Source organism: Candidatus Trichorickettsia mobilis (assembly GCF_034366785.1).
GTDB lineage: Bacteria > Pseudomonadota > Alphaproteobacteria > Rickettsiales > Rickettsiaceae > Trichorickettsia > Trichorickettsia mobilis_A.
On record NZ_CP112932.1, the window covers coordinates 1,225,515 to 1,281,789 of the forward strand.

Genomic DNA, 56,275 nt, shown 5'->3' on the forward strand with positions numbered 1-56,275 from the left:
CGCAGTTTTAGAAAAAGTCATTACGAGCCACTTAGCAGTGGCTTGCAATGACAGACACTTGATACAGTTTATTAAACCCTCTCAGTTCAACAGATATACTAACACTGGAAAACTTGTAAACAACGCTCACATCAACTTAATTTACACAATATTGTCTTCATTATCTTCAATTTTAGGGTTAATTCCAATTAAAACTATATCGCGTGCTTCATTGGCTATCTCTAGATTATAGTAAGGCGTTTTAAGATCTTTATTTATCTCAATTGCTTTTTCATAGCTGTCAATCGCTTGTGCATACTTGTTTAATTTGTATGAGGTATAACCTAATTGTAGCAGTCAAGCGCTTCCGCAAACATATTTAAGTGGTGATGGTAGACACAAGATTGAATATACCAAGCTTCAAAACAATTAGGATCTATTATAATTGCCTTATTGCAGCATTCAAGTGCCTTATCATACTGGTGTGAATTACGAAAAGTACTGCCTCGCTCACACCAAAATTTTGAGTCTTGTGACTCGAACGGTTCGTTTGTATTGATAAGGTTGGTAACACCGGCATGAAGAAATGGTTCAAGATATAATATATTACAGCCATCATTGAAAATGTTGGTTTTGTTATAAGCTTTTGCAGCAGTGATGTAAGATGTAAACATTTCTACGCTATGTATATCTCTTAACGTTTTGGGCAATTTTCTGGTTTAATCTCATAGCACATATCATCAACATTATCGTATAGATATACAAATACGCCAGCTTGCTGATACGGTGCATAGGTTAGTACTATTTTTTGTCCATTAGCAGTAAATTAATGTGTCAGTAATGGCGGAAAAATAATTTTCTTTCATAATAATACCCATTATATTTCGGAAATCGCTAATATAATATGAGTTGAGTGTTGTTGCAACTAAGAAAAGAGTGGTGATTCCAAGTTTTAGTTTAATTTTAGCACTGAAGTAAGTAAAACTAAGGTTCTGACATTTTAACTTGAAAATATTTAGATCTCAGTTATAATTTTTAAGCTTTTGCTTAGAGTTAAGTACTCAAGTAAATAAATTCACACGCAGGAAGTGTATGTTAGTCCGGATGAAGGCTCCGGAGTTCAATATTCTGCGGCGGGAGATAGTTTGAAGCTTAGTGTTTTAAACTACTTAATAACTAACATTTAAATTTTTAAGGAGATATAATGTCAAAGCTACCAGTTGTTAGCATTGCTGAATTACTTGATGCCGGAGTTCATTTTGGCCATAAAACAGCTCGTTGGAATCCAAAAATGGCACCGTATATTTACGGTATAAAGGACGATATTCATATTATTAATTTACAACAAACAGCGGCTCTTATTCCAATAGCACTTAATGTAATTTATGAAACCGTAAAAAATGGTGGGAAAGTTTTATTCGTAAGCACTAAAGTTCAAGCAAGCGATATTGTTGCTGAATATGCAGAAAAATGTGGACAATATTATGTTAATCATCGATGGCTTGGTGGAATGTTAACTAATTGGGGCACTATTTCTCGTTCTATAAAGAAGCTGGATAATCTTGAGAAAATTTTAAACAACGAAGAGGAAGCTGCTGGATATACTAAGAAAGAAGCTTTAGAGATCACTAGAAAAAAAGACAAATTGATTAAGTCTTTAGGTGGAATTCGTAATTTGCACGATAGACCTGATTTGCTAGTGATAATTGATACTAACAAAGAACATTTAGCGGTAAAAGAAGCGGTTAAGCTTGAAATCCCAATGGTAGCAGTGGTTGATACTAATTCTGATCCAGACGCTATTCAATTTCCTATCCCAGGAAATGATGATGCCATGAGGTCTATTAGGTTATATTGTCAGCTATTTGCAAAAGCGGTACTTGCTGGAGTTGAGGATGCTCTTGTGGCTAGTGGTGTCGATATTGGAGCTATGGATTCTTCAGAAATGACCACAAAAAATATCAGCAGTATTACTAAATTCAAGCAACCAAAAAGAGTTTCTAAGGCTACTGCTATGGATGTAGAAACTAGAACTGCAGAAGAGTTTGAAATAGGACTACAGGCTGATAATAAGCAAAGCTAAATTAGTGTGTGTGAACGATTGTAAATTAAGTTAAGAGAGTAAGAATGATTAGTGCGTCACTTGTAAAAGATTTAAGAGAAAAAACCGGTGCTGGGATGATGGATTGCAAAAAAGCTCTGTTGGAAACAAATGGAGATTTTGAAGCAGCAATAGATTGGTTAAGAACAAAAGGGCTGGCTGCTGCCGCTAAAAAAGCTGAAAGGATAGCAGCTGAGGGGCTGACTGCTGCTATAGTTGTAGGCAACAGAGGAGCGGTAGTAGAAGTTAATTCAGAAACTGATTTTGTTGCTCGTAATGAACAATTTCAACATTTAGTGAAATCAATTGGCGAATTAGCTGTGCAGTGTGATAATTTTGAATCATTGACGGCGGCCTCAATGCCAAGCGGCAAGTCAGTAGCTGATGAAATTATAGAGAACATTTCTACAATTGGTGAAAATATTAATTTACGACGAATGAACGTAGTAAAAGTCCAAGATGGAGTTATTGCGTCTTATGTTCATAATAGTGTAGTTGAAGGACTTGGTAAAATAGCAGTAATAGTAGGTTTAGAGTCAAAAGCAGCTGATAAAACTAAACTTAAATCATTGGGTAAACAAATAGCTATGCATATTGCTGCATTAAAACCACAGGCATTAAACCAATCTGATTTAGATCCTGCATTAATACAGCGTGAACGTGATATTTTCTTTGAACAATCTAGAGCTTCTGGTAAACCAGATAATATCATTGAAAAAATGATTGAAGGTAGAATTCGTAAGTTTTTTGAAGAAGTAGTGCTAGTGGATCAAGTATTTGTTATTGATGGCAAATTAAGAATTTCTGAGGTGTTGGCTAATGCTGCAAAAGATTTAGGTGCCGAGTTGACTATTGCCAATTTTGTTCGTTATGAGGTTGGAGAAGGTATAGAGCAGGAAGATAAAAATTTTGCAGATGAAGTTGCGGCAGTGATGAAGTAATAAAATTAATTTAGAAGGTAATTTTATGAATAAAGCTATATTTACTATTTTATGTTGTGCAATGCTTATAGGGTGTAGTGGAAAATCGCATCCTAAAATGATTAGTTTTACTCCAGCTAGTGTTGTAGTAGATTATTCTGATAATGATTTATATGAGGCAACCGGATTAGCTCAACAATTTTGTTCGTCTATAAATAAAGATGCTCAGTACGTCAGAACTAATGAAACAGGTTGGGTATCAAAAGAGCGTCATGCTTTTTTTAATTGTATAGAATCTGCAAATAGGAATGCTCATCATAATAGTAATAGTAATACTACCATTCCAATTATTAATAATTTCAAATAAATTATTGTAGACCTTTTGCATTACCTAGAAGGTTATGGGATTTTTCAGACAAAAATGCAGACAAGGGTCGCATGAGAGCTGGAGTAAAATTTTGACAACAAAGTATCAACTAGATATAGTTTATGCAAAGGTCTAATAAAATGCGTGATAAATTAAGCATAATACTTGTTACTGGTGTTTTAAGTCTTAATATTGCTGATATTGCAGCACAAGATAATGATGATGTACCACAGGAGAAATGTTACTGCATAGCAAAAGCCGGCCGTAATGATTGTGCTACTAACTCACATAGTTGTGCGGGGTTGGCTACTAAAGATTTTGATTGCTCTGAATGGATGTATGTTGCTAGTGGATCTTGTCAAGAAGTTGGTGGCTCAGTAGAGAGTAAATAATGTCTAAAAAATGAGAATGTTATTATTCCTAATAGTTGTGGTGTAGGATTACGTGATGTCCACTATGATATAGTGACTACTCTGATGCCGCCTATCTCATGGTTTGAGGTGCATAGTGAAAATTTTTTTACCACCAGTAATTATGATCATTATGTTTTAGAAATAATAACCACTCATTACCCTGTTAGCTTTCATTCTGTTGGATTATCTCTTGGTTCTGCTGATTGTTTAGATAGTAATCATTTAAGAAAGTTAAAAGAATTGATAAATCGGTATAAGCCGGTACTAATTTCAGAGCATCTGGCTTGGAGTGCAGTTGAAGGCGTATTCTTACATGATTTGCTACCACTACCATATTGCTCAGATTCTTTGCAGCTTTTTTGTGACAAAGTACAGCGAGTACAAGATTATTTAGGGCAACGAATTCTAATTGAAAATCCTGCTTTATACGTTAAATTTCCGGAATCTACAATCCCAGAATATGATTTTCTTAATCAATTGGTAGAAAAAACTGATTGTGGTATTTTACTTGATCTAAGTAATTTATATATTAGTAGCTATAATCTTTCATTCGCAGCAGAAAAATATCTTGCTCAGATTAATACCGATGCAATATATGAAATACATTTAGCAGGGTTTAGTCAATCTGCTAAAGGATTATTAATTGATAGCCATAATGGTACAGTTGCAGAGGCGGTGTTGGTGTTGTTTAAGTATTTCATTAAAAATTATGGCGTACGTCCAGTTATATTTGAACAGGATCAAGATATTCCAGCTTTGCAGGAATTAATTGATCAAACAGAGAAAGTAAATGATGTAATCAAAGAATATGTTGCTTAGAGAATGGCAGATTAATTTTAAGAATTTTATTTGTGATCAAGAAGCGGTTAATTTTGTGGCAATGCCGTTAACAGGGCTTGATATTTACAAAGCAAATTATTTTGCTAAATTAACAATGGCACTTAAAAACAAATTTACTAATACTGCTAAATATTTGCAGGATAGGTTTGCTAAATTAGCTTTTAAATATATTTTTCTACATCAATCAACTAGTGGTAACCTGGATGAATATGGTAACTTATTTCCTACTTTTTTGAAAGAAAATGATTTAGCTTTAGCTAGCGATTTAGCCAGTATTGATTTGATGATCTTTAATACTGTGACTAATTATGCAGCTAATGTTTTTGATTCTTCTCAAGCAAATAATGTCATAATAGAAGATTTAGGTAGGCTATATTTTATCTTAAATAAAGCTGTTAATCTAGCGCAAGTGTCCAGAGGAGCATATCAACTATGGGAAGTAATAGCAGAGGATAAGCTTATAATAAACGAAATAGACCCTGAGGTTCAAGGTTTAATAAGCTATCCTAAACAATTTAAAGCAGTACTGAAATCTATAAATATCGAAGAGTATCATTGGTTCAAAGCTGTGCAGCAAAACAAAAATATATTAGCAGCAACAGAGATAGCATTGATATATGATTCGCAGTTTGAGTTAAATCAAATATTAAATTTTTGCTTTAAACACAAATTAGTAAGTGAAATATTTTATCAAAAAGAAACTTAATTAATCTAATTATATATTATCGTCATTTTGTTTTTTATCATTATCATTTTGCATACCATCTTTAAAGGCTTTAAGACCTCTCCCTAAATCAGACATTACTTGTGGTAACTTTCCAGCTCCAAACAATACAAGTATTATCACTAAAATTACTACTAAGTGGCCTAAACTTATCCCCATATACAAATACCTAGCATAAAAATTAAAGCATTTTTGATCATAACGTGATTTGGAAAATTAATCCACCAAACAATTTGAAATGATAAAGATTAAATATCTTGCTTATTATAATGAAATATGGTATAAATCTTTTAAGTCATTAAGAAATAATATGATATCTCATTTTTTCATTAAATCAATATCTCTTCGAAAGCCTCAGGGTAGGGGCGTTGTATCTTTATTATATCCATTTTAATCAATTCTTTGTTTTTATACGCTATATAAGTGTAGTTATACTGTGTCAATTAAAGTAAGGACTCGTCTTGTTTGAGACGAAGTCGAAGCAATACAGTCAATTTAATTAACACCGAGTTTTTCTGGATTGCTTCAGGCAGAGCCATCGCAATGACGAGTTACTAGTTTAGTGAACACTCTTTGTAACAAGTAATTATCTTATGCATGAAATTAAGGAATTAAATAATAATTTTTACGTAATTGGTTTTATATGTCGAATAATAAACTTGGTTTTTGGGCAGTATTTGCCTTGGTGACTGGTAGCCAGATTGGTACTGGTATTTTAATATTACCCACTAATCTGGCCCCTTTTGGTTTCTTGAGCGTAGTTAGTTGGGCTTTTTCGATTATTGGTGTATTATCATTGGCAATGGTATTTGCCAATCTTTGTCGATATTTTCCTGAGACTGGTGGACCTCATATATATGTAGAGCGTATATTTGGCAGAAATGCTGCTTTTTTTATTGGCTGGACCTACTGGTTGGTTTCATGGATTAGCTCTACTGCTGTAGTAATAGAGGCTATGGGATATTTATTGCCGTTGATTGAGATAAATAATCAATTTATATGTCTTGGGTTAGAGATATTGTTATTGCTGATTATTACTGGCCTCAACTTTAGGGGAGTACAAGCAGCTGGAGCAGCCGAACTAATATTAGTGGCATTAAAAATCTTACCGCTAATAATTGTTCCAATCGGGGCATTATTCTACTTCAATCTAGATAATTTTGTTATTGATAATTCAGTGAAGGATGATAGCAATTCTACAAATTGTGCTAAGATTGTTTTATTAACTATATGGGGGTTTGTTGGGCTTGAATCTGCGACTACCGCAGCTGGCTCTGTTTCTAACCCTGGAAAAATTATACCAAGAGCAGTAATTGCCGGAACATTAGCTGTAGCTTTTCTCTATTTTACTAATGTATTAAGTATTATGGGATTGATAAAAGGCAGTGATTTAATGCATTCAAGATCACCATATGTTGATGCTGCGCGTCATGTTTTTGGAGGGCAATGGCACTTATTAATATCAATAATTTCTTCCATAGTATGTATAGGAACTTTGAATGCTTGGACTTTAGTAAGTGGTCAAATTGCTTTGGGGTTAGCCGAAAGTAGTTTTCTACCTAAAATCTTTGCCAAAAAGAATGTTAATGGGGCGCCAGTATTTGCTATTACCATCAGCACAATAGGGATTATAATTTTGTTAATATTGACCGCTAATAAATCGATGGTACAACAAGTAACGGCGATGATTAATTTCTCTACAACTTCTTTCTTATTTGTCTATCTTGTTTGCGCTGTAGGGCTACTAAAATTTTTGTTGACTAAGAGCGAACATAGGAGTTTATTTAAGCTGTTCACAGCAATAGTTGCAGTTATATTCTCGCTTTGGGTAATTTATGAGACTCCAATTACTACATTGATGATCGCAAGCCTGTTTACTTTTAGTGGTATACCGCTATATTTATCATGGTATAGTAATGGTAAGGTTACTGAGTTTTCAAGTGACAAAATTTGATAAATAATTTATATAATTATAGTAGATATGAATAGTTCTAGAGTCGCAATTTTAAGTTTTTACAGTTTTGTTAATATTAGTAATCCCGAAATTTTACTGCCAAAAATTTTGTTGGTAGGTAAGAAGAAATTATTAAAGGGGACTATTTTAATAGCAACAGAGGGAGTTAATGGTTCGGTTTCCGGTAGCTATGAAAATGTTAAATTATTAGTGGATGAAATTATCAAGCTAACCGTAGCTGATGAAATAAATGTTAAAATAAACTACAGCAATAAACATCCGTTTCAGAAATTAAAAGTTAAAATTAAACCTGAAATTATTGCAATGAATGTAGGAGAACTTGATGTGTATAGTTTAAAAGGTAAGTATGTAGAACCTAGAGATTGGGATCAGTTTATCTGCTTGGATGATGTAATTACTATTGATACCAGAAATGATTATGAGGTTGCTGTTGGTAGCTTTAATGGAGCAATAGACCCAAAAACAGCAACATTTAAAGAATTTCCTGAATGGGTGGATAAAAACATTTCTTTGTTGGCTGATAAAAAAATTGCGATGTATTGTACAGGTGGTATCAGATGTGAGAAATCTACTGCTTATTTACAACGGTTGGGTTTTAATGAAGTATATCATCTTAAAGGTGGTATATTGCAATATCTTGAGGATACACAGAATAAAAATAATTTATGGCAAGGCGAGTGTTTTGTTTTTGATGATCGAAGAATGGTAGCGAGTGATCTAACTCCAACAGAAGGAAGTTGGTTAGAGCGTGACAAATAGTGCGGGTATTACTGGTATTAAGAGAGTAGAAATTGTCGTTAGTCCAATTCCATTAATTTGGGATACAATTCAGGATCATCTATCATCATCCCGAGATTTAAGCATAGAATCTGTATTTTTAAATAATATTTATGAAATTGATCAATATAAAAAAATAGACTTATTAATTGTTGATGGAGATTATGGTCATTTGTTTAATAGGTTTCATATAAAAACTACGATAATTTTTGACCATAAAGCCGAAGTAGAGTTTTGGAAGGGGTCTAGATCTCTTCTGCAACTAGCGTCAAAGAGAGGATTTGAAGGAGACACGGAACGCAAAACCGCAGAGCACTTTTTGGTGCGTGAGGATTTGAGTGCCGGCTCGACATACAAATCATCCACAGAAGTAGAGTTTTGGAAGAGATCTACTAATGAACAAGTAAAATTTAGTTTACCATGTCACCTATCTCACTTACTAGAAGTAATAACTAGTAATAGAGAAAGGCAACAAATTTTTTGCTGTATTAATAATCAATGGATATATGATCAGCAATGCGCCACTATCGCGGACAATCAAATTAAATGTAAATTAACTGAAAAAGAGAATGAGGTAATTGCGACGATGATCAAAGCTGATAATTATCAAATCAATAAAGAAGATTTGTTAAAAAATATCTGGCAGTATCATCCAGAATCTGATTCGAGTACTATAGAAGCACATTTACATCGTTTAAAACAAAAACTTCCTGCCAATTTATTGCAATATAAAGAAAATTATTACAGGTTGGTTATTACAAATATTGAATAAGGTGAGAGTGTTTGCTGAACTGTATCAATTAAAGTAAGATCCGTCATTGCGAGAGCTAAGCCCTCGCAATGACAACTTAACTCAGTTTATTAAACACTATCAATAAATCAATAGCAATTTAGCAATCCCCATGATCCTAAAGTCTATTTGGTTCTGTTGTTGTTTTATTATTGATTATATTTTACCTCCTCGCTGTCTATCTTGTGCTGAATTAACTATTACTGCACAGGGTTTTTGTCCTGATTGTTGGAAAAAATTAAATTTTATTGCCAAACCATATTGTTATATTTGTGGTTGCCAGCTTAATGTCTCAATTTTTGATAATATGTCGTGTGGTCGATGTATTAATACAAAATCTCCATATGATTGGGTACGTAGTTTATTTATATTTGATGAACATAGTAGTAAAATAATCCATGCTTTTAAATATTATGATAAAACTGGTATGGCAAAAGTTTTGGCCAAAATGTTATATTACAGATATAAATCAGAATTAGTAAATATTGATTTGATAGTTCCGGTACCAATGCATAAGTTTAAACGATTATTCCGTATGTATAATCAATCTTATATACTAGCTCAGGAATTAAAAATAATTATCAATAAACCAGTAGATTATCGCCTGTTGATTAAGGATAAGTGGACTAAGTCACAAACTGCTTTATCAAAAAAAGCTAGAATACAGAATATTCATGGTAGTATCAAATTTAATCAAAAACATTGCATTAAAGGTAAAAATATTCTGTTAGTAGATGATGTGCTGACTACCGGCAGTACTATTAAAGAGTGTAGTAGATTGTTAAAAAGTAATGGAGCACAGTGTGTTTACGCAATTACTATAGCAAGAACTTAAGCTTAAATTAGAAGTCTATGCTAAATGGTAATTTTGTCATCAAAAACTTGCTTGCACTCTAGGTGTAACTCAACCATCTACTGTTGTAACTAAATATCATCTAGTACACAAGCTATAAGAAATTCCTCATTTATTTATGAATTATATGAGGGTTCTAATGATTTCTATGTATCTATGGCAACAAAGAGTAAATTTTTAGTTGGATTTATCTGCTAACAACTAAATAACTGCCAATATAATATTTTAGTTATGATATGATTTTGAAATGTTTTATAGATTTATAGAATAAAGATTCAAATTATATGAAAACAGATCCAGTATTAGGTTCTATACAGGAGTATATCAAATCTGGTGAGTACTTTATATCAGCTAGAAAATGGTATAAGGAAAAATATCTAAAGCCATTCTCACAAAGATCGATGATGTTTGTGTGTAGTTGTACTTTTTGTTTATTGCTTATTGGAATTGTCGTAAATGTATCATCATTATTTCCTTTGTCAGAGCAGGTGCGTTATTCTTTAAATGTTCGTGACGCTTCTCAGAGCTCAGCTATAATTACTCGTGCTGATTATATTGAAAGTGATCCTTTAGCTTCGATAGCAGATATTATGGCGCGAGGTTATGTGCTACAACGTGAAAAATATGATTATGATATGTTGCAGCAACAATTTACGTTTATTAAAAATACTTCTAATAGATTAACTTATAGAAAATTTTATAATGCAATGAATATTGATAATTTAGAATCACCGATTTTGAGTTATCAAAGAGAAGTAAGACGTTCGGTGGTAAAAGTATTATCATCAAAATATACAGATAACAACGAAATAACGATTACTTTTGAGAGTTTAGCTAAAAGTACTGGTGGTGATGTTGTAGAGAACAAGATCTGGGAAGCAATAGTGGGTTTTGATATTGATGATATTGATATATCAGTCCCTTCAGAAACTAAATTTAACTTTATTGTAACTAATTATAGACTTAAACAGTTAGTTGATAAACAGCAGAAATGAATTATGCCTAAAATAAAAAATTTAATTATACTAATTTTAAATTGCCATACTTTGTTTTATTTACGATTTAGTGCAACAAGATCAGTATACATATCAATCTTGTCAATACTGATTTTTTGTCACGAAACGAGCTTTGCGATTAGAGAGTCTAGACCTACGCCGGTAGATAGTCGCATCAGGGTAATGGTATATAATCCTGATGATGTTTTTAAATTTATAGGATATTATAACTATCAAGCTAGTATAGAATTAGCCAAAGAAGAAGAAGTAGTGAGTATCTCGATGGGTGATACTACGGGATGGCAAGTGGTGCCAGCGGGTAATAGGATTTTTATCAAACCCATAGAAACAGATGCTACTACAAATATGACTTTAATTACTAATAAAAGAACTTATTTATTTGAGCTATATGCTGAAGAGGCCAATGATATTAGAGATCCAGAAATGGTATTCAATTTAAGATTTATATACCCTGATGAAGAAGAAGAAGAACATATACGAAATTATTCTACTGCATCTGCGGGGCCTGACTTGACACATCCCGAAAAGTATAATTTTGATTATTCAATAAGTGGCCAAGAAGAGATTGCTCCAATTAAAATCTTTGATGATGGAGAGTTTACCTATTTGCAATTTAGAGATAAAAATGCTGATTTACCGGCTATTTTTGCCGTAGATGAAGAATTAAGAGAATCAATGGTAAATTATCGCTTATCAACTGATAATAAAAGTTTGATAATTATTGAGCATGTGTTTCAAAAATTATCAGTGCGTCATGGTAAGAAAGTAGTATGTATATTCAATGAAGCATTTAAACCAACATGAGATATACTCGGTTACTCGGTGAAAATTGAGAATTGCGTCGTCGTCATTAGAGACTTTCGGTGCTCACGTACTTAAGTGTACGCTCCGCTCCGAAAGCTCTATGACTTCTAGCACTTCTTCAATTTTGACCTTCGTCTATCTGCGATGTACAAGTTTGTAGGCGTTCACAGTTTTTAGAAAAAGTCGTCCAACGACGTTGGTTGCTCGCGCAATTTAGTTATTAAATTGTTTTTTGCGAATAGCTGAAGTTGGTAATTCCATGGATTCACGGTATTTTGCCACTGTACGTCGTGCAATTTTTATATTAAATTTTTGCAATTCTTCAGCGATCTCATCATCTGATAAAATACATTCCTGATTTTCGCTATTAATAATTTGTTTGATCAGCTCTTTAACCTTAGTACTTGATACAGTAGTGCCAGTAGTTTTTGTTCCAGATAAAGCTGATGAAAAAAAATATTTTAATTCATAAATACCATCTGGAGTAGAGATATATTTATTTGCCATTGAACGACTAATAGTGCTTTCATTTAAACCGGTAATTTCAGCAATCTTAGCTAAGGTTAGTGGTTTAAAATACATTACTCCTTTACTAAAGAAGTTAATTTGTTCTGTTACTACGGCAGTAGCAACTTTTAAGATAGTTTTAGCTCGCATTTCGATTGCTTTAAGGATAGAAGTTGCCGAGCTTAATTCTTGTTTAGTAAATAGTTTATCAGATTCATTATTTACATCTAATTTAATTTTTAATGATAATTCATGATTTAAACGCAATTTTGGCATAGACTCAAGATTAATTTCTATTTGAGGTAGACCATTCTCATCAAAGGTTAGAATAACATCCGGAGTTTTATATATTATTTGTTCGGTGTTAAAACCATTGCCGGGTTTTGGATTTAACTTTTTAATTTTTGCAATCAATTTATGTAAAGTGTGAGTATCGACATCACAAATTTTTTCTAATTGCTTAAGCTCGCTTTTAGCTAGTAATTCTAAATTATCAATTAAAATGAGAGCTTTATTATTATCATCGTTTTGCTCATCTAATTGAAGTTTTAGGCACTCTTTTAAGTTACGAGCAAAAATACCCGGTGGATCAAATTTTTGTAATTTGTATAATACTTCATCGATAAGCGAGATCTTACATTTTAAGGTTTGAGCAAGAGTGGTAATATCAAATACAATATAACCACTAGGTTGTAATGAATCTAATAAATTATAGGCAATAATACGTTCTTTAGGGTTGTTAACTTCAATGTTGATTTGTTCAAGGATATATTCTCGCAAAGTTTTTTCGGCTGCAATATTTGATAAGAAGTCAAATTCTGAATCCCGTTGTTGTTTATTTCCATTATAATAATCAATATCTTTTACTATAGAATCTTGCTGAGTTGGTTCTTCATATACGGTATTATCTTCAAGAAAAGGATTTTTAGCTAATTCTTGGGTGGCATAATTATTTAGCTCTAAACCAGACATTTGCAGCATAGCTATACTTTGCTGCATACTGGTAGTGATTTTAAGGGTTTGTTTGAGTTCGGTATGTTGAAACAGTTTGCTCATAGAAGTGTTTAGCTAAAAATTTATTAAATTCTTATTATATCATAATTTTAAAAAAGTTACAAAAAATTAATCAATATGACAATTGCTTATTATATAAAACAGGGAAATTTAAATTTTGCGGACAAAATTATATTTTCAGATCTTGAAATATATTTATATCCCGGAGATAAAATTTGTTTAATCGGTCGTAATGGTTGTGGTAAATCAAGCTTAATGAAAGTGATATTTGGTGATTATGAGCTGGATTCCGGAGAAATTTTTAAAGATCCCAATATAAAGATTGGCTATTTAACACAGGATATTAAAACAAATTTAGATTATAGCATTTACGATTTTGTTCTAAGTGAGCTTGATGACCCAGATAGTCAAAGATATCAAGCGGATATTATACTTGATAAATTACTAATTGATGGCAACTTAAATTTATCAAATTGTTCTGGTGGGCAACTTAGAAGAGCGTATTTAGCTAAGGTATTAGTATTGAAGCCGGATATATTATTGCTTGATGAACCAACTAATCATCTGGATATAACTGCAATAGAGTGGTTGGAAGATTTTGTAAAAACATATCAGGGTATAGTAATCTGTATCAGCCATGATCGTGCATATCTGTCGAATGTCACTAATAAAATCTGGTGGATTGATCGTGGTGTGTTGCGTAAATCAGATCAAGGTTTTAAATATTTTGAAGAATGGCAAGAAGTGGTGATGAGACAAGAAGAGGCGGTACTCAGAAAGTTAAATCGTAAGCTTGAAGTCGAAAATGATTGGTTAAATGCTGGAGTTACTGCTAGGCGTAAAAGAAATCAAAAAAGATTGGCTGATCTAAAAAATTTACGCGAAAATTTAAAACAACAAACCTTGAAATTAAGTATGGCTAAACAAAGATTAACTGCCATCATGGCAGAGGAGGTTAAAAAGAATAGATTTATTATCGAAGCAGATGCAGTATCATTTGCCTTTGGGCATAAAAAAATAATTAATAATTTTAGTTTTCAAGTAAAAAAAGGTGAGAAAATAGGGATTATCGGTGCAAATGGTTCCGGTAAGTCTACTTTTATTAAATTATTGACTAAACAATTATTGCCGCAAATCGGTAAAATAATTCATGGCACTAATTTAGAAATTTCATATCTTGATCAGCATAAAACTCCACTTAATCCGTCACTCAGTTTATGGCAAACTTTGTGTCCCACTGGTGGTGATCAAATTTTTCTAACCAATGGCAACGCGATGCATGTTGCTGGATATTTAAAAAGATTTATGTTTGATCCTGCGTTATTAAATGCAAAAGTTGCAACTTTATCTGGAGGTGAAGCCAGTAGATTGCTACTAGCCAAAATTTTGGCTAGGCCAGGCAACTTATTAATTATGGATGAGCCAACCAATGATTTGGATATGGATAGTTTGGAGATGCTACTTGAAATTCTTAGTGATTACGAGGGTACATTGATTATGGTAAGTCATGATCGTGATTTTTTAGATAGGTTAGTGACTCGTAGTCTAATATTTTCCAGAGAACAAATAATTGATATTGTTGGTGGCTATGAAGATTATCAGCGTCTGACCTTGCCGCAAATTAGTTCTAAACCCTTAAAATTAGCACCAACAAAAGCTGCTGAAACAACGACCAATAAACCTGCTATTAAATTATCTTATAAGCATCAACGATTACTCGAAACTATACCTCTAGAAGTAGAAACTATAGAGCAAGCTATTAAATCATTGGAAGCTCAATTAAGTGACCATAATTTATATCTAGTCAATCCGGATAAATTTTATGATTTAACTAAAGAATTAGAATATTCACAGTTGAAATTAGATAATTTGATTAATGAATGGATGAGTATTGAAGAAATACAAAAGAGCCTTAAGTAAATATGTAGAAATATTAATGGTGAGCGTTCAGAGATTTTTAAAAAAGTCGTCATTGCGAAGAACTAAAGCTCTTCGCAATGACGTTGGTCACTAGCTTTTTATCGTATATTGATGTTCAATTTTATAAACCGTGAACAACGCTCACAATTAAGTTAAAGTACATCATCAACTTAGAATTATAGTTGATGACGATCTGATAGAATCTATTGAATATTCTCTATAATTGCGTGGTCTAGAGAAAAACCATCATTATGACAGAGCTCATTCATTTAAATAATTATCGTATCTATTCACGTCCCTGAAACCTTTACCATATCAGGTATACAAATGGTGAGTTTGACAACAAACTGCTTCTACAATGTCATTCTCAGCAACGACGGGAATCCAGTGTGCATCTAAGCATTTGAGGCTTTTATTCCTAGATTCCAGCCGTTGCTGGGAATGACATTGAGTGCGTTAATAAGACTAGTGTATATATCACAAATCTGCGGTTTGCCAGACCCATAATAGATACTAATGAAAGATACTAATTATCCAGATAATCCAGCCCCAATAGGACAGCATTAACTTTTAACTCTAAGTCTGTGGTCAATAAAGACGACACTGCTTCGTGTAGCGAGTTGAAATCATTTGGATTTTGTTTTAACTCTCGTAATGTATCCTCATACCCATTGATGCTACCATCAGCAACCATTAGTTGAGCTAATACACCTATATCTACTTTTTCTGGTGCCGTCACTGTTGATTCTGCTTCTTTGTGTTCTTCGGTTGGACTTATTGCGTCTAATTCAGCTAAATATGGACGAATATATAGCTCTGCAATTTGTCCATCTGTTACTGGAGATTTATCAGGGTAACTTACGTTATTTGGATCAATATTCATATTAGCCTTTACTATCTCCCGAACTAATTGAAAATCAGGAAATAATTGCTGATTAGCATCAATTATAGAGCATAGCATTACTTTGCCTCTAACATCTAGTATTTGCTTGCCTCTAACATCTAGTGCTTGCATCATTGCTACGGCTTCTTCGGCGCACTCTAAAATTAATAAATCCGTTATGCGCAGAGCATTAACAAATTGAGTAGCTCGTTCTGCTTTATCACCCTTAACTCCTGAAAAAGGCAAAATCCAGACTTTTTCAATGACAGGAGTCTCATCTAATGGATGCATTACCCCTGGGCAGCCGACATCAAATGATAGTGTATCTGCTGTTTCTTTTATACCAAACCTTCGAGCAGCAGCAGAAACGTTATACCCGTCTCTAACAATATCTGCTTGAGTCATATTTGTTTTAAATAATTGTTCTATTCCCTTCATATATTCCTCCTTATATTATAGTATAAATCAATTAGTACTGCAATATGAATTGATTTGCAATAATAAACTATAGGTTAAAGCATATTTATTAAACAATTGACTTAATTGCATAAACTAAAAAATAAAATAAGGGAGTGGTGCAAATTGAAAAAAATAGTTTAAATGTATAGCTGTTAATAATTAGTGGTATCATTTGCTCAAATGGTATGGAATTACTAAAAGCGGTGATAAAGACAATTACTATAGTCGTGTCTATCAGTAAAGATACCGCAGTGCTAAGATTCCTAACCCAAAGAAATTTATGATGAGTGATTTTTCTTATCCATAAATAAAGTCTGATGTCAAAAAGTTGAGCAGTATAATTTGCAAGCAGTGAACCTGCTAGAGAAATACCATAAACTCCAAAAACATCATTAAAGGTCTGATCGTCAATCTTAGACCAGTTAGTTGCTTGAAGATTGTTCATAAGGGTAATGATCAGTGCAATGCTTAAGCTCATTAATATTGCTAATCGTACGCAGAATTTTGCTTTCTGTTTACCAAAGAATTCAGTGATCAAGTTAGTGATTAAAAATGTTAAAGGATAAAAGATTGCTCCTACTGATAGCTCAAAGGTATAAAAAGATAGGGGTAAATAAACAAATTTTTGGTAGATCAAATTTCCAGTTACTACCAGCACTGCAAAGAATGTACATAAAATTATATAGCATTTCTCGGCAGCATTCATCTGGTATTCTCTGGTTGATAGCTATTATGAAGGTTTGAGGTTCTGCTTGCGGATTTAAACTGAGATTGATAAATGGATATTGCTATATAAGATAATATCGCAAAAGCAGCTACATATATTACGGGGAATAGATACCATCCAAATGATTTCATGAACATCAAGCAAATATAATTAGCAGTACCAGACATTAACATTCCACCACAAGCATGTCCTAAACTAATGCTGCGGTAACGTTCATTGACTGGAAAGCCTTTAATAATAATGCCATGAGCTAATGCATTAAAAGGAGCAATAAAGGTAGCAAGCAATAAACAAGCTGCTAAAGCGAGATTGAGCATGTTATAGGTAATTGCAACACTGAGTAACATACAAGCAATAATAGTAGCACATACACTAATTTTGATTACAATCATTGCACCGAACCGATCTGCGCACAAACCGGCAATGGGCATTGAGACCCCTAAACATATTACTAATAGCACTGAGAAAGTACTGATAATGAGGCTGGTTTGAGCTAATACAATCGGCAAATATTGCTTCATAAACACAATAGAAACTTGATAAGTAACGCCAAATCCTCCGGCAATTAAAATTACTATTAATAAGATTTGCCACTGATATTGACATAAATTAATTATGCTGCGCAATGGAGTTTGTAATCTCTTGGCATCCTGAAAATCTGGAGTTTCTGTAAGTTGTCTACGGTAATATAAAGTAATTAGCGCTAAAGGTAAGCTCAGTAAAAATGGTATACGCCATCCCCATTCCGGAAAAATATGAGCATTAAAAAAATTGGTAGCTCCAATACCAAGTAATAATCCAATAACGCCGGTAGTTCTAGTAATTGCTGAGGCGGTATAGTGATATTTAGCTCCTAAATGTTCAATTACGTAAATTGCCGCTCCATCGTATTCTCCGGCCATAAAAATACCTTGGATAAATCGGCAGAGAACTAAAATAACAGTGCTCCAGATGCCAAACGTAGAATATTCAGGCAATAATCCGATTAAAACGGTAGGTACTACCATTCCAATTATAGTAAAATTTAAAGCAATTTTTCGACCAAGATAATCTCCTATACGCCCAAAAACTAATGCCCCCAGCGGTTTAGCCAGATAAGCTACAGCATATACGGCAAAAGTATTAGCTAAACTAGTCAAGAGATCAGTGTTTGGAAAGAATTTTGCAGCTATAACACTAGCAGAAAAACCATACAGACTGTAATCATAATATTCAACGATGGTACCAAGTAAAGCGCCAATAATCTTATTTTTTGGAGTGGTGCTCATATAATATCAAATGATTTTAATTGGATAACTCTGTTTTGTTTTATCTTTTCTGTGATAAATATTGCATGTAGAGCTTGTAGCGCAGTTTCAAAATGATCATTGGTAATCACATAATCATAATATTTGGCACATTTAATTTCTTCAATAGCTGCTTGTAGTCTTCTCTCTATTATCTCTGCAGCATCTTGAGCTCTTTGCTGTAGACGCTGCTTTAAAATATCTATAGATGGCGGTAAAATAAAAATTGACACGGTATTTTTTGGTAGAAGCTGTTTTATCGCATTAGTGCCTTGCCAGTCGATATCAAATAATATATCGATACCATTAGTTAGTGCTGTTGCTATTGGTTGTTTCAGTGTACCATAATAATGGTCATAAATTTTAGCATGTTCCAGTAACAAATCCTGGTCAATTAGTTGCTGAAATTCTGCTTTAGTTTTAAAATAATAATGAGTGCCATTAATCTCACCTGGTCTTGGTGGGCGTGTGGTGGTAGATATCGATAATTGCAGCTGAGAATTAAGTTTTAACAAAGCTCTAGTCAGGCTGGATTTACCGCCACCTGAAGGTGAGGAAATGATAAAGATTAAACCTTGCTGCACATTGAATGACATATTATCTAAAGCCTAATCTCTACTAAAGTAAGACAAAAAATCTATTAGGGATAACATAAACACGAATAATAAATGACTATTGCAAAAAAAACAATCATAATTACTGGAGCTTCAAGTGGTTTAGGTGCTGCACTGGCAATAGAGTACGCTAATATCAATGTTAGACTTTTCTTGTTTGGTAGATCAGAAGAAAAATTATTGAATATAGAATTGCATTGTAAGGCTCGTCATGCAGAAGTAAGGATAGTTAGTGTGGATGTGCAGAATCAACAATTGATGCATGATTCTATTACTAAAATTTGCCAAGAACATAAAGTAGATATTATCATTGCTTGTGCGGGAGTATCAGCTGGAACTTTAGTAGGGCCAGAAACATCAAATCAAGTGAATAAAATCTTAAACACTAATTTGCATGGTAGTTTACATACGATTATACCGGCATTACCGTTTATGATTAAAAATAAATCAGGCAATATAGTGATTATCAGTTCGATGGCTGGACTTATCGGTTTATCTAGTGCGCCTTCTTATTCTGCTAGTAAAGCTGCAGTAAAAATTTTTGGAGATGCATTACGAGGATATCTACAACAGTTCAAGGTAAAAGTTAGTGTAGTAATACCGGGATATATTGATACCCCAATGACTGCAGTTAATGACTTTCCAATGCCATTTAAAATTTCAGCAGCAAAGGCAGCAAGAATTATTATTCAAGGAGTGCAGAAAGATAAGCCAGTGATAGCGTTCCCTTTAATAATCTATATTTTATTAAAATTAGTAAACTTACTACCAACTTGTTTAATTGATTACATTAACTCCAAATTACCAGGTAAACCTGCTTTTGATTAAGTGTAATCAATTAAACAAGTTGGTAGTAAGTTTACTAGTTTTATTTACATTTTGATATCCTCTGCATTCCATTCTTTTTCATTAGCATTATATTTTAAGATACGTGGTTTGGCATCGATAGTATCAAATGTGATGTCGCCTATTAATTGTTCCTGTGAAGAAATAAAGCTAGCATCATTAGATTGAAATAATGGGAAATAAGGTTGATAATTCTTGAATTGTACATTAATAAATTTTTGCTTTGTTATTTCTGGCACATAAGTGATCAGTTCATTTAAATTAGCAATTTTTTTCCCTGCAATAATATTTACTACTAATCGATAAAAATTTCGATCATCTTGAGTAAAGCTTACTGGAATACTGCTAAAGCTACTACCAGTTTGTACATTCATAATACTAACAGCATGCAACGGAATACCGGTTTTAGCGCTAGTAAAATCATCGGCTTCAAAAAAAGTTGCGCCAGCAAAATTGATCATTTTTTCAATTTTATTGTGGTTAACGTCGTATAAAGGTACAGTTTTCTCTATCCTTTGGCCATCACGATAAATAACCAATTTGACTGTGTCTGTTTTTGCGTTATCCATTGCCTGGTCCAAAACAGCTAGACTACCACCTAATGGTTTGCCGTTGATTTCCCAAATAATATCACCTGCTTGTAGTAAGCCTTCTGCTGGAGAACCAGCAATAAGATTACGTATAGATACTGCTCTGTTGCGAGCATCAGGAAATGTTTTTAGAAATGCTTCCATTTCGCCTTTAGGGAAATTACGATGTTTTACAGCTTTATCTAGAGAATGAAGCTCGGTGATAATGCCACAATGTTTTCTTACTGGAATCACTCTATCTTTAAGAGCAGTTAAAGCATGTTGGACATATGCACCATTTAGTGCGAATATATAGGTTTTGCCACCACCATATAACACGCCGATGGCTTCGTTTTTCTTATTTAACACTGGTGAACCACTGGCGCCACCAGCAGAATTAAGGTTAATTACGTAAGAACATTGTGGCATTTCTCCATTAATTTCATATAAACCAGAAACATATCCGGTATGAAATGAAAAATCTTGTCCTTCAGTATTACCTACTACCAATACACTTTCATTTTGCTTTGGTGGTGTTTTAGTGAAACTAATTTGTGTAGCTTCAGTGGGTATATCTTGTGGATCTACCATTAAAATAGCATAGTCCTGCCACATATCATAATAAGCTAACTTTGCTTCTGATTGTTGACCATTGTAAAAAGTAATAAAATAACTCCCAATTGATGCTCTTCCTACTACGTGAGCATTGGTGACAATAAATCCACTTTTATCAGTAATAAAACCTGTACCGGTCCAGCTTCCTACATTACGGTAAGCTGATACCGCAACTCTACTATTAATAGTAACAATAGCTTTTTTTGCTTGTTCTAAAACAGTTGAACTAATCTCAGAGCTTGCACTTGCAATATAATTTGTCCATAAAACTATAAAGAATAAAAATTTGGTTAATTTGAATAAAATTTGCATTGAGTAACTCTTGTAAAGTTGTGTGTCAACACTATAATATAAAACTTCATATAGTTAAAATAAAAATATTTATGCTGATTTCTATATTGTCATATTTAGGTATAGCTTCTTTATATACTCAATATTTTAAGGTTAAGTTTACACATTCTCTTCCTGCTGCTTTGTCTTTGATTATCGTATTCTTATATGTTTGTGTGATGAGTGGGGTATTATCTTTGGCCACTTATTTTTTGTATATTTTAGGTATAGCTAGCTTATTTATGTATACTTATTTGTATAGAAAGGAATTAACTCGCTATTTACGGCAATACTCGTTTGAGATTACTGCTTAGATTAGCGTTATTTTAATTTACGCTTTTTATACAAAAGACGCATATTTTAGTTCTTGGGATGATTTTTCACATTGGGGAGTACTTAGTAAAGAATTGTTACTAAGTAGTACCATAGAAATACCAACAACAATGCCGACATCGGTATTATTGTCGCATGCTCATTACCCAAGAGGACCCTGCGATATATCATTATTTTATGTTAGTAGCTTCAGGTTATTCTGAAGCTGCACTCTTATTAGCGCATTTTATTTTGCATTTAATTTTTTTAGCGCCATTAATGGCTAATAGAAAATTTTGGCATAGTTTCTTTATAGTTATTCCAATATTAGCAGTAAAAGAAATTAATGAATCGAAGCAATCAATTAAGTATAATTTTATTCTTTATATTTTAATATTTTTGGCTCCCATTATAAGTAATTTTATTTGGGCTAATTATTTTAAAACCACTCATAATTTTTTTGGCAGAACAGAACATAGCTTTAGTAATTTATGGGTTTTAATTAAATCATTTAGTGGACAGAATCAATTACTTGTCTTGCATTATTTAAAATTTTTATTTAAATTTTTGATTCAAGAAGGAAGTTTACTAATTTTGACGTTAATTGGCATTAGTTGGTATGCGGTGCGAAGAAGAAGTCAAGAGTATATTCAAGAATATAAGTTTTATTTTAAAAGTGCTTTAGTATTTTTTGCCTTTGGAGACTATATCTATATTTCTTTACTTTCTCTTATGTTGAAGCAATAAAAGCGGCGTCTTTAATAAGATATTTAGGCTGCTATTGCTTAATCTTTGTAGCGATAGCTGCTGTATACATTAAAAAATGGTTGTCAGAGTATGATCTAAAGAGCAAAGAATTAGCAGTTTTACTATTAGTGTTCACAACATCTGCGTTGATTATAATCAATAAAACAACACGAATAGAAACTAATTTAAATCATTCACAACGAGAATTTATTTTAAATGCTAAGAACATAAGCGTGTTAATTAAACAAGGTATAAAACCACAATTTGATTTTATCAATAAGAAAGAATTATTTAGTTGTTTTTGGCTGAATTATGAAATGTCTCCGTACTTAAGTACTGAAGAGTTTAAAAAATGTGTTGCTGCTCCGATAAATTATAATCCGGAAAATCAGGAACTATTTCAGAATTTAGAACATGAGTATTTTGAGGAATGTATTCATAATAAACAAAATTGTAAGGTAAAATATTACCCATTCAATAATAGAGTAGAAGTTTATTTTGATTAGAGCTTGTGCAATGGTTTTCAACAAAAATTCTAAAAATTTTGTTAATTTTAATAATTTTATATTGAGCAACTCTTGTAAAATTGTTTATCAACACTATATCTAGCTTATAACTGATTAAAATAAAAATTTTGTTAATTTAAATATATTATTTGAGGGATTCATGGGAAAAGTAATCGGAATAGATTTAGGCACAACTAATTCTTGTGTTGCAGTTATGGAGGGTAAAGAACCAAGAGTGATACCAAATGCTGAAGGAGCAAGAATTACTCCTTCAATAGTTGCATTTGCCGCTAACGGTGAAATATTAATAGGAGACCCAGCTAAAAGGCAGGCGGTAACTAATCCAAAGCGCACATTATATGCCATTAAACGATTGATGGGTAGAACATTCAATGATCCAATGGTAAAAAAAGATCAGGATTTGGTACCTTATACTATAGTAAAAGCTGATAATAGCGACGCTTGGGTTGAGGTTGACGGTAAAAAATATTCTCCAAGTCAAATTAGTGCATATATATTGCAGAAGATGAAAGAAACTGCTGAAAACTATTTAGGAGAGAAAGTAACTCAGGCGATTGTTACAGTACCGGCATATTTTAACGATGCCCAGCGTCAAGCGACAAAAGATGCTGGCAGAATAGCTGGTCTTGAGGTATTACGAATTATTAATGAACCAACGGCAGCAGCGCTTGCTTATGGTTTTGATAAATCCGGAAGTAAAACGATTGTAGTTTATGACCTAGGTGGTGGAACTTTTGATGTATCAGTTCTAGAAATTGGTGAAGGTGTATTTGAGGTTAAAGCGACAAACGGCGATACCTTTCTAGGAGGAGAGGATTTTGATATTAGAGTTCTTGATTATTTACTGGAAGAATTTAAAAAAGAAAGTGGTCTTGATTTAAGGAAAGACCCGCTAGCGTTACAACGCTTAAGAGAAGCAGCGGAAAAGGCTAAAAAAGAGTTGTCATCAACACAACAGACAGAAGTTAATTTACCCTATATTACCGCAGATAGTAACGGTCCTAAACATTTGAATATTAAATTGACTAGAGCAAAATTAGAAGCTTTAGTAATGGATTTAATTGAAAAAACTATGGAACCTTGCCGTCTTGCATTAAAGGATGCTGGTTTTAAAGCGACAAATATTGATGAGGTAGTATTAGTTGGCGGCATGACTAGAATGCCAAAGGTTATTGAAAAAGTTAAGGAATTCTTTGGCCGTGAGCCGCATCGTGGAGTTAATCCTGATGAAGTAGTAGCACTGGGTGCTGCTATTCAAGGTGGAGTGTTAAATAAAGATGTTACCGATATATTATTGTTGGACGTAACGCCTTTATCTCTGGGTATAGAAACCTTAGGCGGAGTATTTACCAGATTGATTGACCGTAATACGACGATACCGACTAAAAAAAGTCAGACATTCTCTACTGCTGATGATAATCAGCACGCTGTAACTATTAGAGTATTTCAGGGTGAGCGAGATATTGCCGTTGAAAATAAATTATTGGGGCAGTTTAATTTAGAAGGAATTCCGCCAGCTCAACGCGGTATGCCACAAATCGAAGTTACTTTTGATATAGATGCTAATGGTATAGTTCATGTTTCTGCTAGGGATAAAGCTAGTGGTAAAGAGCAGAAAGTGACGATTCAAGCATCAGGGGGCTTAAGTGATTTAGAAATCGAAAAAATGGTTAAAGATGCTGAGGCTAATGCTAGTAGTGATAAAAAACGCAAAGAGTTAATAGAAGCTAAAAATAACGCTGATAGCTTAATTTATTCTACCGAGAAAAGCCTTAAAGAGTATGAGGAGAAGATTCCCGCAAGAGATAAAGAGGAAGTGCAGCAGGCGATTAATGCATTAAAAGAAGTATTAAGTTCTGAAGATATAGAGCAAATTACTGCGAAAACAGCTCATCTAACTACTGTTAGTATGAAAATAGGTGAGGTTATGTATAAGGATCATCAGCACAGTAATCCGGCCGCGGCTGCAACTGGAGCTGAGGATGCAGAAGATGATAAGGTAGTAGATGCTAATTATCAGGATTTAGGCAAGAAATAGATATACTTGGTGATTCTTGCGCATTGCGACCATACACATCAAGTTAAGAAAAAAACAGATGATACGAACCGTCATTGCGAGAGAGCGCAGCGAACGTGGCAATCCAGTATACGGTTACTCGTTTTGCTAAGATTGCTACGACCATAAAAGCTCTCAAGGTTTGACGGCTTGATGCAGTTCAGCATGACTAAATTCAAAGCTTCAGTAAAATAAATAAAAATTATTATATATGTCACCAGAAGATTATTACGCTGTGCTTGGAGTTAGCAAATCAGCTAACCAACAGGAAATTAAAAAAGCTTATCACAAGTTGGCAATGCAATATCATCCTGATCGTAATTCAGATAATAGCGAAGCAGAAAAAAAATTTAAAAAGATAAACGAAGCATATGACGTGCTTAAAGATGAGCAAAAGAAAGCTGCTTATGATAAATTTGGGCATAATGCTTTTCAGAATTCAGGAGGTGGTGGAGGCTTTAATAGAGGTGCTGGTGGTGGAGAATTTCATGATATTAATGATATATTTGGTGATTTTTTTAGTGATTTTATGGGTGGAAAATCACGGGCAACAAAATCTTCGAGTAAAATTAAAGGAGCGGATCTTAAATATAACATAACTATCACTCTTGAAGAAGCGTATAAAGGTGTAGATAAAAATATTAATTTTACTACTGAAGTAAAATGTAACTCTTGTAATGGTAGTGGTAGTGAGGGTGATAGTAGCGTAACTACTTGCGATATGTGTCATGGCCGTGGGGTAAACAGAATGCAGCAAGGATTTTTTACTTTGGAGCAAACCTGCGGTAAATGTCAAGGTATGGGGCAAATAATTAAAACACCATGTAAAAAGTGTTTTGGTAATGGTCGTCATTCTCAAGTAAAAAATTTATTAGTTAATATTCCAGCTGGTATTGAAGATGGAACTAAAATACGGCTTGTCGGAGAAGGAGAAGCTGGAATTCGTGGTGGCAATAGTGGTGACTTATATATTTTTGTTACGATTAGAGCGCATGATATTTATAAAGCTGATTTAGCAAATTTACATTGTAGACTACCAATTAGCTTTACCAAAGCAGCATTAGGTGGAGAGATTGAGGTGCCAATTATTGAAGGTGGCAAAGTAAGCTTGAAAATTCCAGCCGGTACTCAAAACGGTGATCAATTAAAGCTACGTGGTAAAGGAATGTCTAAAGTAAGGGCAACAACTAGAGGTGATATGATTGCGCATGTCTATATTGAGGTACCTAAATCCTTAACTAAAAAGCAGCGAGAATTACTTGAATTACTAGATAAGGAATTAGATGATGGTAAAAGTGATGATGTTAGCTTCTTTAATAAAATGAAAAATCTATGGTCTTAGATGGTAATAAATCTTCTTACATAAACTAGTTTGTGAGGAGATTTGATGTTAAAGATTACTTCTGGTAGTAGCCATATAGCACTAGCTAAACAATTGAGCAAACAGCTTGAAATAGAGTATATTACCGCTGATATCCAGAAATTTGCTGATGAAGAATTACGCATACAATTTACTGTTCCATTATACGCAGATGATATTATTATCGTTCAATCGACATCAAAACCGGCAAATGATTACTTGATGGAATTGCTGTTGCTAGTTGATGCGGTAAAGTGTGCAGGAGCACAACGAATAATTGCATTAATGCCTTACTTTGGATATAGTCGTCAGGATCGTCCATCTTATAATTATGGCCCAATTTCTGCACGATTAATTGCCACTTTACTGGAAACTGCTGGAGTCGATCAACTTATTACTGTTGACTTACACTCCAGTCAGGTCGAAGGATTTTTTAAGATTGGCGTAAAAAATATTGACCCTATTTCTCTATTTACCACAAGTATCACTGAAAATCATGGTTTAGTTGTAGTGTCTCCGGATATCGGGGGCATAAATCGTGCGCAAAAATTGAGTTCATATCTGGGTGTTGATATCGCCATAATTAATAAAATTAGAAATACTCATAATAAATGTTCTATGCAGCAATTAATTGGCAATGTTGCTGGTAAAAAATGTTTGCTTATTGATGATATTGTTGATACTGGAAATACTATATGTCAAGCAACAGATTTGTTATTAGACAAAGGTGCTGTTTCCGTCGAAGCTTTCATAACTCATGCAGTATTATCTGAACTGGCGATATCGAATATTATGCAATCTCGACTAGAGAAGATTAGCATTACTAATAGTATTGTTCATGATCATCTGCCTAAAAAATTTCAAGTCATTGACTTAAATTCCATACTCGCACAAGCGATAACAACTATACTAACGTGATTCTTGAGTGTATTGGCATATTAAACATTAAGCATTGATCTAGCGTGTATTTTTATTGATTCTACTCCTGGTTGATCAAAAGGATTAATATCTAGTAAATGTCCAAGTAAAATGATTTCCAACATGCTATGAGTCATTAGAGCGCCAACGGATTTTTCTGATAAATCATTTAATATTAATGTTCTTAGTGGCAATTGTTTGTCGCTTAATGCCTGTTTAGTTGCTTCAAAGCAGATATTGTTAATTCGTGATAATTCTGAGATACTGTTCTGCATTTCTATTTCTGGATCGGATAAATAAAACATGGTAAATATTTTATCGCTCTTACCTTCTAGATATAGCTGTAACATACTATGTTGATCGTTAGGTCCTAGACCTCTAATTGGAGTAAAGCCACCTTTGTTTTTACCTAATGATTCAGCAATAATTTGTGAGTACCACTCTAAAAATGGAGAAAAACACTGTAGATATGCTAGATTAACCATTATTGGTTTTTCTACAGCGGCTAATATGGCTGCAGCTTGTGCTACTATACTTTCTTCTTTATTATTCCAAAAATCTTCGATTACTTTAGCGGCTCCTTGAAAAAGCTGTTCAACATTGATGCCAGCTATGAGTCCCGGTAAAGTTGAGATATTAGTAAATCCAGCATAGCGTCCACTAATATGACTAGCATGGTCATAAATTGTTGAATTTATTTGTTCGCCAAGACGGCGCAAACTATTATTACCCGCGCCAGTAATGAACAAAAAATTATTTTGAAAATTCATCACGGCTGATTTTTGATAATATTTCAGACATGATTTTGTAAGAGCTATAGTTTCTAAGGTTTCGCCAGAATTACTGATCACAATACAGATAGTTTTACGAAGGTTTAATTGATCAAGCAGGGTCTTAAAATCAAAAGGATCAGTATTGTTGATAAAATGAAACTGTGGTCGAGCTATTTTATTTTTAAGCAATCCTAGAATAGCTTGTGGATTTAATGTTGCTCCACCCATAGCTATAATTAGAATATCATCAAAATTTTCTCTGATTTGTTTGGCAATAGTAATATAAGGGGTAATCCATTCGTCAACTATCGGTTGATGTAACACTTTATATAGTGGGGTAGTATTAGTAGTATAAGAAAGTTTTTCTTTTATAATCGTACGCAATGATAATTTATTATTATTGAATCTTGCTAAGGTCTCTTCCTTAATCTCTAAGCAATTTTTATGAGTATATTGGTACATAAACAATCTATATAATTTACATCATAATATCAGTTTTTTGATATAAAAGTGATAATAACTACTTCTAATTTAAATACAATAGTTACTTTTGTGTTTCTAATTTATAGCTCAGGGCTGCTAAAATAAAATTTTTGAATAATGGATGTGGTTTAAATGGCAAAGATTTAAGTTCTGGATGAAATTGTGCTGCTACAAACCATGGATGATCACGCCATTCTACAATTTCAGTTAATTGGCCATCTGGAGACATACCAGAAAATATCAATCCGATTTCTTCTAACTGGTTCTTGTATTTTAAATTAACTTCATATCGATGCCGATGTCTCTCAAATATTAATGAAGTTTCATAGGCAGAATAAGCATTAGTATTATTCTTAATCTGACATGGGTATGAGCCAAGACGCATAGTTCCACCTTTATTGTCAGTATTATTACGTTGTTGTATTAGTAGTAACGGGTCAAGCCATTCTGTCATCAGTGCAATTACTGGTTCAGTAGTTTGACCAAATTCTGTACTGGAAGCATCGCTTATCCCTAAAACATTTCTACAAGCTTCGATAATTGTAAGTTGCATACCCAGACAAATGCCTAAGGTAGGAATCTTGTTTTGCCGAGCAAACTTAATCGCAGCAATTTTGCCATCTATGCCACGAGTACCGAATCCGCCAGGGATAATGATACCATCAACATCGTTAAGATGGTGATGGATATCATCTAATTGTTCGGTATCAACCCATACTAGTTCTATCTTGGTTTGTGCCGTTATGCCAGCATGAGTTATTGCTTCAATAAGAGATTTATATGCGTCCTTTAATTTAATATATTTTCCAGCGATGGCTAATGTTAAGCTGTAGGTTGGATTCTCTATTCTCTCAATGATATTTTGCCAATTATTCAAATTAATTGGATGATGATCAAGATTAACTCCAAAATACTTACATACACGTTGATCAAATCCTGCTTGATGATATTGTAAAGGTACATGATATATAGTTTGCGCATCTAGAGCTGCTAGTACATCTGCACTTTGAACGTTACAAAATTGTGCTAGTTTGGTACGCGCTTCTATTGAAATGAGGCGATCACTGCGACAAATTAGTATATCAGCTTGGATGCCAACACTTAATAATTCTTTAACTGAATGTTGTGCGGGTTTGGTTTTAATTTCTTCTGCTGTATGTATGTATGGTAATAAAGTTAGATGAATAAATAAAGTACGTTCAGAGCCTTGTTCATTTCTTAATTGTCTGATAGCCTCTAGGTATGGTAAGCTTTCGATATCACCGACAGTTCCACCAATTTCACATAATATAAAATCAGTATTAGCGGTTTTATTTAAAATAAAACGTTTTATTTCATCGGTAATATGAGGAATGACTTGTACTGTTGCTCCAAGATAAACTCCTTTTCTTTCCTGAGCAATTACGTTACTATATATTTGTCCGGTAGTTACATAATCAGCCACTGTAGCATTGATGCCAGTAAAACGCTCATAATGACCGAGATCCAGATCGGTTTCCATACCATCTTCAGTAACAAATACTTCTCCATGTTGATGTGGACTCATTGTCCCAGGATCGACATTTAAATAGGGATCAAGTTTTCTTAAAGTAACACTGAATCCTCTTGCTTGTAATAGAGCGCCAAGAGCAGCAGAAGCAATGCCTTTACCTAAAGACGAGGCAACTCCGCCAGTAATGAAAATAAATTTGGTGGTCATTTTTATATAATTTGATAATCAAAGAATAAATGCAGTAAATGTGGTGCCGGATGTCGGATTTGAACTGACGACCTACCGCTTACAAGGCGGTTGCTCTACCACTGAGCTAATCCGGCAAGAAAATATATAATATATAGTTTGAGAGATGTTTAATAAATATATAAACTTATTATCATGCATTTTTTCTATTTCTGACCTATTATTCATCTTTTTAACGAGGCGTTCACAGTTTTTAGAAAAAAACATCGTCATTGCAAGATTTTGTTAAAAATCGAAGCAATTCAGTCTTTTATAAGGCTCTCACTTACTCGAGCTAATTTCTGGATCACCACAGAGCCTAACGGCTCCTCGTGATGACGCCTTAATGTGGTATACTAACGTTCAAACTAAAAAACTCGTGAGCGCTTACTTTTTAACTTATCATCATCACGAACGCAAAATATATTCGAACACAGAAAATGCTCCAAATACAGATGTTTTCGAACATACAATGTCATCCTAAACTTGTTTCATGATCTCGTCAAGACTTCATGAGATCTCGAAACAAGTCTATAATTGTCCGAATGTCATTCCTGCGCAAGCAGGAATCCAAAAATCTACTACATTTTTCTCTCCTGCTAAAATAAAAAAGCTGGATCCCTGCCTACGCAGGGATGACATCGGTGTTTTAATTTAACTTTGGAGAGCTATAAAACAAGTCCTGGATGACGTTATATTTCGAGAACATATCTGAAACCGAGTTACTGAACCTATATAAGGTAACACAGTTAACACGATAAGTATTTATTGTTAGTATAACTACAAATTGGTACTGTTTATCAAATACATGCGCTTATATTTAGCTTTCCGATTTTTTAGGTTTTCTGGCTTGTTGGCCTTGTGCTCTTATAGCCATCTCTTTTTTTGCCCATTCTGGCAAATTTACACCAGCGGCTGCAATAAATTTTGCAACAATTTCTGTTGGTTTAGCGCCACAGCTTAACCAGTATTCAATACGATCTACTTTTAGCACAATACGATCTTTGTTATCATTAGCTAAAAGCGGGTTGTATGTTCCAACTTTTTCTAGAAAATCTCCATCTCTAGGAGCAGTAGCATTTGCTACTACTATCCGATAAAAAGGACGCTTTTTTGCCCCACCTCGAGCCAGACGAATTTTTGTTGCCATAACTTAGTTAACCTTATTTGATTTTTTCTTCTTTAAATTGGACATGCTTTCTAACTTTTGGATCGTATTTTTTAAATGATAATTTTTCAGTTTGAGTTTTTGGATTGCGTTTTTTAACTAAAAAATAGCCAGTACCTGCGGTGCTTACAAGTTTTACTAAAATATTTTTATTTTTCTTTGCCACGACTGAACCTTATTTTATAGTATTAGATTATTATAGCAAAGCCAATTTACTACTATTTTAATAATTCAATTGGTAGCTATCAAAATTTGGCAACGAGCATATATGAAAGACCTACTATAGTCAAGTATTTTTGTGTAAAGTCCATATACACTGGATTATTACTACCTGGATAAAATAAACAAATAATATATTTCTGGTAATCACATTTATTTTTAGATTAATTGGTTGATTAAAATTACGTGCGGTTATCAGAAAATATCCACTAATTGCTATTAGTATAGTTATAATAAGGTCGGTATTTGTTGGTGTAAATATAGCAAAACTATGAAATAATGAGAGGATCACTGTAATTGCTACTGTTAAATTGCGATTTCTGTCTTCATATTTTGCGATATGTCCTAGAATCATTATTGTTATAACCAGAGTACCATATTCAAATAAAAAGTCGGTATAAGGAAACAGAATCCCGCTAATTATTACATGCAGGTAGCTACTGGTAAATTTTTTTAATTGATGATCGAATAAAAATATATACCATTGTCCTAGATAAATACTGATTAAGATATTAGCTCCTTGAAATTTCCCAAAAATAATTCGTGTTATAGCATATAATAATATCCCTAATATTAAGATTAAGTGTTTCGGACGTTTGTGAAAATTATAACCAGCAAAAAAACAGAAAATAGGCATCGCTAATCTACCAATAGCGCGTAATATTTGTTGTTCTGGGTAGAAATATAGACCTATATGATCAATAGTCATCGCGAGCACCGCTATCAACTTAAGTAGATCTTGATGATTAGATTGTGCTTTCATTTTTTGATAATAATTCTTGATAGATTCCTAAAATTAGGCTGCTGATAAAAAACACTAAAGCTCCAGTAATAATGGTCGCTGACAGGGTTAATGATTTAATTAATAGTGATTCATGATAAAAATATGAGCCATAATAATGGTTGATTATTAAAATTATCAGGCTCATAGATAAAGCACTGAAAAGTAATTTTAGAGTAAAAATCATAATTTTTTTGGAAGTAAAAGGGACTACATGATAAACTTTGCCGTATTTATGTAATAACCAAACATTATACCAGGCAGCGATGGATGAGCCAAGTGCTATTCCTATATGATCAAAGAACAACATTAATAGTAAGTTTAAGATAGTATTTATAGTTAATGAATATATGGTTATTTTTAATGGAGTTTTAGTATCATTATTTGCATAAAAAATAGGCATAAAAATCTTAGAAAGGACAAAAGCAGGTAATCCTATTGCAAAAGCTGAAATTGCTTGTGCGGTTTTTATAGTATCATCAGCAAGAAAAGCGCCACGCTCAAAAATTATATGAATAATAGGTTCAGATAGTAAAATTATCCCAAGGCTTGCTGGTATCGATAAAAATAAGCCTGCTTTGATAGCTTTGTTTTGAAGCTGGTAAGCTTTTTTTAAGTCATTGATTTTATATATTTTAGATAACTCAGGAAGTAGTATTGTGCCAAAAGTTATTCCGATAATTGATAGTGGAAATTGATAAATGCGATCTGCATATGAAAGAATAGAAACAGCTCCGGGAATAAAGCTGGCAATTGATTGTGAGATAAATAAATTTAATTGATATACACCTGAGCTTAAGGTTGCCGGAATCATATTCAATAAAAATTTCTTTACATCACTATCATGAATATTAATAGTCAGAGGAAACGACAAGTTAGCTTTAAAGACAAAATAAAGCATAAATAAGATTTGTAATATTCCTGCAATCACTACGGCAATACTAATTGCAATAGGTGATGAGATATATTGTTGTAAAATTAGAGTGCCTATTATGACGGTAACACTTAAAATAATTGGCGCAAACGCAAAAGCGGCAAATTGTTTTACGGAATTCAAGATACCACCCAATAAGGCTGTTGCAGAAATAAATATTACATAAGGTATAGTGATTCGGCATACTAATATAGTTAACTCAAATTTTTCTAAATTTTTATGAAATCCTGGGGCTAGTATCAATACTATTGATGGCATAAAAATTTCCATTAAAACTACTAACGTGATCAGAGTTAATAATAATAAAGTAAAAATTTCTCCAGAAATTTTACGAGCTGCCGCAGATGAATGTAATAATTTTTCATTAAAAATTGGAATAAAGACGGCAGATAATGCTCCTTCACCAAAAATACGTCGAAACAAATTTGGTAATTTAAAAGCTACATTAATACTGTCAGCTAAATAACTGGTGCCAAACATTGAAGCAATAAATAACTCTCTTGCCAGTCCAAAAATACGAGAAAGTAATGTAAAGAATGCTACGATTATACCAGAACGAAATAACACTAGATGTATTGTTTTATTAATGTTTTAAAATAACTATCCACAATATGTGATAGTTTGTTAATTGCAGGGCAGATATTAACTCAATCATCAAGTTTTTAGCAAGTAATAATTTAATAACTCAATTACATTATGCAAAATATGATAGATCTTATTAACTATCATCTATTCATGATTTAAGTTCTCTTGAATTTTATTATTAGAGCTCTTTGGAAACTCATTTCTGAGAGAGGATTTATTAAAAGAGAAACAGCTTTGATCTGCAGCGTACTTTTGGTTTGCTTTGGATTTGAGTATCGAACCTGTATACAAATCATCTATAGAAGTAGAGTTGGTCACCAGCTTTTTAAGTCATATATTGATGTTCAAATTTAAAAACCGTGAACGCTCACGTAGAGTTTGTGAGAGAGGTCTATTAAATGATTCATGAATTTGACCATTTTCAGAAGCCAAAATTATTTTTTACTAAAACCTCTCGCAGCTACCTCTAAAATACGAAAATCATAACATCAGTTTAGTTTTTTTAAAAATACATTGGTTATTATTAATTATTTTTATTGACAGAATAGTTAATAATATATATTATAATATCAAATCACTAGATTTTATTAATATTAAACCAAATCAACAATAAATTATAAGGTTAAAAACTATGTTTGAATCAATAACAAATTATTTACTAGGGTCAAATGAATCTACAAAACAAACTACAGAACCGATAAAACATATTACTTTTAGTGGCGGTGGCGCTAAAGGTGCTGTTTATGGAGGTGTATATAAAATTTTAAAGAAATTTGGTGTTATAGACGAGGTAGAAGATATAGCAGGTACTTCAGCTGGCGCTATTACTGCTGCCTTTGTAGCAACTGGAATTTCTGCAGAGAAATTTGAAGATCTTTCGAATAAAACAAATTTTAAAGATTTATTAGGCAAGGGATTGGTTGGGCTTCCTATAGTCAATGATGCTATCCCTTTATATGAATTGCTACGTACTACTATTGCAACAAATATTCAAGATTTTCTAACAGAATTTTTACAAAATGATTTTGTTATAGATGATATTAAAGGTCAATTGTTACCAGACTTAATAAAAGCGAAAGCAAGTCTTGAAGAAGTATTGCGTAAAAAAATAGATGATAGAGAAAAATATACAGCAGCAATAGAAGAAGATGAGTTTTTAGTAATTGATGCATCTGAGCTTTATAATATTGACACAGAAATAACAGCTTTATTGCAACAACGAGTAAAATTTATCAATCAGCAAAGCAATATTGAACTACTAGAAGAGAATTTACAAGCGCTTTTACAAAAATGTACCACAGAAGGAGACATAACTTTTGGAGATTTAGCTTTATTAAGAACTATTGCTCCGGAAAAATTTAAAAATCTAATGGTAACAGCAACGAACTACCAAAATGGTGATCTAACAATTTTTAGTGGCGAGAATACTCCAAATGTTGAAATAGCTTTAGCATGTAAGGCTTCAGCTGCGATACCAGGAGTATTTCAAGGAGTACAAATTAATGGAGTTTGGTATTATGATGGTGGTTGTAGAGATAATGTGCCAATAAAGTATTTTGCAGGATCCAACAATGAAACTCAAGCTCAATGTCAAACTCTGGCTTTTGTTTTTGGCGGTGATGATTTAAACTCTAGTGCAAATAAAGCGATATATAGCGCCACACCAAATATTTCTAAGACTGGTATGGCAAAAAATATAATTGATAATGCGCTATATTATGGGCTTGGCATAGGCAAGGGTAAAGATCAGATGTTATATACCGCTGAACAAAATAAACACTGGGAAGAATTACGCGAAATAGCACTTAATGTAGTACCTTTGGGTACAGGCAACATTGGCACGCTTTCTTTTGATGAAGCTGCGGCGCAAGCTAAATATTTAACTCTGAAAGGTGAAACTCAAACTATGAGATATTTACTCAATCATAATATGATTGATCAATCTATGAATGATTCACTTGCTCTAAGAGAGTTCTTTTTAACTGTCTATGAAAAAGTTACAACCAAAGAAAACCCACAAAATTATTTACTGAATTTTGTTGAGGAAGAAAAATGGCTTAATCAAGACCCACAGATAGTGATTAAAGAATTTATTGAGCTCACAGCAGATAGTAACGTTAGAGATGAATTTATGGCAACGTTGAATTGTAAGCAGGCTAGCAATGTGATAAAAAACGTTTGTTACGACTACACTTTAGACAATATTGATTTAAATTCATCGATGGTGTTTGCGGATACAGATAATATTGTAGATTATGAATTTTATCTGAATAATCATTTTAATGCATTTGGTTCAACCCATTATGAAGACTTTGGCTTACTTGGTAATAGCTATGTTATGTGCGTAAGTTAAGTATTGTTACACAAAAATTACAACGACGGTCGTGCAAGTAGTGTATCGTCGTTGTGAGACTAAGACAAGATTTTTTCTAAAATTTCAAAATTATTGTCTAACAGCTTTTGTAATTGACCTTCCTGTTCAAGAGCATATAAATCGTCACTACCACCAACATGTATATCATTAATAAATATTTGAGGTACAGTTTTACGACCACCTGCTTGTTGAATCATTTTTTCTCTTAACTGCTGATCGTTTTCAATATTAATTTCTTCAAATTGAGCATTCTTTCTTTGAAGTAAAGCTTTGGCTCTAAGACAATATGGGCATGACGAACTAGTGTAAATAACAACTTTTGACATAATATTATTTTATTCATTTTATAATTGATTTTATTAGGATAGAATATCTCTAGGTAATTGGCTCGGATATTAGCGTAATTATTAAGTTCTTGGCAAGTAATAGTTTAATGGCTCAGTTTTTAATTAAATCAGATTATCAACCTGCTGGTGATCAACCAGCAGCGATTCAGCAAATTGTTGAAGGTTTGGTATCTGGACAGAAATCACAAATGTTACTTGGTATTACCGGTTCAGGTAAAACTTTTACCATGGCTAATATCATTGCCAGGATGAATTGTCCAGCTTTAATTATGGCACATAATAAAACTTTGGCTGCTCAAATTTATTCAGAAATGAAGGAGTTGTTTCCGGATAATGCTGTCGAATATTTTGTTTCTTATTATGACTATTATCAACCAGAAGCTTATGTTGCGCGTACTGATACTTATATCGAAAAAGATGCATCGATTAACGATACTATAGACTTACTACGACATTCTGCTACTCGTTCTCTATTAGAAAGAAGAGATGTGATAGTAGTATCATCAGTATCATGCATATATGGTTTAGGCTCTCCTGAACTTTATAACCAGATGGTCATAATCTTAAAAGTTGGTGATAGCTATTCTAGAAGCCAATTACTACTTGAGTTGATAAATTTGCAATATGAACGGAATGATATCGGTTTTGAGCGAGGAACATTTAGAGTTAAAGGTGATAATGTAGATATTTTTCCAGCTCATTATGCTGATAAGGCTTGGAGATTATCATTTTTTGGTAATGAACTTGAATATATCCATGAATTTGATCCTTTGACTGGTAATACTATTGCTAAACTTGCTCAAGTGGTGGTTTACGCAAACTCTCACTTTATAACTTCACAGGCAGTAATCAAAAAAGCAATTGGTGAAATTGAGATTGAATTGCAGCAGCATTTACAATTTTTACATAAACAAGGCAAATTATTAGAAGAACAGCGAGTGAAATCTCGTACCAACTATGATCTTGAAATGCTAATGGAAACCGGTAGCTGTAAAGGAATAGAGAATTATTCAAGATTCATGACTGGAAGATTGCCAGGTCAACCGCCGCCTACTTTATTTGAATATTTACCTAAAGATGCTTTATTGTTTGTTGATGAGAGTCATGTGACAGTACCACAAGTTCGAGGAATGTATAATGGTGATCGAGCTAGAAAAGAAGCGTTGATCGAACATGGGTTTCGTCTACCGTCAGCATTGGATAACCGGCCGCTAAAGTTTGATGAATGGCAAAATTTACGTCCGCAAACTATTTTTGTATCAGCCACTCCAAGTGAATTTGAATTACAGGAAACTCATGGTGTAATCGTAGAGCAAATTATTAGACCTACCGGTCTTTTAGATCCGGAATGCATTATCAGACCGGCAACTAATCAGGTTGAAGATTTACTAGAGGAAATCAGAGTTACCGTCAATAGATCTTTACGAGTATTAGTGACGACGCTAACTAAAAAAATGGCAGAAGACTTAACCAGTTATTTGCAGGAATTAGGGCATAAGGTTGAATATTTACATTCAGAAATTCAGACTATGGAACGTATAGAAATAATAAAAGATTTAAGACATGGCAATATTGACGTTATTGTCGGCATTAATTTGCTTAGAGAGGGCTTGGATATACCAGAGTGCGGTTTAGTGGCAATCCTCGATGCTGATAAAGAAGGATTCTTACGTTCAGAAGTATCTTTAATTCAGACTATAGGTAGAGCAGCTCGTAATAGTGAGGGAAGGGTAGTATTATACGCTGATCGTATTACTAAATCAATTGACAAAGCGGTAGCTATAACTATGAAACGTAGACAGCTGCAAACAGAGTATAATCAAAAATTTGGAATTATTCCTAAAACTATTAATCGTAAAATTTATGCGTTAACTGAATTTGATAAAGTGAGTAAAATTGTTAATATTGAACAGGATCGTGAATTATTACGAGATCAAGGTAAATTAAAAGTATATATAGAAAAATTAAAGAAAGAGATGCGAGCTGCAGCTAGTAACTTAGAATTTGAAACTGCTGCAGCGATTAGAGATAAAATTAAATTATTGAACGAAGCCGTGTTAGAACTAAATTAAATGTAACGTTCACGGATTAAAAAATACTCCAAAAGCCTGTCATTGCAAGGGATGTGCATAAGCACATTACGAAGCAATCCAGAAAAAAATCATAACAGTAACACAGCTTTTACGTATCTATTCAGGGGTCTGGCGCAAACCACAGATATATGATATATATACTAGTCTATTAACGCACTCGATGTCATTCCCAGCAACAGCGAGAATCTAGGAATAAAAACCTCAAATGCTTAGATGTACGGCTGGATCCCCGCCGTTGCTGGGAATGACATCGTGGAAGCAGTTTGTTGTCAAACTCACCATCTGTATATAGCGTCGTCAGTGAGCTTGGGACGACAAAATTTCGCGTGATTCACCTGTGCGAAACAAAGTAATACTGCTTGCGCAGGTTCACACTAAAATTTAAAGTAACTAGCTCACTGACTCTAGCTATACCTGATACGGTAAAGGTTTGCCAGGGACGTGAATAGATACGCTTTTACTGTGTTAATCTTTCTGAGTTGCTTCGTTGTAACCTAAAGGTTAACTTTTCGCAATGACGATTCTTAAAGTTGTGTAAAACCTAACCAGCTTTTTTTATTTGTATGGAAATAAGATTTTGCTTCCATGTCTCTTTTGTTAATTCAGGCATTGGAGCTTTCTTAATTGCATAATGAAAAAAGTGAATACCTTCATCTGTTTTTACTACTTTAGCTAGCTCTGATTGATCAGGTTGACCTGAGCAATCTTTACTAGTAAATAGCCACATTCTCTCATTTGGTTTTTGATACAAGGATTGCCAATCAACATTAGGGCATACTGCTGTCAATGAGGCTTTGTTTTGTGCTTCAAAGACATCAAGATTAATATCTTTATTTAACCCTGGGAAAAATTGTACAGTTACTAATTCTGACCAGTTGTCAACAGTTTCACCTGATATCACATATTCATCAAAAACAGGTTTTCCTGTTCCAGAAGAATTTTGAAACTTAGACCATGCTAGCATCCATTTTCTATCATCAAAAACTGGTTTTGCTTCTTCTATTGCATAACTATTAACAAAAGACAGAAATAAAGGGAATAACATCAAGTAACGCAACATATGACAGCCTCAATAAGATTAAGAGTTTGATAATGTAGGCGATTAAATAATAAACCTCTCTCACGCTTAAGTTTGTGAGAGAGGTTTATTATTAGAAATTAAAAATTTACTCGTAGATTCAAATAGCCAGTATTTGAGTAGAATTTTTTGCTTCTAGTATGATCATAACCTAAAGTTATATCAAAAGCCTTCAACTGCAAAATCTGGACTGAGCCACCAAATACATAAGTTGTTTTTGCTGCTTTTGCTGATGGAGTTGTTGTTGGGGCTATTGCATCAATGATTGACACAACACTAGCTCCATTTTTTTGTTTGAGAATTTGACTTATATTAATATGCGCTTCTGGCACTATATTATAAGTTTGCATATTAACAATATAACTAGTTTTTATTCCAAATAGAGCTGATGTTGTATATGAATTTCTTTTGTCTATTTGTCTTGTCAAGGTGTCAGCACTATCTTGTTCGCGATAACCCTTTACATTTAATTTATTATGAGAGATACCAGTACTTGGAATTAAGTGCCAATTTTCATTATAGCTGGTTTTATAATCATAACCTGCTTCCATTTTGCCACCAAAGATCGTGCCTTTGGTTTTGCCGTAAGCCTTATTATGATTTAAATCATTAGTATCTCTTGATTTTTTCATCTTACTAGTTCCGTACTGACCTTGACCACTAATAAAAATATTATTTTCGAAATTATATAACCCATAGACAGTACCAATATAGTTCCTTACTCTATCTTTACTTATATGACCGTCTTTACCATTAACTGTAGTTTGAGTATACGAGAAAGCTGCACCAAGTTTATGAGTGTTGCCAATATCAGCACCTACAGTAACGCCTGACTGATTTAATTTATATCCTTGAGTAAGGCCATATTCTTTTTGCCGCGCTTGAGTGAGCATACCTTTAACCCATACTCCGTAATGGTCAAACATGCCATCACCAGCAGCAACTCCATCTCCTTCTGTTAGATTTCCACCATTCATAGCAAGCACACCAATTCTATTATCTACTAAACGTAAAACGTCTGTAGCAGCATTACGTAGTGCTTCAGCATATACACTAGTAGTATCAGGTTTTTGTACATATGGTAAAGAAGCTAAGTTAGTTGCTTTGTTACTACCTGATAAAGATTGAGCTATAGGACCATTTGGATCAAATATGAAATTCTTGACTGCGCCCATAGTAAAAGGATTTTCTGATTTATTATATGTATCATTGATATATTGAATGGATATTTTAAGTATTTCTGCAGCTGCAGGATTTTGCTTAGCAACGCTAGAGATTAATGCTTTTTCCGCCTGAGCAGGTGTTATTTGTAAATCATCAGCAAGCTTAGCAAATAACCCGTCCATCGTATTCTTAAGTTTTACATTAGTATTAACAAAAGCTTCTATAGCCGCCATTTCTGCAGCTGCTTTTTCTGGAGGCACACCGCCCAATGATAGAAAATACCTACCAAATGCGTCTGGATCAGTAGAATTGGCTTTTAGTCCAGCTATAATTCCAGGCAGCTGTGTTGGATCTTTAATTTTAACATACAATGTTTTGAAGAAAGTCTGAGCTTCTGCCGGATAATATTGAAAAGCATTGCCAATTCCCTTACTATCTTTAGATAGATCCATCAAATTAGATATTATAGCTATAACATCTACAGCTTTTTGAAGAGGTGGATCATTTTTGAGTTTTACGATATTAGAAATAAGTTTTGTTATGTCAGCAGCCACGGTAAATAGCTGCACTACCGGATCTGGTTGCGAATCATCTGCTTTCGCTATTGTCACAGATAATGTCATAGTTCCTAACATAGTTGAGATCATTATTTTTTATATTTTTTCATGACTTTGCTATTTTAAATTACTCAGATAAGAAATCTTAGCCATAATTTAAATATTAACAAAATAATAATCTGATATGCAATTTATAATTGTATATCATGTTGTAAATTTATTATAATTATTACTTAGTAGAGTATTAGTTTTTTGAAGTGCTATCTACAACTTACAGTTTGCGGCGCATTAATTTGCCTTGTTCTCTTTGCCAATCCTTCGCTTTAATGGATTCTCTTTTATCATGCAGCTTTTTGCCTTTAGCTAGTCCTAGCTCAATTTTAGCAATATTCTTACTATTAAAATATAAGCTTAATGCAATCAGGGTGTAGCCTTTTACTCTGACTTTACCGATAATTTTTTTAATTTCTTTCGTATGTAATAATAGTTTGCGTGGCCGGCGTGAATCATGATTAAATTGATGAGCTTTATCATATTCCGCAATATGGCAATTATATAAAAATATTTCATTGCCGGCATTAGTAGCGTGGCTATCAGTGATATTACCTTTGCCTTGGCGTAAGGATTGCACTTCACTGCCTTTTAAAATAATACCGGCTTCAAAACGTTCTTCGATAAAATAATTAAATAAAGCTTGTTTGTTTTGTGCAATAATTTTTTTATATTCAGTCATTTTATATAAGTTCAATAATATTTGAGATAAATACTATTATATGCGTATAATTAGTTATAATCAACAACAGTAGGTAAGAAGTCTATTGAACTTTTTTTGTGAGTCTATTGATTACATAGATAGCTCCTATAATAATTACAGCAATGTAGAATGCTATAGATAGTGATATATTGGTAATGTGCCATAAAGATAAACAGATTACAGGAGTAAGGCGCCCTACAGTTGCTGAAGCTAAAGCGTTACCAATACCAACTACTAGATATTGGTCTGGTGAATTTACTAATTTCTTACACCAAAGATTTAATGGACATAAAAACATGATCCCCCAGATTACTATCCATAGACGTACTGCTGTAACATACCATAGTGAAGCATGATTAAGACTGTACCATAGCGGAATAATAGTAACTGCAAGCACCATACATGAATTCTTCATAATTAACGCTGGAGGATATTTTTGTGCATATTTTCCGCATATTGGGATGAATAGCATATCGAAGATTAATAAGCTAGTATTAAGAGCTAACATTGTGCTTGCTCTAATATCTGTAATTAAAGGGATAAAACTGTTCATTATAATAAATGGTATTGAATAAGTAAGATAAGAAACATTAATGATCGCAGCAATTTGTACTATAATTACTTTGTGTTTCCAAATTATACTTAAGAGATTAAGGTAGTTGATTTTTGCACTTACTTGTAACATATCTCGCTTGTTAATTGAATATCGTCTTAGATAATAACCAATCAAGCCAGTGCAGCTAGCACCCCAAAAACAAATACGCCAGGCATTTGTGAATGGTGATACTTCTACTGCCCAAGTAGCAGCTGAAGCGAATACTATACCAAATACAGTGGAACTATGATAAAGATATGAAGCTTGTAGTGCTTTAGTATCAGATTTATTTTCCAGAATATATAATCTAGCAATAACCGTTTCTCCTTCTGCAAAAATACCTTGAGCCAACCTAATTATAATTAGGCCTGTCGGCGCTAACCACCCGATAGTGTTGTAATCAGGTAGAAATCCAATCATAGTAGTAGTGATCGCCAGACCAATCAGAGAATAATATAAACCTTGGGCTGGAGCACGACGTGCAATCATACCAAAAATTATCGCTCCCAATGGTCTAGTGAAAATCGAAGTAGCGAGAACAGAATAGGCCATTATTAATTGCACTGTTTTATCAGTATTTGGAAAAAATAGTGGAGCTAGATGTGGTGCTAGAAGAGTATATAAAGTAGTGTCAAAATGATCTAAACTATTGCCGATCAAGATTGATAAGTCTTTTTTGCTAAGGTTGCGCATTTATCCCTCTTTTGGTTTTGTGATCACCAGAGGGAAGGGTAGAGGTTGTATCAATAGCTTGAGTGAGTATTGTTTATGTTTTTGAAGATAGCACCAGAAGTACTAAAAAAACGTGGACACTACATTTCGATGCAAAAATTAATAAAAGCAACACTCTCCCTTCGCAGATATTACTCCGAGCAGGTTCTAAGGGTTTTTCTCAGCCTAAGAAGCAGATACTAATTTTAGCTATATCTGTAATCTAAAGCACCCCTGGTGATAATATTCACTATATACTAATATACATAATATAGTCAACTGCTTAAAATGTTAATAAACGCCATTCTCGGATTCGTGGAATAGTTATAATTTTTTAAAAAATTAGACAAATTAATGATCAAAAAAATACCAATTATCAGGTGGTAGTATATATTCTATTAACTGTCCCATTAAAGTATGATGTTGTGAGTCAACTTCCATATTTGGATCAATATTGTAAATAGTGAGTAAATCTTGTAAAGCTTTGCCCATATTCACATCTAATAATTCTGTGCAAGCTTTATATATCAATTGAGGGGTTGCTACTTCTTTTCTCTGCATTAATTTATTAAACTCTGTGATCTTGAATAAACTAGTTGGAAACAGAAAGTTACTATCGTCGTAAATTTCTGTAGTAAGTTTATTGGTAATTAGTATCTTGGCTAATAATGATTTTATATTTTTTTGATCTACTAAAGGTATAGTAAGTTTAGAGATTTTAGTATCTGGTAATACGGTAGCGATTGCCTCTACCCCTTCTTGTCCTATATTACTATAGGTTAAATCAAGTTTAAGGAATGAAAATGAAAGAATCGACTCAATATTTGTATGAAAATGATGCTCAAGTTAATTCTAAAGAAGTTAAACCCGTATTTTTAGTGCGGGGCTATCTTTTATATACCGCTTGCTTTTATATAGCATTTCTTCTCTTTCGTTTAGGCTCAGAACGATTTTCAAGTATGTTTATTTCTGATCTCCTTATATTTAGCATAATCGCTTTTATAATAATTATTCCAATTAGATTTTTTCAGCATGCTTACACACGATTCTTTATTGAAGATCATAAAATTTCTTATGAAAACAGTTTTATAAATTATTCTAAGAAAGACATAAAATATGAAAATATTAAAGAAGTAATGATAAAACGTAATTTTTTAAAGCGCTTGTTTGGCATCGGAGATATACAGTTAATTACCAATATTGCTCTTAATAATGCAGGTATAAAGCTTTTAAATATAAAGGATCCGATGGAAGTTTATAAGCTAATCCAAGAAAAAATTGCCCAACATCAGAAATAATATTTGCTAGTCAAAACAAGTAATGAAGTTTTTACAAGTAGAAATATGTTTGCCGATTGCCAACGAAGTAGAGATATACTACTATAGTAGTATTAAGTAATACTTTGTAATACTATGCTTAGTAAGTGAGGAGCAAATGAAAGCATCAAATATAGTACCGGTAACAGTAAAACTTGAATCAAATACCAAGCAGAGGCTAGAAAAGCTAGGGAGAGCAAAACAGCGCTCAACACATTGGTTGTTACAACAAGCAGTTCAGCAGTACTTGGAAATAGAAGAATACGAAGAGCGATTAAAACAAGAAACTTTGGATAGATGGCAAGAAGCTTTGGATGGAAAATTAATAAGTAACGAGAAAGTCCAAGCATGGCTTGGAACTTGGGGAACCGATAACAAAACAGATTCAGAAGAATGATTAAATTGATTTGGGTGGAGTCTGCGGTTGATGGTTTGGTACGTCTTAAAGAATTTATAGACATAAATAATCCTGCTGCTGCAAAACGTGCAGGTTTGGCAATAAAAGCTGCAATTGAAGAACTCGCTGAATTTCCTTTGCTAGGGAAGCCGGTAAAGGATTTATTAGGATATCGAGATTTGTTTATTAAATTCGGAGTTAGCGGTTACATACTAAGATATAAAGTGAGTGAGGAGGCGTTATATGTACTTCATATACGTCATGCTCGAGAAGTAGATTTTGCTAAAATTAGCGATTAATCATAAGAATGTAAAAATAATTATAGACTAATGAATATATCGAAACCCCAAGATCACGATAACTTTACTAGCAGCTAATAGGTAGTAGCTCATAAAGTAAGAATGTTTGGTTATGATATAATTCCCTGCTTTCCTGGCTTACATCGGCTTCTCGTTACGTTGGTGTATGCGCCAGAAGCTGTATAATGAACAGTAAAATCGGCGTAAATAATAATCAGTTTATTGGTTGTATTAGAGTTAGCATTTATATCGGAACCTCGTAATCAGCAAATTGCATATTTTCCACTATGGTTCAATCATATTATCAGTCTGTGAGGCATAGATAGTAGCTTGTTAAAGTAATGTTATCTTAATGGATGCGTATAAATGCAAGATAATCAGTTGGTTATTTATCAGATTGAAAATGGAGAGATCAGAATTGAGGTGCAGGTCTACAATGAATCTGTGTGGTTATCATTAAATCAAATGGCAAACATATTTGGGAGGGATAAATCAGTAATCTCAAAGCACCTAAAAAATATATTTAAAACAGAAGAACTGGATAGACATTCAACCGTTGCAAAATTTGCAATAGTTCAACAAGAAGGAGAGCGGGAAATAAAAAGATGGGTAGAATATTATAACCTAGATGCCATTTTATCCGTGGGGTACAGAGTAAACTCCAAGCGAGGAATTCAATTTAGACAATGGGCATCTAAAATATTGAAAGACTATCTTATCCAAGGATATAGCGTTAATAAAGACAAAGTAATCCAAGATAGATTGGATCAATTAAGACAAACAGTTGAATTTACTGTCAACTACCCTGATCAATCAGAATTTAGTAAATGATGTTGGGATAGAATTAGTTAGCTTAATCAAGGCATACACTAAAACATGGGATATGTTGGTTAAGTATGATGAAGGTAATTTAAACATTCCCGCAAACTTACGAGAGGCAACAGATAGATTGCTTGATTACCGGGAAGTAATTAATGCGATAGCAGTGTTAAAGAATGAATTAAAACAGGAAGCCGGTAGATTTATCTTAATATATGTTTCATCCATCCTCCAACTATTGCCTACGGGCTTTTTGCGTTTCCTTACCGCAGTATCTATTAACGGCACAAACCTTATTACCCATCTTTGTAGAGTAGCATGATCTATCTGTGCTCCTCTGATACTAGCCATTTCTTCTAAATCACGATAACTTAGAGAAAATCTACATTTCATGTAGACAAAGAGCATTATTATTTAAGGTGATGAACAAAATCCTTTAAAATACTTGATCAGTTTTGGAGAAATGTTAAACGGCATTCGAATATTTTTTAAGCCTTTATAGCAGTTTTAGAGAGCCTTTGCAACAGATGCGACAGAACCACTTATTTTATAGATGCGACAAAACCGTTTGCGAGAGCCACCTTGTTCTAATATACTGTTTACGAAAATTGACCAGTTTCTTTATGCCATCAGAACCAGCTAAATGCGGTAAAAATATAAGTTCAACGCAGATTCTCAAGGAACCATTAACTGTTTAATTCCAATTCTTGATTCGTGATGGATATAATACTAAAAATAATTAATTTATGAGTGTTTTATGTCTAAAAAAATAGATGAGATTCAGAAGATGGTAGATGAGCTAGAGGCTGATGTTAATAAACAACTTAAGGTCTCACAACAAGAACTTGATAAAGCGTACGAAAAGACTGAGCAGCAATTCACGGAATTTGAAAAACAGCAAGATAGGCTGTTTAAGATGTTTGAAAACCCTGAAATGAGTCATCAGGCGGATCTTGAATTAGAAAAAATGGCAAAAGAAATGGGGATTGACCTTAATGCAAAAAATTCTGATAATCTTGAGATAGATAGAATAATTAAAGAAGCAGAGAGAGAGGTTGAGGCGGAAAGAAAAATTGGTGGAAAGGGTTCTAAAATGACTCAAGATCAGCTACTTGATCTTGAAATAGAAAAACTGGCCAAAGAGATGGGGATAGATATTAATGAAAAAGATTCCGTCATTAATACAGCAAAACAATCTGGTCACCAGTCATCAATAAGTGAGGATAACGTTGAAAAAGAATATCAGCAATTATTAAAAGAGGTGGAGCAAGAGGAAAGTAACAAACAATCAGCTCGCAAATCGCCATCAAGTGGTTTGTCAATTGAAGAACGTGTGAAACACAGAGGAGCTAATATCTCTACTATGATTAAATCTCATGGAGCTATAGCGGATGAATTTGCTAAAACCTCATCTAATCCAGAAGAAAAAGCACAACTTACAACATTTAGTGAAAATGCTACTAAACTAAGCAAAATAGTTGATAAAGTTACATCGATTGAAACACCTGATAAAAATGTACAAGATTTGAGTGGTGATCAAGCTAAGGAGAAACAACAAAGCTCTAACAAGTTGATGAGCGGCATTGCACAAGCTGCAGAAAAACTTTACTCAGGATTAAAATCTGGTATTTCAACTGCAATAGACAAAATTAAAGAGTTAGGTTCGAAATGTGTAGATTCTATCAAATCATGGTTTAGTAAACCCCAAAAAGAGCAAGAGGTAGTAGTTGCTCAAACTATCTCTGCAACAAAAAAGACTGTAGACACAGTTAAAAACCCATCTGAGAAGTTGAAGGAAGCTACCAAAGATTTACAAAGTAGTTTCAAGGATTTACAAAAGCAATATGCTAAAATTCTTCCCAAGGAAAAGCAAGCGGCATTTAAAAAGTGGCAAGAAAATAAAGTTGCAGATAAAATGACGTCCCAGGAACTTATAAAAGAAACTAAAAAAATTATGGGAGCATTGGTAAAACAACATGTTAAAAACACAGAGCAAGATAAACAAAAATTGCAGCAAGCGCATAAAAACAGGCTTAATAAAATTAATAATAAAGGTGCACCAAGCTCTGGTGGTCGTAGTTAGTTTGAGAAGATGTCGTCAAATCATAGCCAATTCGGTAATGCCTCTATTTTGCATTTAAGGTAGGAAAGGGTACGGCGTTGTTGCATGAATCGAATTTTTGGGAAGTGTTCAAAGAACTGTGTCATTTTAAAATTATCTCCCAAATTTTAGTCTGTCTGGGAAATAAATATCAAGCTGAGAAATGGTCAGTGCCCAATTTGGTACTGGCATATTCCATTTGGCGATAATCTGTTTTATAGCACAAAATACTAGCTTAAACAAAGCATTTTCTGATGTAAATGAACCTTTGGTTTTGGTATATTTTCTTACCTGACGATGGAATCCTTCTATTGGGTTTGTCGTATAAAGTCTGCTGCCTATAAAAACGAATTAAGATCGCTAAAATAAAGTAAAGACGAACTTTTTTAAAGCAGATCATTTTGTTGACTTTATACAGGTTTGGTGTTTTGACGCGCATCACCTATTTTAGTTTCTAAATTTTTAACTTCTTCTTCAGATAAACCGGTAGTTTTTATGACTAGGTCGAACGGTAACCCTGATTCTAATAAATTTCTGGCAATTTTTATTTTTTCTTCCTCTCTACCTTCCTCTCTACCTTTATCTTCTGCATGTTTTAAGTTGTTTTTTTCCATATCATCGTCTATCTTGGAGGCTATATAGGCTTCTTTCTCTTCAGGAGACCAGTTATGTTGCTCTAGTTTACGATATGCTTGCAAGACGTTTTTATTTTTTACCTGTGGTATGGAATCGAGATGAGCGGCTTCTTTAAACATCTCCAGCCACTCAAGGGTAGAACCGGTTAAACCCGACTTCTCTAGCTTAGGAAGTTCTATAAATATATGTGACTGGGTTAAAAGAAGCTGTTTACCGGTAGTAGTCTCGACGAACGGATGATAGGAGATACAAGGTATATCATCGTCAAAGCATTTTCTACCCATTATCGAGATAGTTATAACAGGGTTTAATTCTGTGTGCCGTGCCTTGTTCTAATTGATCGGTAATAGCGTGGGAAGCATAATATTGGATTCTCTGTAAATAATCTTCTTCATTACGCTTCTGCATCTCTATTATATATATGTTGTTCTTATCATCCTTAACCTTTAAGTCGCATAAGCTCTTTTTCCCTTTTAGGAGACTAGGCATTTGATCTTTATGAAGGAACTTTATAGAGATTAGCTTACTAGAGAACGGAAACTCTACGGCATTACTTATTATAGATTCGGCAAAATCTTTTATACCTTCTATATTATCTTCACTGAAGATCTTTTTAAAGGCTACATCGTTCCGTGGATTTGCGAGTTTAGTCATGGTACATTCTCTTGAGTAAATTTTAACTATCTAAATTAGTAGCTATTGTAGAAGGTTCTAAGGTTATTAGTTGTTTAATCTTATAAATCGTCCCTCTGGATATTTCTAGCTCTTTGGCGATTTGAGTAGGGCGCTTACCTTCCAGTAAATGTTGTTTAATCTTGTCTTGACAAATAGAAGGAGGTCTACCTTTATAAATACCCTTGATCTTAGCGGCAGCAATTCCGTCAGCTTGACGCTCACGGCGCAAGTTAGTTTCAAACTCGGCAAATATTCCAAGCATATCGAAGAATGCTTTACCGGTTGCAGTTGAGGTATTTACGGGTTGTTCTATCGCGATTAAATGAGCACCTTTTGCTTTGAGCAGGTCAACTATAATTTGTAAATCTTTTAACGAGCGTGCAAGACGATCTATACGTGTTACTACTAAGTATTCATCTTTATGAATAAAATCCAATATATTATTTAGCTCTTTTCGATCCGCTAAATTATTTCCGCTTTTTTGTTCGGTTCGGATAATTTCACAATTTGCAGCTTTGAGTGCAATAATTTGAGAATCTAGATTTTGTTCCACGGTTGATGTGCGTGCGTAGCCGATTTTAGTCATAAAATGTCTATTTTGGGTATGCTGTCGATAATTTTTGTATATTAACTAAAATCAGACCTAAAATAAACAATTATTTTGGATGATTTTGTTCATTAAGTAATGTATTTTTTGGGTGTACTCATAATAACGATTTTTTATCAAATTTTTCGGTAATTTAGTTGTCGGTAGACAGAAAAATATAAAGAAGCTTTAGAAAGTGTAAAAGCAAAGCTTATTTGCAGAAGTTTTGCTTTAAATTTTTTGTTTTTTTGTAATTGACTATCAAAAATTACTGCAGTAATAACTTGATTCTGTTTACCTCATCAACGCTCTTTCCTGTGGTCATGGAAATTAATTGGAGGCCGATGTTTTGTTCAAGCATTTTTATTATCAAATTTAATAGAGCATTCTCTACATCGCAGGAAATTTTAGAATTATTCACGATTTCAGCTTCTCAATTTCAGTTATTGGTAGACCGGTAAATTCTATAATTTCTTCTACAGTTTTTCCTTTGGTAAACATTAATTTTATTAGTTCAGCCTTACCTTCGGCCTTACCTCTAGCTTCACCTCTAGCTTCACCTTCTTCTATGTATTTTTGAGCTATACTGCGCATAATATCTTCTCCATGTGCTTCCGACAAATGATGCGTTATCAATTGCCCTAATTCTTGTTGCTTATCTTCGGACACTTTCGTGTCAGTATACCAAAGAAAGTGTTTTATGTAAATGTAGCCTTTATCTTTATCAATAAGAATAGCTTCATTAAATTCTTGCAGAAATCGCTCCCATAATTTCAACATATCTCGTTGATGGATATGCTTCATAAAAAACTCAAGCATTCCTAAATGCTGCTTTTTCTTTATTTCGTCATCGGACATACTTTGCAAGTCAATCAACTTGTAATTATCGCTCATTAGTTTTTTGGCTTGCTCAGGGATAGTAAATAAATCCCATAGATTCATTGGAGCATTATACTTTGCAGTGCCGTTATAAAGTAGCAGCGGCGCAATAATTGGTAGCTTACCGTTGTTACTTTTGTGACGTTCACATAACAACAGCATATACTTCCATAACCTCAAGGCAATCCAATAATCACAAGTTGACTGGGCTTCAATTAACACGTAAACAAAGGCTTGCTCATTATTACGAGTTTGTACCGAATAGACTATATCGCTAAATTTACGCTTAAGATTTTCTTCGATATAGGATTCTTTCTCAATTTTTATTTTTGATAAATCGATTAGTTTTTTAAAATCATCAGGTAGATAATACTCTAGAAAATCACGAGCAGTAACTACATCTTCCATGATTTTTTTAAATAACCCATCGCTTGGGATAGATGTAATCTTTGTACGTTTTTTTCTGCTCATCTAAATTTTATATGCACTGATTTTTATAAACTTTGTATTTTTTAGCTTATCGTTGTTTCTCTATAATTACGCTAAATTATAAAATAAGTTAATGTAAAATGCTTTTCGATTACCTGGAATCTCGTAACATCAAAGTAGTACTAACTCGTGAGATTGGCGGAGTTAACACTGCGGAAGCTATCAGAAATATTGTTGTTAATCAGGAGTTACTTCCAATGTCAGAATTAATGCTAGTAATGGCTGCTAGATTTGAACATGTGAACAAATTAATATTACCCAAGTTACAAGATGGTTATTGGGTAATTTGTGATCGCTTTATAGATTCTACAGCTTGCTATCAATGGCTTGTTCAAGACATAGGTGCGGAGAGAATATACCAGCTACATCAACAACTAATATCAAATCTGTTGCCTGATCTTACCTTCTTCATCGATATAGAGCCTACAAAAGCTTTACCACGAGCCTTGAGTCGTAACGATACCAATAAAATATAGAAAGTTATAGCTTTATCTGGCAATTGTTTTGTAATAAGGTATATAAATCACACAACTTACCTATGGACTTGATTGGTTAAAAGATTATTTTTGGCACTCCCAAAGTGGCAGCCTATCTGCGATGTTTAGGTTGTTGCAATCTCACATTGTACGAGTGACGGGATAAAAGTGTGGGGTACTATGATTGGTAATACAGAGTTCTTCTCCGGCTTCTACTTCTTTAATTAACTCCGGAAGATGTGTTTTAGTTTTAAACATTCCTACAATTTTCATAACTCTATTCAACTAGTTTATTTTACTAGTCTAGTATATGACGACATTTCTTGCAAGTTAAGTTTTATATACCTATTCATATATTTAGTTACTTTAGTGATATTATTTATATTGTAGGATCTTTGAGTCGGTAGTGAGAATTGTTAGATTCTCAGTTTTAGACTGAGCAACTAAAAGGCGGTCGAAAGGGTCATTATGTATAAGCGGCAGCTCTTTAATATAATCTAAGTGCAGTATTTTAATATCTAGCCAAGTAAAACCGCTATCTAATACTGCTTTAGCTAAATCTGCATTTACAGTTATTCTTCCAAGGGTTTGCTTAATAATAATCTCCCAATAACTCGCTATGCTGATAAAAATATTATTCTTCGTATCAAGTATTAACTCTTTAAACTTGCCGAGTTTTATATCATCTCCTTCTAAAGCCCAAATTAGAACGCAAGTATCTAACAAGTACTTCATTTATACTCACCTATAATTTCATCCGGCAAATCCGAATCAAAATTATCTAAGACTTTAATTTTATTTTTTAAAATACCTATTCTACGTACTTTAGGAGGAGTATATTTTATTAATTGTCCAACCGGTATTCCGTTTCTACATATTACTATAGTTTCATGATTTTCATTTATTTTATCTATATATTTAGATAAATTGGTCTTAGCATCATGCATATTTACAAATTGCATATCACCTACAAAACAGTTTAACTAAGCTAAGTTTAGCTTAGTTAAAAAGCAATGTCAATAAAACATATTATCAGTTTCGTTTACAAAGGGTATAGCTTTAATTGCTTAATTAGTTGTAATACTAAGCTTTAACCCAATCTTATACAAAAACCTATAAAAAAAGCCCGGTGCTTGGATTTTCATTTTTAGTAAAGTAACAGGCCAGTTGCCAGCTAGCTTTATATAATATGACAAATCCGGTAAAGCCATAATTTCAGAAGGCATTACCAATAATCGTGATTTTTCTAAATTATTAATATTAACCCCGTCTCGCATACTGTTAGCGCCATAAGATAAATTCTCTTGTAATTCTCTAGTCTCTTGTTCCACTAACATAGCGGCAGACCTTTGTGCCGTTTGAGGATCGCCGACACGAAAAATAAATTTATTATTAAATAAATCTACCGGCAGTAACGTTGATAGACCCGGCCTTAACTCATTGCTTTTTAAAGTAGAAGAAGGTGATGTGATCCTCATTACCAAATTAGATAGATTGGGTAGAGATACTGCAGATATGATAAATCTTATCAACCAATTTGATAAAATGCATGTAGGTATCCGTTTTTTAGATGACGGTATTAGTACAGAAGGATCTACAGGCAAAATGGTAATTATTTTGTCTGCCGTTGCGGAAGCGGAACGGCTTAGAATATTAGAACGTACTAACGAAGGTAGGATTGAAGCAAAATCTAAAGGCATAAAATTTGGTCGTAAGCGTAAAATTGATCGGGAGAAATTACTAAAGTACAAAGAGAACGGTATTATAGGTACTGCTCTTGCCAAAGAAATGGGAATAAGCCGCGCTGCAGTATATAAAATATTGAAAGAAACAAATTGCACTATAATTAATTAAGATAAAAGCTTTTTAATTTCTGCAATAGATAAACCGGTAGCGGTAGATATAACATTAATATCTATATTTTGAGATAATAAACTCTTAGCAATTTCTATATTTCGTTCAGCTTTACCTTCCTCTCTACCCTCAGTCCTACCTATCTTCTCTACCTTCAGCTTTAGCTTTTTTTCCATATTTTTTCAAGGTATTAGTTTCTATTCTAAGCCACTTAAGGTGTTCTTCATAAGCTTCTCTCTCAGCATCAGTAAAGTTCATTACTTCCAGCACGTTGATAGCTTTTTTAAGCTCAGGATTGTCTAATATTTTAGGCAAGTTATCGGTTTTTAATAAATCATTTCTTGTTAGGAACGCTAACCACACGTCTAGAGAATTTTTCACTTTTGTGAGTATATCCGATAATTCTTCATTAGAATTATCGGCGAATTTCTTAAGCTCGATAGTATGAAGTTCTAAATCTTTAAAGTATAATAGGCCGCTGTCTTTTTCGGTAATCTGAAACACGTTATGATACTTGGCCGCATCCGGAATCGAAACAAAGTTAAGGATATGGATACCTATGGCTTTAGAAAGTAGAGAATAGTCTTCAGCTACTCTTAATTGTTCGGTATATAATTTAGCCCAGTAATATAAAGCTCTTTTATCGTAATCAGCTTCATCGCTAATTTGAATTTCAATATTAAATCTTTTACCGTCTATACCTTTTGCTTTAATGTCTAGCACCGATAACTTATCTCGGTAAAAGTTTTGTGGATTGTATGGGTTAAGTATAATGGTTCTGTCGCATCTGCTAGAAGCGTAGTATTTTTTGATAAAATCAAAGTGAAAATTTATACTATTCATAGTATGTGATTAATATAAATTACAAGCTTTTTTCACAGATGCGACAGAACCATATTTAGAACTGCTGGAGGTTAGAAGGCGTTTATGCAACAAAGCTGTTAAATATCACTTGATTTTAATAATTATTTATTATATATTTAAAATTTTTAATATAATCAACGTGATATTTTATGAAATCTAATTCTTTGCAAACAGAAAGCATTAACTCTTCTCAAGAAAGCATAACCAAGTCTTTAAATTTTAGTTGTGAATCAAATAATTATCGTTCTAGTTCTATAGGATATTCTACTTCTTGGGTACCTTACGATTCAATACAAGAGGATTCTTATGGTATACTAACTACTACCCCAGACTTCCATATGTGGTATGGCACCAATCTTAATATTAACAACATTTATAAACACACACCTAATAATGCGTTTAGTGGGTGGAAAATTCATATAAGTGTACATAAAGATGATTTAAGAAAAGCATGGGAAATTTTTGGAAAAATTGTGGATGAACAAGAAATCATCCCTACTTCTAAAGTAATTCGAAAAGAGATGTTGAAAGAGCTAGATAAAGAAGAATGTCCTCAAAGAGGAAAAATGATTACAATATATGATCATAATGAAAATATTAATTGGAAACACTTGTTGTTAAGTATAGAGCAAAGTTTCTGTGATGCCAAGATACGTTCTAGTTTCAATGTATTGGGAGATAAAAAAATTAAAAATAGTAAATATCTATCGTATCGTAATGAAACAGATCACAATGGCAAGTATATATCTATGGAAAAAATTCAATCAATGAGTATTGAAGAATCTCAACTATATAATCCTTTTAACAAAAAAGAAAACTTCGATTATATTGATTGCTTAGAAATATATTCAAACAATATTTTAGGTGATGTTTTGGAGCGTGATCATATGTTATTAAATGCTAATATTTCTAGTCTTCTTATTGAAGAATTCTATCAACCATCAGATATCGATATCGATGTTTTAGGAGAGGAGTGGGTGGTTTTGCCAGTCGCTGAATGAACCTGTTGCGATAAAACCTAAGAAGCTACTTTTGCGTAAGTTATGATAACATGAAATATTAATAAATTTAAAACTATGAAAACAAACTTTACATTTGGTATAGAATTTGAAATGTTTTCTCTGCACTCAGGCACAGAGAGTATTAGTACTACAATAGGAAAAATAGCTCCAGCATATCAAAAGCTTATGCAAGAAAAAAAGCAAACGGAAATCAAGTATGCAATGAGCGTTATTACAAAAGAAGAATTAACAAAAATTTATTGCTAAATTAAATTAGACTTATTTTGGTTGGTGACTTGTC

At 33.3% G+C, this 56,275-nt stretch carries 62 protein-coding genes, 1 tRNA gene, 2 pseudogenes and 1 riboswitch; of the genes and pseudogenes, 30 read left to right on the forward strand and 35 right to left on the reverse strand.

What is annotated here, in order from left to right:
- Positions 1-141 precede the first annotated feature (141 nt).
- Positions 142-336, reverse strand: coding sequence for a tetratricopeptide repeat protein (locus Trichorick_RS09285; protein ID WP_410250268.1), 195 nt, complete (start codon positions 334-336; stop codon positions 142-144).
- A complete protein-coding gene (locus tag Trichorick_RS05615; protein WP_323738028.1) occupies positions 324-653 on the reverse strand; it encodes a tetratricopeptide repeat protein in 330 nt (109 codons plus the stop codon). The genes Trichorick_RS09285 and Trichorick_RS05615 overlap by 13 nt, the downstream gene beginning before the upstream one ends.
- A 530-nt stretch (positions 654-1,183) precedes the next feature.
- Between Trichorick_RS05615 and rpsB the strand changes: the two genes are divergently transcribed.
- From rpsB to Trichorick_RS05645, 6 genes are all read left to right on the forward strand, one after another.
- A complete protein-coding gene (gene rpsB, locus Trichorick_RS05620) occupies positions 1,184-2,062 on the forward strand; it encodes a 30S ribosomal protein S2 (RefSeq protein WP_323738029.1) in 879 nt (292 codons plus the stop codon).
- 44 nt (positions 2,063-2,106) lie between these two features.
- Entirely contained in the window at positions 2,107-3,021 is a 915-nt protein-coding gene (gene tsf, locus Trichorick_RS05625; RefSeq protein ID WP_323738030.1) for a translation elongation factor Ts, read from the forward strand.
- A gap of 25 nt (positions 3,022-3,046) precedes the next feature.
- Positions 3,047-3,367, forward strand: coding sequence for a hypothetical protein (locus Trichorick_RS05630; protein ID WP_323738031.1), 321 nt, complete (start codon positions 3,047-3,049; stop codon positions 3,365-3,367).
- Positions 3,368-3,489: 122 nt separating this feature from the next.
- The gene (locus tag Trichorick_RS05635) at positions 3,490-3,759 is read left to right on the forward strand and encodes a BufA1 family periplasmic bufferin-type metallophore (protein WP_323738032.1); all 270 of its coding nucleotides are present in this window, start codon (positions 3,490-3,492) and stop codon (positions 3,757-3,759) included.
- An 84-nt stretch (positions 3,760-3,843) separates the two neighbouring features.
- On the forward strand, positions 3,844-4,599 hold the full coding sequence (locus Trichorick_RS05640) for a DUF692 domain-containing protein (RefSeq protein ID WP_410250240.1): 756 nt from the start codon (positions 3,844-3,846) through the stop codon (positions 4,597-4,599).
- Positions 4,589-5,326 (forward strand): HvfC/BufC family peptide modification chaperone, encoded by a 738-nt coding sequence (locus tag Trichorick_RS05645; protein WP_323738033.1) that lies wholly within the window; start codon positions 4,589-4,591, stop codon positions 5,324-5,326. Before Trichorick_RS05640 ends, Trichorick_RS05645 begins: the two co-directional genes overlap by 11 nt.
- A gap of 9 nt (positions 5,327-5,335) precedes the next feature.
- Here Trichorick_RS05645 and tatA read toward each other — a convergent pair whose 3' ends face one another.
- The gene (gene tatA, locus Trichorick_RS05650; RefSeq protein WP_323738034.1) at positions 5,336-5,503 is read right to left on the reverse strand and encodes a twin-arginine translocase TatA/TatE family subunit; all 168 of its coding nucleotides are present in this window, start codon (positions 5,501-5,503) and stop codon (positions 5,336-5,338) included.
- A gap of 484 nt (positions 5,504-5,987) precedes the next feature.
- Between tatA and Trichorick_RS05655 the strand changes: the two genes are divergently transcribed.
- The 6 genes from Trichorick_RS05655 to virB9 all read left to right on the forward strand — a co-directional run bounded on the left by Trichorick_RS05655 (position 5,988) and on the right by virB9 (position 11,559).
- Positions 5,988-7,298 (forward strand): APC family permease, encoded by a 1,311-nt coding sequence (locus tag Trichorick_RS05655; protein ID WP_323738035.1) that lies wholly within the window; start codon positions 5,988-5,990, stop codon positions 7,296-7,298.
- 27 nt (positions 7,299-7,325) lie between these two features.
- Positions 7,326-8,078: an oxygen-dependent tRNA uridine(34) hydroxylase TrhO gene (gene trhO / locus Trichorick_RS05660; protein WP_323738036.1), complete on the forward strand. Its 753-nt coding sequence runs from the start codon at positions 7,326-7,328 to the stop codon at positions 8,076-8,078.
- Complete coding sequence (locus Trichorick_RS09290) at positions 8,068-8,868, forward strand: winged helix-turn-helix domain-containing protein (protein WP_410250241.1); 801 nt, start codon at positions 8,068-8,070, stop codon at positions 8,866-8,868. Before trhO ends, Trichorick_RS09290 begins: the two co-directional genes overlap by 11 nt.
- 130 nt (positions 8,869-8,998) lie before the next feature.
- Entirely contained in the window at positions 8,999-9,721 is a 723-nt protein-coding gene (locus Trichorick_RS05675) for a ComF family protein (RefSeq protein ID WP_323738037.1), read from the forward strand.
- A 302-nt stretch (positions 9,722-10,023) separates the two neighbouring features.
- A complete protein-coding gene (locus tag Trichorick_RS05680) occupies positions 10,024-10,734 on the forward strand; it encodes a VirB8/TrbF family protein (protein ID WP_323738038.1) in 711 nt (236 codons plus the stop codon).
- 3 nt (positions 10,735-10,737) lie between these two features.
- Positions 10,738-11,559 carry a P-type conjugative transfer protein VirB9 gene (gene virB9 / locus Trichorick_RS05685; RefSeq protein WP_323738039.1) on the forward strand — a complete coding sequence of 274 codons (822 nt, stop codon included), beginning with the start codon at positions 10,738-10,740 and terminating at the stop codon, positions 11,557-11,559.
- A 213-nt stretch (positions 11,560-11,772) separates the two neighbouring features.
- Here virB9 and rpoN read toward each other — a convergent pair whose 3' ends face one another.
- The gene (rpoN, locus tag Trichorick_RS05690) at positions 11,773-13,122 is read right to left on the reverse strand and encodes an RNA polymerase factor sigma-54 (protein WP_323738040.1); all 1,350 of its coding nucleotides are present in this window, start codon (positions 13,120-13,122) and stop codon (positions 11,773-11,775) included.
- Positions 13,123-13,197: 75 nt separating this feature from the next.
- Here rpoN and Trichorick_RS05695 point away from each other — a divergent pair, with 75 nt between their 5' ends.
- Entirely contained in the window at positions 13,198-15,000 is a 1,803-nt protein-coding gene (locus Trichorick_RS05695) for an ABC-F family ATP-binding cassette domain-containing protein (RefSeq protein ID WP_323738041.1), read from the forward strand.
- A 526-nt stretch (positions 15,001-15,526) separates the two neighbouring features.
- Here Trichorick_RS05695 and Trichorick_RS05700 read toward each other — a convergent pair.
- The 4 genes from Trichorick_RS05700 to gmk all read right to left on the reverse strand — a co-directional run bounded on the left by Trichorick_RS05700 (position 15,527) and on the right by gmk (position 18,951).
- Positions 15,527-16,321: a hypothetical protein gene (locus tag Trichorick_RS05700; protein WP_323738042.1), complete on the reverse strand. Its 795-nt coding sequence runs from the start codon at positions 16,319-16,321 to the stop codon at positions 15,527-15,529.
- 88 nt (positions 16,322-16,409) lie between these two features.
- Complete coding sequence (locus tag Trichorick_RS05705; RefSeq protein ID WP_323738043.1) at positions 16,410-17,048, reverse strand: queuosine precursor transporter; 639 nt, start codon at positions 17,046-17,048, stop codon at positions 16,410-16,412.
- On the reverse strand, positions 17,045-18,337 hold the full coding sequence (locus tag Trichorick_RS05710; RefSeq protein WP_323738044.1) for an MFS transporter: 1,293 nt from the start codon (positions 18,335-18,337) through the stop codon (positions 17,045-17,047). The genes Trichorick_RS05705 and Trichorick_RS05710 overlap by 4 nt, the downstream gene beginning before the upstream one ends.
- Positions 18,334-18,951 (reverse strand): guanylate kinase, encoded by a 618-nt coding sequence (gene gmk, locus Trichorick_RS05715; protein ID WP_323738045.1) that lies wholly within the window; start codon positions 18,949-18,951, stop codon positions 18,334-18,336. Before gmk ends, Trichorick_RS05710 begins: the two co-directional genes overlap by 4 nt.
- A gap of 72 nt (positions 18,952-19,023) precedes the next feature.
- Here gmk and Trichorick_RS05720 point away from each other — a divergent pair, with 72 nt between their 5' ends.
- Positions 19,024-19,797: an SDR family NAD(P)-dependent oxidoreductase gene (locus Trichorick_RS05720; RefSeq protein ID WP_323738046.1), complete on the forward strand. Its 774-nt coding sequence runs from the start codon at positions 19,024-19,026 to the stop codon at positions 19,795-19,797.
- Positions 19,798-19,841: 44 nt separating this feature from the next.
- On the opposite strand, the gene Trichorick_RS05725 is transcribed toward Trichorick_RS05720, so the two are convergent.
- Complete coding sequence (locus Trichorick_RS05725; protein ID WP_323738047.1) at positions 19,842-21,311, reverse strand: S1C family serine protease; 1,470 nt, start codon at positions 21,309-21,311, stop codon at positions 19,842-19,844.
- Positions 21,312-21,839: 528 nt separating this feature from the next.
- Here Trichorick_RS05725 and Trichorick_RS05730 point away from each other — a divergent pair.
- From Trichorick_RS05730 to Trichorick_RS05750, 5 genes are all read left to right on the forward strand, one after another.
- Complete coding sequence (locus tag Trichorick_RS05730; protein WP_323738048.1) at positions 21,840-22,388, forward strand: hypothetical protein; 549 nt, start codon at positions 21,840-21,842, stop codon at positions 22,386-22,388.
- Positions 22,389-22,516: 128 nt separating this feature from the next.
- Complete coding sequence (locus Trichorick_RS05735; protein ID WP_323738049.1) at positions 22,517-22,894, forward strand: hypothetical protein; 378 nt, start codon at positions 22,517-22,519, stop codon at positions 22,892-22,894.
- 160 nt (positions 22,895-23,054) lie between these two features.
- On the forward strand, positions 23,055-24,953 hold the full coding sequence (gene dnaK / locus Trichorick_RS05740; protein ID WP_323738050.1) for a molecular chaperone DnaK: 1,899 nt from the start codon (positions 23,055-23,057) through the stop codon (positions 24,951-24,953).
- Positions 24,954-25,182: 229 nt separating this feature from the next.
- Positions 25,183-26,313: a molecular chaperone DnaJ gene (dnaJ, locus tag Trichorick_RS05745; RefSeq protein ID WP_323738051.1), complete on the forward strand. Its 1,131-nt coding sequence runs from the start codon at positions 25,183-25,185 to the stop codon at positions 26,311-26,313.
- A 45-nt stretch (positions 26,314-26,358) separates the two neighbouring features.
- Entirely contained in the window at positions 26,359-27,249 is an 891-nt protein-coding gene (locus tag Trichorick_RS05750; protein ID WP_323738052.1) for a ribose-phosphate diphosphokinase, read from the forward strand.
- A gap of 20 nt (positions 27,250-27,269) precedes the next feature.
- Here the strand turns inward: Trichorick_RS05750 and Trichorick_RS05755 are convergent, their stop codons facing one another.
- The 7 genes from Trichorick_RS05755 to murJ all read right to left on the reverse strand — a co-directional run bounded on the left by Trichorick_RS05755 (position 27,270) and on the right by murJ (position 33,900).
- A complete protein-coding gene (locus tag Trichorick_RS05755; RefSeq protein WP_323738053.1) occupies positions 27,270-28,484 on the reverse strand; it encodes a hypothetical protein in 1,215 nt (404 codons plus the stop codon).
- Positions 28,485-28,566: 82 nt separating this feature from the next.
- Entirely contained in the window at positions 28,567-30,204 is a 1,638-nt protein-coding gene (locus Trichorick_RS05760; protein WP_323738054.1) for a CTP synthase, read from the reverse strand.
- A 41-nt stretch (positions 30,205-30,245) separates the two neighbouring features.
- A tRNA-Thr gene (locus tag Trichorick_RS05765) sits at positions 30,246-30,320 on the reverse strand.
- A 722-nt stretch (positions 30,321-31,042) separates the two neighbouring features.
- The gene (gene rpsP, locus Trichorick_RS05770; protein WP_323738055.1) at positions 31,043-31,372 is read right to left on the reverse strand and encodes a 30S ribosomal protein S16; all 330 of its coding nucleotides are present in this window, start codon (positions 31,370-31,372) and stop codon (positions 31,043-31,045) included.
- Positions 31,373-31,385: 13 nt separating this feature from the next.
- Positions 31,386-31,556: a 50S ribosomal protein L33 gene (rpmG, locus tag Trichorick_RS05775; protein ID WP_316353018.1), complete on the reverse strand. Its 171-nt coding sequence runs from the start codon at positions 31,554-31,556 to the stop codon at positions 31,386-31,388.
- 120 nt (positions 31,557-31,676) lie between these two features.
- Positions 31,677-32,372: a TraX family protein gene (locus Trichorick_RS05780; RefSeq protein ID WP_323738056.1), complete on the reverse strand. Its 696-nt coding sequence runs from the start codon at positions 32,370-32,372 to the stop codon at positions 31,677-31,679.
- Positions 32,356-33,900, reverse strand: coding sequence for a murein biosynthesis integral membrane protein MurJ (gene murJ / locus Trichorick_RS05785; protein ID WP_323738888.1), 1,545 nt, complete (start codon positions 33,898-33,900; stop codon positions 32,356-32,358). The genes Trichorick_RS05780 and murJ overlap by 17 nt, the downstream gene beginning before the upstream one ends.
- Positions 33,901-34,540: 640 nt before the next feature.
- Between murJ and Trichorick_RS05790 the strand changes: the two genes are divergently transcribed.
- Positions 34,541-36,262, forward strand: a complete 1,722-nt coding sequence (locus tag Trichorick_RS05790; protein ID WP_323738057.1) for a patatin-like phospholipase family protein — start codon at positions 34,541-34,543, stop codon at positions 36,260-36,262.
- A 59-nt stretch (positions 36,263-36,321) separates the two neighbouring features.
- Here Trichorick_RS05790 and grxC read toward each other — a convergent pair whose 3' ends face one another.
- The gene (grxC, locus tag Trichorick_RS05795; RefSeq protein WP_323738058.1) at positions 36,322-36,609 is read right to left on the reverse strand and encodes a glutaredoxin 3; all 288 of its coding nucleotides are present in this window, start codon (positions 36,607-36,609) and stop codon (positions 36,322-36,324) included.
- Positions 36,610-36,716: 107 nt separating this feature from the next.
- Between grxC and uvrB the strand changes: the two genes are divergently transcribed.
- Complete coding sequence (gene uvrB / locus Trichorick_RS05800; RefSeq protein ID WP_323738059.1) at positions 36,717-38,702, forward strand: excinuclease ABC subunit UvrB; 1,986 nt, start codon at positions 36,717-36,719, stop codon at positions 38,700-38,702.
- A 562-nt stretch (positions 38,703-39,264) separates the two neighbouring features.
- Here the strand turns inward: uvrB and Trichorick_RS05805 are convergent.
- The 5 genes from Trichorick_RS05805 to Trichorick_RS05825 all read right to left on the reverse strand — a co-directional run bounded on the left by Trichorick_RS05805 (position 39,265) and on the right by Trichorick_RS05825 (position 44,143).
- On the reverse strand, positions 39,265-39,783 hold the full coding sequence (locus Trichorick_RS05805) for a hypothetical protein (RefSeq protein WP_323738060.1): 519 nt from the start codon (positions 39,781-39,783) through the stop codon (positions 39,265-39,267).
- A 98-nt stretch (positions 39,784-39,881) separates the two neighbouring features.
- Positions 39,882-41,588 (reverse strand): autotransporter outer membrane beta-barrel domain-containing protein, encoded by a 1,707-nt coding sequence (locus Trichorick_RS05810; RefSeq protein WP_323738061.1) that lies wholly within the window; start codon positions 41,586-41,588, stop codon positions 39,882-39,884.
- A gap of 205 nt (positions 41,589-41,793) precedes the next feature.
- On the reverse strand, positions 41,794-42,255 hold the full coding sequence (smpB, locus tag Trichorick_RS05815) for an SsrA-binding protein SmpB (protein ID WP_323738062.1): 462 nt from the start codon (positions 42,253-42,255) through the stop codon (positions 41,794-41,796).
- 82 nt (positions 42,256-42,337) lie between these two features.
- Positions 42,338-43,564, reverse strand: a complete 1,227-nt coding sequence (locus Trichorick_RS05820) for an MFS transporter (protein WP_323738063.1) — start codon at positions 43,562-43,564, stop codon at positions 42,338-42,340.
- Between the two features lie 138 nt (positions 43,565-43,702).
- A riboswitch (TPP riboswitch) is annotated at positions 43,703-43,828 on the reverse strand.
- A 105-nt stretch (positions 43,829-43,933) separates the two neighbouring features.
- The gene (locus Trichorick_RS05825; protein ID WP_323738064.1) at positions 43,934-44,143 is read right to left on the reverse strand and encodes a hypothetical protein; all 210 of its coding nucleotides are present in this window, start codon (positions 44,141-44,143) and stop codon (positions 43,934-43,936) included.
- A 236-nt stretch (positions 44,144-44,379) separates the two neighbouring features.
- On the opposite strand from Trichorick_RS05825, the gene Trichorick_RS05830 reads away from it, so the two are divergent.
- The 4 genes from Trichorick_RS05830 (at position 44,380) to Trichorick_RS05845 (ending at position 46,425) form a co-directional block, all read left to right on the forward strand.
- Complete coding sequence (locus Trichorick_RS05830) at positions 44,380-44,880, forward strand: PH domain-containing protein (RefSeq protein ID WP_323738065.1); 501 nt, start codon at positions 44,380-44,382, stop codon at positions 44,878-44,880.
- 136 nt (positions 44,881-45,016) lie between these two features.
- A complete protein-coding gene (locus Trichorick_RS05835) occupies positions 45,017-45,295 on the forward strand; it encodes a CopG family ribbon-helix-helix protein (protein ID WP_323738066.1) in 279 nt (92 codons plus the stop codon).
- Positions 45,292-45,594: a type II toxin-antitoxin system RelE/ParE family toxin gene (locus Trichorick_RS05840; RefSeq protein WP_323738067.1), complete on the forward strand. Its 303-nt coding sequence runs from the start codon at positions 45,292-45,294 to the stop codon at positions 45,592-45,594. The genes Trichorick_RS05835 and Trichorick_RS05840 overlap by 4 nt, the downstream gene beginning before the upstream one ends.
- Positions 45,595-45,960: 366 nt before the next feature.
- Complete coding sequence (locus Trichorick_RS05845; protein ID WP_323738068.1) at positions 45,961-46,425, forward strand: virulence RhuM family protein; 465 nt, start codon at positions 45,961-45,963, stop codon at positions 46,423-46,425.
- A gap of 189 nt (positions 46,426-46,614) precedes the next feature.
- Here Trichorick_RS05845 and Trichorick_RS05850 read toward each other — a convergent pair.
- A pseudogene (locus Trichorick_RS05850) lies at positions 46,615-46,821 on the reverse strand (IS6 family transposase); the annotation flags it as partial.
- A gap of 349 nt (positions 46,822-47,170) precedes the next feature.
- Between Trichorick_RS05850 and Trichorick_RS05855 the strand changes: the two are divergent.
- Positions 47,171-48,496 carry a hypothetical protein gene (locus tag Trichorick_RS05855; protein ID WP_323738069.1) on the forward strand — a complete coding sequence of 442 codons (1,326 nt, stop codon included), beginning with the start codon at positions 47,171-47,173 and terminating at the stop codon, positions 48,494-48,496.
- Positions 48,497-48,628: 132 nt separating this feature from the next.
- On the opposite strand, the pseudogene Trichorick_RS05860 reads toward Trichorick_RS05855, so the two are convergent.
- The 6 genes and pseudogenes from Trichorick_RS05860 to Trichorick_RS05885 all read right to left on the reverse strand — a co-directional run.
- Positions 48,629-48,844, reverse strand: a pseudogene (locus Trichorick_RS05860) (IS256 family transposase); the annotation flags it as partial.
- Between the two features lie 80 nt (positions 48,845-48,924).
- The gene (locus tag Trichorick_RS05865) at positions 48,925-49,434 is read right to left on the reverse strand and encodes a PD-(D/E)XK nuclease family transposase (RefSeq protein WP_323738070.1); all 510 of its coding nucleotides are present in this window, start codon (positions 49,432-49,434) and stop codon (positions 48,925-48,927) included.
- Positions 49,427-49,804 carry a PD-(D/E)XK nuclease family transposase gene (locus Trichorick_RS05870; protein ID WP_323738071.1) on the reverse strand — a complete coding sequence of 126 codons (378 nt, stop codon included), beginning with the start codon at positions 49,802-49,804 and terminating at the stop codon, positions 49,427-49,429. The genes Trichorick_RS05865 and Trichorick_RS05870 overlap by 8 nt, the downstream gene beginning before the upstream one ends.
- Positions 49,805-49,826: 22 nt before the next feature.
- Entirely contained in the window at positions 49,827-50,411 is a 585-nt protein-coding gene (locus tag Trichorick_RS05875) for a recombinase family protein (protein WP_323738072.1), read from the reverse strand.
- 268 nt (positions 50,412-50,679) lie between these two features.
- Positions 50,680-50,832 carry a hypothetical protein gene (locus Trichorick_RS05880; protein WP_323738073.1) on the reverse strand — a complete coding sequence of 51 codons (153 nt, stop codon included), beginning with the start codon at positions 50,830-50,832 and terminating at the stop codon, positions 50,680-50,682.
- On the reverse strand, positions 50,829-51,761 hold the full coding sequence (locus Trichorick_RS05885; protein WP_323738074.1) for an Rpn family recombination-promoting nuclease/putative transposase: 933 nt from the start codon (positions 51,759-51,761) through the stop codon (positions 50,829-50,831). The genes Trichorick_RS05880 and Trichorick_RS05885 overlap by 4 nt, the downstream gene beginning before the upstream one ends.
- Positions 51,762-51,859: 98 nt before the next feature.
- On the opposite strand from Trichorick_RS05885, the gene tmk reads away from it, so the two are divergent.
- Positions 51,860-52,255, forward strand: a complete 396-nt coding sequence (gene tmk / locus Trichorick_RS05890; protein WP_323738075.1) for a dTMP kinase — start codon at positions 51,860-51,862, stop codon at positions 52,253-52,255.
- 141 nt (positions 52,256-52,396) lie between these two features.
- Here tmk and Trichorick_RS05895 read toward each other — a convergent pair whose 3' ends face one another.
- From Trichorick_RS05895 to Trichorick_RS05910, 4 genes are all read right to left on the reverse strand, one after another.
- Positions 52,397-52,528 (reverse strand): type II toxin-antitoxin system Phd/YefM family antitoxin, encoded by a 132-nt coding sequence (locus tag Trichorick_RS05895; protein WP_323738076.1) that lies wholly within the window; start codon positions 52,526-52,528, stop codon positions 52,397-52,399.
- A gap of 102 nt (positions 52,529-52,630) precedes the next feature.
- Positions 52,631-52,990 carry a type II toxin-antitoxin system VapC family toxin gene (locus Trichorick_RS05900; RefSeq protein WP_323738077.1) on the reverse strand — a complete coding sequence of 120 codons (360 nt, stop codon included), beginning with the start codon at positions 52,988-52,990 and terminating at the stop codon, positions 52,631-52,633.
- Entirely contained in the window at positions 52,987-53,217 is a 231-nt protein-coding gene (locus Trichorick_RS05905) for a type II toxin-antitoxin system Phd/YefM family antitoxin (protein ID WP_323738078.1), read from the reverse strand. Before Trichorick_RS05905 ends, Trichorick_RS05900 begins: the two co-directional genes overlap by 4 nt.
- A 105-nt stretch (positions 53,218-53,322) precedes the next feature.
- A complete protein-coding gene (locus Trichorick_RS05910) occupies positions 53,323-53,733 on the reverse strand; it encodes a type IV secretion system DNA-binding domain-containing protein (RefSeq protein WP_410250242.1) in 411 nt (136 codons plus the stop codon).
- Here Trichorick_RS05910 and Trichorick_RS05915 point away from each other — a divergent pair.
- On the forward strand, positions 53,696-54,109 hold the full coding sequence (locus Trichorick_RS05915) for a recombinase family protein (protein ID WP_323738079.1): 414 nt from the start codon (positions 53,696-53,698) through the stop codon (positions 54,107-54,109). The genes Trichorick_RS05910 and Trichorick_RS05915 overlap by 38 nt on opposite strands.
- Here Trichorick_RS05915 and Trichorick_RS05920 read toward each other — a convergent pair.
- Together Trichorick_RS05920 and Trichorick_RS05925 are read right to left on the reverse strand one after the other, a co-directional pair.
- Entirely contained in the window at positions 54,106-54,285 is a 180-nt protein-coding gene (locus Trichorick_RS05920) for a hypothetical protein (protein WP_323738080.1), read from the reverse strand. The two genes, Trichorick_RS05915 and Trichorick_RS05920, sit on opposite strands and share 4 nt — an antisense overlap.
- Positions 54,245-54,952 carry an Rpn family recombination-promoting nuclease/putative transposase gene (locus tag Trichorick_RS05925; protein ID WP_323738081.1) on the reverse strand — a complete coding sequence of 236 codons (708 nt, stop codon included), beginning with the start codon at positions 54,950-54,952 and terminating at the stop codon, positions 54,245-54,247. Before Trichorick_RS05925 ends, Trichorick_RS05920 begins: the two co-directional genes overlap by 41 nt.
- Before the next feature lie 170 nt (positions 54,953-55,122).
- Here Trichorick_RS05925 and Trichorick_RS05930 point away from each other — a divergent pair, with 170 nt between their 5' ends.
- Both Trichorick_RS05930 and Trichorick_RS05935 read left to right on the forward strand, forming a co-directional pair.
- Positions 55,123-55,974 carry a hypothetical protein gene (locus tag Trichorick_RS05930; RefSeq protein ID WP_323738082.1) on the forward strand — a complete coding sequence of 284 codons (852 nt, stop codon included), beginning with the start codon at positions 55,123-55,125 and terminating at the stop codon, positions 55,972-55,974.
- A gap of 75 nt (positions 55,975-56,049) precedes the next feature.
- The gene (locus tag Trichorick_RS05935; RefSeq protein ID WP_323738083.1) at positions 56,050-56,241 is read left to right on the forward strand and encodes a hypothetical protein; all 192 of its coding nucleotides are present in this window, start codon (positions 56,050-56,052) and stop codon (positions 56,239-56,241) included.
- The last annotated feature ends 34 nt before the right edge of the window (positions 56,242-56,275 follow it).

What these genes read in the sequence shown, in the direction of transcription:
- Trichorick_RS05910 (WP_410250242.1), bottom strand. Translation starts at nt 53,733, where the DNA reads ATGAGGATCACATCACCTTCTTCTACTTTAAAAAGCAATGAGTTAAGG.
- Trichorick_RS05655 (WP_323738035.1), top strand. Translation starts at nt 5,988, where the DNA reads ATGTCGAATAATAAACTTGGTTTTTGGGCAGTATTTGCCTTGGTGACT.
- Trichorick_RS05905 (WP_323738078.1), bottom strand. Translation starts at nt 53,217, where the DNA reads ATGCAATTTGTAAATATGCATGATGCTAAGACCAATTTATCTAAATAT.
- Trichorick_RS05760 (WP_323738054.1), bottom strand. Translation starts at nt 30,204, where the DNA reads ATGACCACCAAATTTATTTTCATTACTGGCGGAGTTGCCTCGTCTTTA.
- Trichorick_RS05675 (WP_323738037.1), top strand. Translation starts at nt 8,999, where the DNA reads ATGATCCTAAAGTCTATTTGGTTCTGTTGTTGTTTTATTATTGATTAT.
- Trichorick_RS05835 (WP_323738066.1), top strand. Translation starts at nt 45,017, where the DNA reads ATGAAAGCATCAAATATAGTACCGGTAACAGTAAAACTTGAATCAAAT.
- tsf (WP_323738030.1), top strand. Translation starts at nt 2,107, where the DNA reads ATGATTAGTGCGTCACTTGTAAAAGATTTAAGAGAAAAAACCGGTGCT.
- rpoN (WP_323738040.1), bottom strand. Translation starts at nt 13,122, where the DNA reads ATGAGCAAACTGTTTCAACATACCGAACTCAAACAAACCCTTAAAATC.
- Trichorick_RS05935 (WP_323738083.1), top strand. Translation starts at nt 56,050, where the DNA reads ATGAAAACAAACTTTACATTTGGTATAGAATTTGAAATGTTTTCTCTG.
- Trichorick_RS05755 (WP_323738053.1), bottom strand. Translation starts at nt 28,484, where the DNA reads ATGTACCAATATACTCATAAAAATTGCTTAGAGATTAAGGAAGAGACC.
- Trichorick_RS05695 (WP_323738041.1), top strand. Translation starts at nt 13,198, where the DNA reads ATGACAATTGCTTATTATATAAAACAGGGAAATTTAAATTTTGCGGAC.
- dnaK (WP_323738050.1), top strand. Translation starts at nt 23,055, where the DNA reads ATGGGAAAAGTAATCGGAATAGATTTAGGCACAACTAATTCTTGTGTT.
- Trichorick_RS05895 (WP_323738076.1), bottom strand. Translation starts at nt 52,528, where the DNA reads ATGAAAATTGTAGGAATGTTTAAAACTAAAACACATCTTCCGGAGTTA.
- smpB (WP_323738062.1), bottom strand. Translation starts at nt 42,255, where the DNA reads ATGACTGAATATAAAAAAATTATTGCACAAAACAAACAAGCTTTATTT.
- Trichorick_RS05825 (WP_323738064.1), bottom strand. Translation starts at nt 44,143, where the DNA reads ATGCAGAGAAAAGAAGTAGCAACCCCTCAATTGATATATAAAGCTTGC.
- Trichorick_RS05900 (WP_323738077.1), bottom strand. Translation starts at nt 52,990, where the DNA reads ATGAAGTACTTGTTAGATACTTGCGTTCTAATTTGGGCTTTAGAAGGA.
- Trichorick_RS05810 (WP_323738061.1), bottom strand. Translation starts at nt 41,588, where the DNA reads ATGACATTATCTGTGACAATAGCGAAAGCAGATGATTCGCAACCAGAT.
- Trichorick_RS05720 (WP_323738046.1), top strand. Translation starts at nt 19,024, where the DNA reads ATGACTATTGCAAAAAAAACAATCATAATTACTGGAGCTTCAAGTGGT.
- Trichorick_RS05875 (WP_323738072.1), bottom strand. Translation starts at nt 50,411, where the DNA reads ATGACTAAAATCGGCTACGCACGCACATCAACCGTGGAACAAAATCTA.
- grxC (WP_323738058.1), bottom strand. Translation starts at nt 36,609, where the DNA reads ATGTCAAAAGTTGTTATTTACACTAGTTCGTCATGCCCATATTGTCTT.
- Trichorick_RS05870 (WP_323738071.1), bottom strand. Translation starts at nt 49,804, where the DNA reads ATGACTAAACTCGCAAATCCACGGAACGATGTAGCCTTTAAAAAGATC.
- virB9 (WP_323738039.1), top strand. Translation starts at nt 10,738, where the DNA reads ATGCCTAAAATAAAAAATTTAATTATACTAATTTTAAATTGCCATACT.
- Trichorick_RS05865 (WP_323738070.1), bottom strand. Translation starts at nt 49,434, where the DNA reads ATGGGTAGAAAATGCTTTGACGATGATATACCTTGTATCTCCTATCAT.
- gmk (WP_323738045.1), bottom strand. Translation starts at nt 18,951, where the DNA reads ATGTCATTCAATGTGCAGCAAGGTTTAATCTTTATCATTTCCTCACCT.
- Trichorick_RS05840 (WP_323738067.1), top strand. Translation starts at nt 45,292, where the DNA reads ATGATTAAATTGATTTGGGTGGAGTCTGCGGTTGATGGTTTGGTACGT.
- dnaJ (WP_323738051.1), top strand. Translation starts at nt 25,183, where the DNA reads ATGTCACCAGAAGATTATTACGCTGTGCTTGGAGTTAGCAAATCAGCT.
- Trichorick_RS05920 (WP_323738080.1), bottom strand. Translation starts at nt 54,285, where the DNA reads ATGGAAAAAAAGCTAAAGCTGAAGGTAGAGAAGATAGGTAGGACTGAG.
- Trichorick_RS05700 (WP_323738042.1), bottom strand. Translation starts at nt 16,321, where the DNA reads ATGAAGGGAATAGAACAATTATTTAAAACAAATATGACTCAAGCAGAT.
- Trichorick_RS05645 (WP_323738033.1), top strand. Translation starts at nt 4,589, where the DNA reads ATGTTGCTTAGAGAATGGCAGATTAATTTTAAGAATTTTATTTGTGAT.
- Trichorick_RS05705 (WP_323738043.1), bottom strand. Translation starts at nt 17,048, where the DNA reads ATGAATGCTGCCGAGAAATGCTATATAATTTTATGTACATTCTTTGCA.
- Trichorick_RS05830 (WP_323738065.1), top strand. Translation starts at nt 44,380, where the DNA reads ATGAAAATGAAAGAATCGACTCAATATTTGTATGAAAATGATGCTCAA.
- Trichorick_RS05930 (WP_323738082.1), top strand. Translation starts at nt 55,123, where the DNA reads ATGAAATCTAATTCTTTGCAAACAGAAAGCATTAACTCTTCTCAAGAA.
- tmk (WP_323738075.1), top strand. Translation starts at nt 51,860, where the DNA reads ATGCTTTTCGATTACCTGGAATCTCGTAACATCAAAGTAGTACTAACT.
- Trichorick_RS05680 (WP_323738038.1), top strand. Translation starts at nt 10,024, where the DNA reads ATGAAAACAGATCCAGTATTAGGTTCTATACAGGAGTATATCAAATCT.
- Trichorick_RS05635 (WP_323738032.1), top strand. Translation starts at nt 3,490, where the DNA reads ATGCAAAGGTCTAATAAAATGCGTGATAAATTAAGCATAATACTTGTT.
- Trichorick_RS05790 (WP_323738057.1), top strand. Translation starts at nt 34,541, where the DNA reads ATGTTTGAATCAATAACAAATTATTTACTAGGGTCAAATGAATCTACA.
- Trichorick_RS05885 (WP_323738074.1), bottom strand. Translation starts at nt 51,761, where the DNA reads ATGAGCAGAAAAAAACGTACAAAGATTACATCTATCCCAAGCGATGGG.
- Trichorick_RS05925 (WP_323738081.1), bottom strand. Translation starts at nt 54,952, where the DNA reads ATGAATAGTATAAATTTTCACTTTGATTTTATCAAAAAATACTACGCT.
- Trichorick_RS05725 (WP_323738047.1), bottom strand. Translation starts at nt 21,311, where the DNA reads ATGCAAATTTTATTCAAATTAACCAAATTTTTATTCTTTATAGTTTTA.
- rpsB (WP_323738029.1), top strand. Translation starts at nt 1,184, where the DNA reads ATGTCAAAGCTACCAGTTGTTAGCATTGCTGAATTACTTGATGCCGGA.
- Trichorick_RS05855 (WP_323738069.1), top strand. Translation starts at nt 47,171, where the DNA reads ATGTCTAAAAAAATAGATGAGATTCAGAAGATGGTAGATGAGCTAGAG.
- Trichorick_RS05640 (WP_410250240.1), top strand. Translation starts at nt 3,844, where the DNA reads ATGCCGCCTATCTCATGGTTTGAGGTGCATAGTGAAAATTTTTTTACC.
- uvrB (WP_323738059.1), top strand. Translation starts at nt 36,717, where the DNA reads ATGGCTCAGTTTTTAATTAAATCAGATTATCAACCTGCTGGTGATCAA.
- Trichorick_RS05630 (WP_323738031.1), top strand. Translation starts at nt 3,047, where the DNA reads ATGAATAAAGCTATATTTACTATTTTATGTTGTGCAATGCTTATAGGG.
- Trichorick_RS05615 (WP_323738028.1), bottom strand. Translation starts at nt 653, where the DNA reads ATGTTTACATCTTACATCACTGCTGCAAAAGCTTATAACAAAACCAAC.
- Trichorick_RS05820 (WP_323738063.1), bottom strand. Translation starts at nt 43,564, where the DNA reads ATGCGCAACCTTAGCAAAAAAGACTTATCAATCTTGATCGGCAATAGT.
- Trichorick_RS05750 (WP_323738052.1), top strand. Translation starts at nt 26,359, where the DNA reads ATGTTAAAGATTACTTCTGGTAGTAGCCATATAGCACTAGCTAAACAA.
- trhO (WP_323738036.1), top strand. Translation starts at nt 7,326, where the DNA reads ATGAATAGTTCTAGAGTCGCAATTTTAAGTTTTTACAGTTTTGTTAAT.
- Trichorick_RS05845 (WP_323738068.1), top strand. Translation starts at nt 45,961, where the DNA reads ATGCAAGATAATCAGTTGGTTATTTATCAGATTGAAAATGGAGAGATC.
- rpsP (WP_323738055.1), bottom strand. Translation starts at nt 31,372, where the DNA reads ATGGCAACAAAAATTCGTCTGGCTCGAGGTGGGGCAAAAAAGCGTCCT.
- Trichorick_RS05710 (WP_323738044.1), bottom strand. Translation starts at nt 18,337, where the DNA reads ATGAGCACCACTCCAAAAAATAAGATTATTGGCGCTTTACTTGGTACC.
- Trichorick_RS05805 (WP_323738060.1), bottom strand. Translation starts at nt 39,783, where the DNA reads ATGTTGCGTTACTTGATGTTATTCCCTTTATTTCTGTCTTTTGTTAAT.
- tatA (WP_323738034.1), bottom strand. Translation starts at nt 5,503, where the DNA reads ATGGGGATAAGTTTAGGCCACTTAGTAGTAATTTTAGTGATAATACTT.
- Trichorick_RS05730 (WP_323738048.1), top strand. Translation starts at nt 21,840, where the DNA reads ATGTTAGTAGCTTCAGGTTATTCTGAAGCTGCACTCTTATTAGCGCAT.
- Trichorick_RS05780 (WP_323738056.1), bottom strand. Translation starts at nt 32,372, where the DNA reads ATGAAAGCACAATCTAATCATCAAGATCTACTTAAGTTGATAGCGGTG.